53 protein-coding genes and 1 tRNA gene (1 of these 54 running past the window's edge) are annotated in these 57671 nt (G+C 37.7%); 34 read left to right on the plus strand and 20 right to left on the minus strand.

The features are described 5' to 3' along the window. Nucleotides 1–341 carry the start of a proline dehydrogenase family protein gene (locus MS6x_RS00615; protein ID WP_482604735.1) on the minus strand. It extends 826 nt beyond the left edge of the window, so the window shows 341 of its 1167 coding nt (coding positions 1–341); it begins with the start codon at nt 339–341; its stop codon lies beyond the left edge, outside the window. Between the two features lie 123 nt (nt 342–464). On the opposite strand from MS6x_RS00615, the gene aroB reads away from it, so the two are divergent. Together aroB and MS6x_RS00625 are read left to right on the plus strand one after the other, a co-directional pair. After that, nucleotides 465–1526 carry a 3-dehydroquinate synthase gene (gene aroB / locus MS6x_RS00620; protein ID WP_482604737.1) on the plus strand — a complete coding sequence of 354 codons (1062 nt, stop codon included), beginning with the start codon at nt 465–467 and terminating at the stop codon, nt 1524–1526. A 110-nt stretch (nt 1527–1636) separates the two neighbouring features. Beyond that, nucleotides 1637–1972, plus strand: coding sequence for a hypothetical protein (locus MS6x_RS00625; RefSeq protein WP_482604739.1), 336 nt, complete (start codon nt 1637–1639; stop codon nt 1970–1972). On the opposite strand, the gene MS6x_RS00630 is transcribed toward MS6x_RS00625, so the two are convergent. From MS6x_RS00630 to MS6x_RS00640, 3 genes are all read right to left on the minus strand, one after another. Beyond that, nucleotides 1973–2488, minus strand: a complete 516-nt coding sequence (locus MS6x_RS00630) for a DinB family protein (protein ID WP_482604740.1) — start codon at nt 2486–2488, stop codon at nt 1973–1975. A gap of 83 nt (nt 2489–2571) precedes the next feature. Continuing rightward, nucleotides 2572–3051, minus strand: a complete 480-nt coding sequence (locus MS6x_RS00635; protein WP_482604742.1) for an Lrp/AsnC family transcriptional regulator — start codon at nt 3049–3051, stop codon at nt 2572–2574. A gap of 121 nt (nt 3052–3172) precedes the next feature. Next, nucleotides 3173–4276, minus strand: coding sequence for a M14 family metallopeptidase (locus tag MS6x_RS00640; RefSeq protein ID WP_482604744.1), 1104 nt, complete (start codon nt 4274–4276; stop codon nt 3173–3175). Between the two features lie 273 nt (nt 4277–4549). Between MS6x_RS00640 and MS6x_RS00645 the strand changes: the two genes are divergently transcribed. From MS6x_RS00645 to MS6x_RS00660, 4 genes are all read left to right on the plus strand, one after another. After that, entirely contained in the window at nt 4550–4912 is a 363-nt protein-coding gene (locus MS6x_RS00645; RefSeq protein ID WP_482604746.1) for a helix-turn-helix domain-containing protein, read from the plus strand. A gap of 62 nt (nt 4913–4974) precedes the next feature. Beyond that, nucleotides 4975–5352, plus strand: a complete 378-nt coding sequence (locus MS6x_RS00650; protein ID WP_482604748.1) for a hypothetical protein — start codon at nt 4975–4977, stop codon at nt 5350–5352. Nucleotides 5353–5354: 2 nt separating this feature from the next. After that, nucleotides 5355–6149, plus strand: coding sequence for a TerC family protein (locus MS6x_RS00655; protein ID WP_482604750.1), 795 nt, complete (start codon nt 5355–5357; stop codon nt 6147–6149). Between the two features lie 116 nt (nt 6150–6265). Further along, nucleotides 6266–6760, plus strand: coding sequence for a MepB family protein (locus tag MS6x_RS00660; RefSeq protein ID WP_482604752.1), 495 nt, complete (start codon nt 6266–6268; stop codon nt 6758–6760). Nucleotides 6761–6966: 206 nt separating this feature from the next. Here the strand turns inward: MS6x_RS00660 and MS6x_RS00665 are convergent, their stop codons facing one another. From MS6x_RS00665 to MS6x_RS00680, 4 genes are all read right to left on the minus strand, one after another. Beyond that, nucleotides 6967–7926, minus strand: coding sequence for a sterol desaturase family protein (locus tag MS6x_RS00665; protein WP_482604754.1), 960 nt, complete (start codon nt 7924–7926; stop codon nt 6967–6969). A 108-nt stretch (nt 7927–8034) separates the two neighbouring features. After that, nucleotides 8035–8469: a large-conductance mechanosensitive channel protein MscL gene (gene mscL, locus MS6x_RS00670; RefSeq protein ID WP_482604756.1), complete on the minus strand. Its 435-nt coding sequence runs from the start codon at nt 8467–8469 to the stop codon at nt 8035–8037. Between the two features lie 8 nt (nt 8470–8477). Then, nucleotides 8478–11108 carry a DNA gyrase/topoisomerase IV subunit A gene (locus MS6x_RS00675; protein WP_482607122.1) on the minus strand — a complete coding sequence of 877 codons (2631 nt, stop codon included), beginning with the start codon at nt 11106–11108 and terminating at the stop codon, nt 8478–8480. A 171-nt stretch (nt 11109–11279) separates the two neighbouring features. Next, a complete protein-coding gene (locus MS6x_RS00680; protein WP_482604758.1) occupies nt 11280–13139 on the minus strand; it encodes a DNA topoisomerase IV subunit B in 1860 nt (619 codons plus the stop codon). A gap of 240 nt (nt 13140–13379) precedes the next feature. Between MS6x_RS00680 and MS6x_RS00685 the strand changes: the two genes are divergently transcribed. Then, entirely contained in the window at nt 13380–14279 is a 900-nt protein-coding gene (locus tag MS6x_RS00685; protein WP_482604759.1) for a DnaJ C-terminal domain-containing protein, read from the plus strand. Further along, nucleotides 14279–14572, plus strand: coding sequence for a chaperone modulator CbpM (locus MS6x_RS00690; RefSeq protein WP_482604761.1), 294 nt, complete (start codon nt 14279–14281; stop codon nt 14570–14572). Before MS6x_RS00685 ends, MS6x_RS00690 begins: the two co-directional genes overlap by 1 nt. On the opposite strand, the gene ychF is transcribed toward MS6x_RS00690, so the two are convergent. Next, entirely contained in the window at nt 14569–15663 is a 1095-nt protein-coding gene (ychF, locus tag MS6x_RS00695; protein ID WP_482604763.1) for a redox-regulated ATPase YchF, read from the minus strand. The two genes, MS6x_RS00690 and ychF, sit on opposite strands and share 4 nt — an antisense overlap. Nucleotides 15664–15972: 309 nt before the next feature. On the opposite strand from ychF, the gene MS6x_RS00700 reads away from it, so the two are divergent. Next, nucleotides 15973–16722 carry a class I SAM-dependent DNA methyltransferase gene (locus MS6x_RS00700; protein WP_482604765.1) on the plus strand — a complete coding sequence of 250 codons (750 nt, stop codon included), beginning with the start codon at nt 15973–15975 and terminating at the stop codon, nt 16720–16722. A gap of 5 nt (nt 16723–16727) precedes the next feature. On the opposite strand, the gene MS6x_RS00705 is transcribed toward MS6x_RS00700, so the two are convergent. Then, nucleotides 16728–17081 (minus strand): 4Fe-4S dicluster domain-containing protein, encoded by a 354-nt coding sequence (locus MS6x_RS00705; RefSeq protein WP_482604767.1) that lies wholly within the window; start codon nt 17079–17081, stop codon nt 16728–16730. A gap of 137 nt (nt 17082–17218) precedes the next feature. Here MS6x_RS00705 and MS6x_RS00710 point away from each other — a divergent pair, with 137 nt between their 5' ends. The 8 genes from MS6x_RS00710 to MS6x_RS00745 all read left to right on the plus strand — a co-directional run bounded on the left by MS6x_RS00710 (nt 17219) and on the right by MS6x_RS00745 (nt 25524). Beyond that, nucleotides 17219–18289: an acyl-CoA reductase gene (locus tag MS6x_RS00710; RefSeq protein WP_482604769.1), complete on the plus strand. Its 1071-nt coding sequence runs from the start codon at nt 17219–17221 to the stop codon at nt 18287–18289. A 218-nt stretch (nt 18290–18507) separates the two neighbouring features. Beyond that, nucleotides 18508–19572 carry a 3-phosphoserine/phosphohydroxythreonine transaminase gene (gene serC / locus MS6x_RS00715; protein WP_482604771.1) on the plus strand — a complete coding sequence of 355 codons (1065 nt, stop codon included), beginning with the start codon at nt 18508–18510 and terminating at the stop codon, nt 19570–19572. Between the two features lie 2 nt (nt 19573–19574). Further along, the gene (locus tag MS6x_RS00720; RefSeq protein ID WP_482604773.1) at nt 19575–20525 is read left to right on the plus strand and encodes a D-2-hydroxyacid dehydrogenase; all 951 of its coding nucleotides are present in this window, start codon (nt 19575–19577) and stop codon (nt 20523–20525) included. Nucleotides 20526–20586: 61 nt separating this feature from the next. Beyond that, the gene (locus MS6x_RS00725) at nt 20587–21225 is read left to right on the plus strand and encodes a DUF937 domain-containing protein (protein WP_482604774.1); all 639 of its coding nucleotides are present in this window, start codon (nt 20587–20589) and stop codon (nt 21223–21225) included. Nucleotides 21226–21290: 65 nt separating this feature from the next. Next, nucleotides 21291–21761 carry a DUF6146 family protein gene (locus tag MS6x_RS00730; protein WP_482604776.1) on the plus strand — a complete coding sequence of 157 codons (471 nt, stop codon included), beginning with the start codon at nt 21291–21293 and terminating at the stop codon, nt 21759–21761. Between the two features lie 31 nt (nt 21762–21792). Further along, entirely contained in the window at nt 21793–22119 is a 327-nt protein-coding gene (locus MS6x_RS00735; protein WP_482604777.1) for a DUF6787 family protein, read from the plus strand. A gap of 496 nt (nt 22120–22615) precedes the next feature. Then, nucleotides 22616–24934 (plus strand): TonB-dependent receptor, encoded by a 2319-nt coding sequence (locus tag MS6x_RS00740; RefSeq protein WP_482604779.1) that lies wholly within the window; start codon nt 22616–22618, stop codon nt 24932–24934. A 17-nt stretch (nt 24935–24951) separates the two neighbouring features. Beyond that, the gene (locus MS6x_RS00745; RefSeq protein WP_482604781.1) at nt 24952–25524 is read left to right on the plus strand and encodes a type 1 periplasmic binding fold superfamily protein; all 573 of its coding nucleotides are present in this window, start codon (nt 24952–24954) and stop codon (nt 25522–25524) included. Nucleotides 25525–25526: 2 nt separating this feature from the next. On the opposite strand, the gene MS6x_RS00750 is transcribed toward MS6x_RS00745, so the two are convergent. The 3 genes from MS6x_RS00750 to folE all read right to left on the minus strand — a co-directional run bounded on the left by MS6x_RS00750 (nt 25527) and on the right by folE (nt 27580). Next, nucleotides 25527–26414: a sterol desaturase family protein gene (locus tag MS6x_RS00750; protein WP_482604783.1), complete on the minus strand. Its 888-nt coding sequence runs from the start codon at nt 26412–26414 to the stop codon at nt 25527–25529. Nucleotides 26415–26577: 163 nt separating this feature from the next. Further along, the gene (locus tag MS6x_RS00755; protein WP_482604785.1) at nt 26578–26877 is read right to left on the minus strand and encodes a hypothetical protein; all 300 of its coding nucleotides are present in this window, start codon (nt 26875–26877) and stop codon (nt 26578–26580) included. A gap of 103 nt (nt 26878–26980) precedes the next feature. Next, a complete protein-coding gene (folE, locus tag MS6x_RS00760; RefSeq protein WP_482604787.1) occupies nt 26981–27580 on the minus strand; it encodes a GTP cyclohydrolase I FolE in 600 nt (199 codons plus the stop codon). Between the two features lie 236 nt (nt 27581–27816). On the opposite strand from folE, the gene MS6x_RS00765 reads away from it, so the two are divergent. From MS6x_RS00765 to MS6x_RS00775, 3 genes are read left to right on the plus strand one after another with little or no spacing between them, the layout of a single operon-like run. After that, a complete protein-coding gene (locus tag MS6x_RS00765) occupies nt 27817–28497 on the plus strand; it encodes an ABC transporter ATP-binding protein (RefSeq protein WP_482604790.1) in 681 nt (226 codons plus the stop codon). Nucleotides 28498–28511: 14 nt separating this feature from the next. Beyond that, nucleotides 28512–29066, plus strand: a complete 555-nt coding sequence (locus MS6x_RS00770; protein WP_482604792.1) for a CPBP family intramembrane glutamic endopeptidase — start codon at nt 28512–28514, stop codon at nt 29064–29066. Then, nucleotides 29063–29827 (plus strand): TIGR02757 family protein, encoded by a 765-nt coding sequence (locus MS6x_RS00775; RefSeq protein ID WP_482604794.1) that lies wholly within the window; start codon nt 29063–29065, stop codon nt 29825–29827. The genes MS6x_RS00770 and MS6x_RS00775 overlap by 4 nt, the downstream gene beginning before the upstream one ends. Here MS6x_RS00775 and MS6x_RS00780 read toward each other — a convergent pair. After that, complete coding sequence (locus tag MS6x_RS00780; protein ID WP_482604795.1) at nt 29824–30957, minus strand: Gfo/Idh/MocA family protein; 1134 nt, start codon at nt 30955–30957, stop codon at nt 29824–29826. The genes MS6x_RS00775 and MS6x_RS00780 overlap by 4 nt on opposite strands. A 123-nt stretch (nt 30958–31080) precedes the next feature. On the opposite strand from MS6x_RS00780, the gene MS6x_RS00785 reads away from it, so the two are divergent. Further along, the gene (locus MS6x_RS00785; protein ID WP_482604796.1) at nt 31081–32568 is read left to right on the plus strand and encodes a S10 family peptidase; all 1488 of its coding nucleotides are present in this window, start codon (nt 31081–31083) and stop codon (nt 32566–32568) included. A gap of 3 nt (nt 32569–32571) precedes the next feature. Here MS6x_RS00785 and MS6x_RS00790 read toward each other — a convergent pair whose 3' ends face one another. Then, on the minus strand, nt 32572–33030 hold the full coding sequence (locus MS6x_RS00790) for a hypothetical protein (RefSeq protein WP_482604798.1): 459 nt from the start codon (nt 33028–33030) through the stop codon (nt 32572–32574). A gap of 112 nt (nt 33031–33142) precedes the next feature. Here MS6x_RS00790 and MS6x_RS00795 point away from each other — a divergent pair, with 112 nt between their 5' ends. Continuing rightward, a complete protein-coding gene (locus MS6x_RS00795) occupies nt 33143–33601 on the plus strand; it encodes a hypothetical protein (protein WP_482604799.1) in 459 nt (152 codons plus the stop codon). 8 nt (nt 33602–33609) lie between these two features. Then, on the plus strand, nt 33610–34311 hold the full coding sequence (locus MS6x_RS00800; protein WP_482604801.1) for an SGNH/GDSL hydrolase family protein: 702 nt from the start codon (nt 33610–33612) through the stop codon (nt 34309–34311). Nucleotides 34312–34526: 215 nt separating this feature from the next. On the opposite strand, the gene MS6x_RS00805 is transcribed toward MS6x_RS00800, so the two are convergent. Next, nucleotides 34527–35396, minus strand: coding sequence for a phytanoyl-CoA dioxygenase family protein (locus MS6x_RS00805; RefSeq protein ID WP_482604803.1), 870 nt, complete (start codon nt 35394–35396; stop codon nt 34527–34529). A 260-nt stretch (nt 35397–35656) separates the two neighbouring features. Here MS6x_RS00805 and MS6x_RS00810 point away from each other — a divergent pair, with 260 nt between their 5' ends. Further along, nucleotides 35657–37201 carry a M28 family peptidase gene (locus MS6x_RS00810; RefSeq protein ID WP_482604805.1) on the plus strand — a complete coding sequence of 515 codons (1545 nt, stop codon included), beginning with the start codon at nt 35657–35659 and terminating at the stop codon, nt 37199–37201. 121 nt (nt 37202–37322) lie between these two features. Here MS6x_RS00810 and MS6x_RS00815 read toward each other — a convergent pair. Then, nucleotides 37323–37398: transfer RNA gene (locus tag MS6x_RS00815), tRNA-His, on the minus strand. A 366-nt stretch (nt 37399–37764) separates the two neighbouring features. Here MS6x_RS00815 and MS6x_RS00820 point away from each other — a divergent pair. The 3 genes from MS6x_RS00820 to MS6x_RS00830 all read left to right on the plus strand — a co-directional run bounded on the left by MS6x_RS00820 (nt 37765) and on the right by MS6x_RS00830 (nt 44144). Next, on the plus strand, nt 37765–39771 hold the full coding sequence (locus MS6x_RS00820) for a tetratricopeptide repeat-containing sensor histidine kinase (RefSeq protein ID WP_482604807.1): 2007 nt from the start codon (nt 37765–37767) through the stop codon (nt 39769–39771). Nucleotides 39772–39829: 58 nt separating this feature from the next. After that, nucleotides 39830–41863 carry a tetratricopeptide repeat-containing sensor histidine kinase gene (locus MS6x_RS00825; RefSeq protein ID WP_482604809.1) on the plus strand — a complete coding sequence of 678 codons (2034 nt, stop codon included), beginning with the start codon at nt 39830–39832 and terminating at the stop codon, nt 41861–41863. A 190-nt stretch (nt 41864–42053) separates the two neighbouring features. Further along, nucleotides 42054–44144, plus strand: coding sequence for a tetratricopeptide repeat-containing sensor histidine kinase (locus tag MS6x_RS00830; RefSeq protein ID WP_482604811.1), 2091 nt, complete (start codon nt 42054–42056; stop codon nt 44142–44144). Here MS6x_RS00830 and bshB1 read toward each other — a convergent pair. The 3 genes from bshB1 to MS6x_RS00845 are packed head-to-tail and all read right to left on the minus strand — an operon-like array spanning nt 44141 to nt 49327. Continuing rightward, the gene (gene bshB1, locus MS6x_RS00835; RefSeq protein WP_482604813.1) at nt 44141–44860 is read right to left on the minus strand and encodes a bacillithiol biosynthesis deacetylase BshB1; all 720 of its coding nucleotides are present in this window, start codon (nt 44858–44860) and stop codon (nt 44141–44143) included. The two genes, MS6x_RS00830 and bshB1, sit on opposite strands and share 4 nt — an antisense overlap. A 54-nt stretch (nt 44861–44914) precedes the next feature. Beyond that, a complete protein-coding gene (locus tag MS6x_RS00840) occupies nt 44915–46084 on the minus strand; it encodes a trans-sulfuration enzyme family protein (RefSeq protein ID WP_482604815.1) in 1170 nt (389 codons plus the stop codon). Nucleotides 46085–46126: 42 nt separating this feature from the next. Next, entirely contained in the window at nt 46127–49327 is a 3201-nt protein-coding gene (locus MS6x_RS00845) for a cytochrome c biogenesis protein (protein WP_482604817.1), read from the minus strand. A 137-nt stretch (nt 49328–49464) separates the two neighbouring features. On the opposite strand from MS6x_RS00845, the gene MS6x_RS00850 reads away from it, so the two are divergent. From MS6x_RS00850 to MS6x_RS00880, 7 genes are all read left to right on the plus strand, one after another. Continuing rightward, complete coding sequence (locus MS6x_RS00850) at nt 49465–50226, plus strand: Rossmann-like and DUF2520 domain-containing protein (RefSeq protein WP_482604818.1); 762 nt, start codon at nt 49465–49467, stop codon at nt 50224–50226. A gap of 38 nt (nt 50227–50264) precedes the next feature. Next, on the plus strand, nt 50265–50792 hold the full coding sequence (locus MS6x_RS00855) for a KdsC family phosphatase (protein ID WP_482604820.1): 528 nt from the start codon (nt 50265–50267) through the stop codon (nt 50790–50792). A 3-nt stretch (nt 50793–50795) separates the two neighbouring features. Beyond that, on the plus strand, nt 50796–51386 hold the full coding sequence (locus MS6x_RS00860; protein WP_482604822.1) for a Maf family nucleotide pyrophosphatase: 591 nt from the start codon (nt 50796–50798) through the stop codon (nt 51384–51386). Nucleotides 51387–51582: 196 nt separating this feature from the next. Next, nucleotides 51583–52536: a septum formation inhibitor Maf gene (locus MS6x_RS00865; protein ID WP_482604824.1), complete on the plus strand. Its 954-nt coding sequence runs from the start codon at nt 51583–51585 to the stop codon at nt 52534–52536. Nucleotides 52537–52539: 3 nt separating this feature from the next. Continuing rightward, nucleotides 52540–53106: a mechanosensitive ion channel domain-containing protein gene (locus MS6x_RS00870; RefSeq protein WP_482604826.1), complete on the plus strand. Its 567-nt coding sequence runs from the start codon at nt 52540–52542 to the stop codon at nt 53104–53106. A 76-nt stretch (nt 53107–53182) separates the two neighbouring features. Further along, entirely contained in the window at nt 53183–55714 is a 2532-nt protein-coding gene (locus MS6x_RS00875) for a PIG-L family deacetylase (protein WP_482604828.1), read from the plus strand. 111 nt (nt 55715–55825) lie between these two features. Continuing rightward, on the plus strand, nt 55826–57562 hold the full coding sequence (locus MS6x_RS00880) for a sodium:solute symporter family protein (RefSeq protein WP_482604830.1): 1737 nt from the start codon (nt 55826–55828) through the stop codon (nt 57560–57562). Nucleotides 57563–57671: the final 109 nt, after the last annotated feature.

Consider the following 57671-nt stretch of genomic DNA (forward strand, 5'->3'; position numbering starts at 1 on the left):
AGTATTTTGAGAATGGTAGCGGTAGCATTGTCAAACGGGTCTTCTTCTTCCTTACCCTCAACCGAATAATCCAGTACGGAACACACTTTTTTTTCATAAAGCCGATCCACAACGGGCAAACAATCCTCCTCGCTTACACCTCCACAAAAATGGTCGAAAACCGTTGCCCGGATGAGTCCTTCTACTGGTAATTTTGCCTTAAGGGCAAAATTTGTCATTAACGTACCCATTTTCACCAAAGGCTCATTAGCAATCATCTTAAAAAGGAAGTAGGCACGTTCCAATTCGGAATCCGTTTTTAACGAGAAGGCGGTTGCGGTATCCTCAAAAATTCTATCCATAAATAGCAATATTTTTACCTCTCAAATATAATCACAGAAATTCTATTCTTTTAATTAAAAATAACCTTTATTTTGTAGGCAGAACAAAGGCAATCACAGCCTTTTGATTAACCTTATATTTTTATGGAGTCTATTATTTCTGATGCTTATGCCGTACATTTTAACACAACTGCCTTTGCATCACTCAATACGCATCTGAAGCAGGCAAACTATTCTATCATTTTTATCCTGGTTGACGAAAATACCCATGACCTCTGTTTACCAAAATTTATGGCTCAAATTTCAGGGGACTATCACTTTGAAATTATTGAGATTGAATCCGGTGAAATCAACAAAACCATACAAACATGTCTTGGAGTTTGGGAAGCACTTTCCGAATTAGGTGCAGACCGCAAAAGCCTTGTTGTTAATTTAGGTGGCGGTGTATTAACCGATTTAGGTGGTTTTGTAGCATCAACTTTCAAGCGCGGAATAAATTTTATAAATGTACCCACTACCCTGCTTTCCATGGTTGATGCTTCCGTTGGCGGGAAAACCGGAGTAGATTTAGGGTCCTTAAAAAATCAGATAGGTGTCATTAATCAACCTGCCATGGTATTGGTCATCACCGATTTTTTAGACACCCTAGAAGAACGCCAAGTTACCAGCGGTTTTGCAGAAATGCTAAAGCATGGCCTTATCCGGGACGAGACTTATTGGGGCAATTTAAAGGCAACAACTAGCTTAGAGGAGATTAAAGAACAGATTTTACCATCTATAATCATAAAAAACAAAGTTGTTTTACAGGACCCGACCGAGCAAGGATTGCGTAAAATTTTAAATTATGGCCACACCTTGGGCCATGCGGTAGAATCATATCGTTTGGAAAGCAAAGAAACCGACACCTTACTTCATGGTGAGGCTATAGCCATAGGGATGATTCTGGAAGGCTATCTTTCCCATAAACTAACTGGACTCGAACTCACTGCGTTAGAAGATATTAAAAACACGTTTCTAGGTTATTACGACAAAGTGGTTTTTACTACAAAGGAGATAGACCAGATTATAGAACTTATGAAATATGACAAGAAGAATTCACACGGTAAAATCAATTTTGTTCTTCTCAACACTATCGGTAAAGCAGAAATAGATGTTACCGCGCACGTTGATTTGGTGCGCGAATCGTTCGCATACTACGCTCAATAAAAAGTTCATGTACTAAAAAGTAGTGTTTCACAACTCTTTACCGACTACAATCATTTAAATAACTAGATTAGTTGAAGGAATAAACCAACCTAATTTAAACTAACCTAGTTATGTTAAGACGTTTAATCGATTACAAAAAATTAGACCACGAACTGGCCAACCTGTTAATTGACACTTACCCACACGGCTATGGAGATGAGGACATTATTGATTTTAAAAATCAGCACGGAGATGTTGTTGAGGCTGTAGAACTGCGAACTCCTGACACGCTTTATTTGGTAAAAATCAGTAAAAGTCTCTCCAATTTCATAGCCAATTTTGAGGAGAACATAGAAAAAGAACTCGAATCAAAAACACCTGAACAGATTATGGATAGCGAAGATTTAGATACGGAAATAGAACTAGATTTAAGTGCAGAAATGGAAGAATTTCCCGATTTGGATTAATTAACTATAGCGCTCTTCCAGAATCCTTGCATGATGCTTTAGGTGACCGCTAATTACAAAACCCAAGGCAGCAACACTCCAAGGCATAGCGCTCGCATTACCAATATACCCTAGTTTTTCTTTGGACATGCGTCTAAACAGAGTTAACGTAGCTTCTCGCACCGCTAAAAATTCTGTAACAATATCTTCCTTAGTACGTTTTTCGCTTTCCGATTTCCTGACATAATCCTCATGATCAAATCCCGGTAAAGGCGTCTGATCGTTTTTGGAAAAACGAAATGCCCTATATTGAAAAATACGTTCGGTATCGGTAATATGAATGAGCACCTCTGCAATAGTCCATTTATTTGGACCATACGAATAGGCAAGTTTTTCAGCAGTTAGGCCTGAAGTATACGCAATAAACCAATCCCTACTACTTTCCAGGGCTTCCATAAGGCTTTCATCTCCTACCATATTCAAATAGGTAGCATAGAAATGATTAAATTCATTTTTATTAAGTTCCGATAATTTCATAATACCCATATTTGGTTTAAAACAACAAAAAAGCTCAATCGTAGTTTTCACAATTGAGCCTCAGTTTCTACTTTTAAAAATTTTTACAACTCATTAAAAATTCGGTGCATCAAACGCTTTTTATCGTTGAAGCTTTCTTCCAATGATATCATGGTTTCTGTTCTGCTAATACCTTCAATATCGTCAATTTTGAAAATGATATTCTTTGCATGCGTGGTATCCTTAGCCCTTATCTTACAAAAGATATTGAATTTACCCGTTGTGATGTGCGCAATCGTAACATTCGGAATTTGATTTAAACGCTCCAACACAAACTTGGTCTGATGCGTTTTCTCTAAAAATATATCTACATACGCTATAAATGCATAGCCCAATTTCACATAATCCAAGGTTAGGGAAGAACCCTTAATGATACCAGCTTCTTCCATCTTCTTTACACGCACGTGAACGGTTCCCGCGGAGATCAATAATTTCTTTGCTATATCCGTAAAAGGTGTTCTGGTATTATCGATTAGCATATCCAGAATCTGGTGGTCTATTTCGTCTAGTTTAACTTTACCCATGACTGCTTATTTTTTTACAAAATTAAAACATTATCAAATTAAATGTAAAGAATCTCTCATTTTTTTAAATTAAATGTAACGTAACTACGGTTTAGAAAGAAAATATTGAGCAAAATAGCAGTTAAAAAAGCGATAGAACGGCATGTTGATCTAACCACAATCTATCCGCAGTTTGGCCTGCATCTTTAGTTACATGACCGTACAGCGCTTTTGTCGATGACAAATTTGTCATGATTTTAGGTACAAATTGAACATGCTCTCCTTCCAATTTTTCTTGAAACAGTACCGCTACTTCCGCTCCCGATGCCAAACTGGCATTAAGAACGTGCGCATTCTTAATCAAAACATCACAAAACAATTGATGATTGTTAGGAATAGCTTGGTAATCATTAACCGTAAACTCCTTGAACTTTTCATTTTGAATTGATCTAATCACTTCCATCAAGGCTCTGTGTACATACTTTCTAGTCACTTCACGTTCATAGTCCATTGGATAATGTCCCGCTTCGAACAATATCGTAGGCGTTTGTCGCATTTGAAAAGCATCCCCAACACAATTAGCATTAAAACTATCGTCATACCTACCTACCTGACCAGGTATCTCTTCTTGTAAGCGATTATTCATGGCCGCAATAAGTTGCATACTAATAATTCTAGATTTCGAAAGGTTTCGTTCTTCGTCAAATGCAGGTGCTAGAAAAGAAATCGTTGCTGGTTTTTTGGTTTCACCAACGTTAAATATCGTTCGTTGGTCGTGAAGGTTAAAACAGTAATGTGGCTTAAAATCAATATACGTGGACTTTAGTACTTTGCTTTCGGGTTGTGACAAATCTTGCGCATCCCTGTTCAAGTCGATTTGATTTGCATTTACCCGCGTATAGGCTTTCGCTCCATCAGGATTGAGGATTGGAATCATTTTTAGTGTAACATGTTCCAGAATACTTTTGGAGTCGCCTAATTGCAATTTTAAATAGTTGATTAAATCCAATACCGCTTTTGTGGTCGTAGATTCATTGCCGTGCATTTGGGACCACATGAGAATTCGTTTTGGACCCGTACCAACTGTAACCGAATAAATAGGATTTCGTTGAACCGAAGTTCCCAAAGTCTCTACATGAAAAGAAGCGCCTAAGCTATGCAGGTAATTCACAATATGGCTATTGGTGACATATCTTCTGTTAATTTGGGTCACTTTAAAATCGCTATAATTAATATCTTTCATCATGTATCATTTACACTAATTCTACAAAAATACAATTGTTAAAAGTTACATTTGTAAACAATTATGTCGCATTTAAACGGCATGAATCCAACTTAAAAAATCATAATCGTAAACATAATTATTATATAGTTTAAAATACATTTTATTATCTTAATAATCAATTATATAAACATACATATTGAAAGTATAAGATTAATTAATATCGACAAATTTGAACTGAATTTATGTATGTAAACATCTGTAAACCTACAGAATTGTGTAATTTTGTAAACGGATATGGATATTGAAGAAATCAATTTAAGAATCGCGAAAATTTTAAAGCACTATGAGCTTTCTGCATCTTCTTTTGCGGACAGTATCAGCGTACAACGCTCCAGTATTTCGCACCTTCTTAAAGGACGAAACAAGCCAAGTTTGGAATTCGTTTCCAAACTAGTTCAGGCCTACCCCGAGGTAGATTTGTATTGGTTATTATATGGTCAAGGAGAATTTCCAAAAGCACTTTCTACAATAGCAACGCCTCAAAAAACACTAACCCCAAAATCAAATACCCCTACACCTACCACGGAAAAAGAGATAGAAAAAATACTATTGTTTTATACGGACGGCACTTTCTCCACCCACAAACCTACATCCTAGTGCTATAAAAATACTGCTATCTAAACCACCAACAAAAGGTCTATTTTCATTACTTTGCAGTCATGATCAAAAACGCACTTTTCACCTTTATCACCGTTGTGCTGTTAGCTTCGTGCTACCAGCCCGAGCGTAACTGCAAGGACTTTAAGACCGGAACTTATTTATTCAACTATGAAGTAGGGGATTCTATAAAAACAGGGAAATTTATCCGTGGGCCCGAATACAGCGTCGATTATTATGAGGGGAAAATTGACAGTGCTAGTATCAGATGGTTCAACGATTGCGAATTTATCCTACAGGACATCAACAGTAAGACCGCCATCCATTATAAAATTATCAGCACTACGGATAGTTCTTATACCTTTAAATACAACAAAGCGGTAAAAGACCCCAATAAGGAACTGGATGTAAGAACCGCTACCGCCTATAAAACCAACTAACCATGTTTGAAATTTTCACCACCCCAGAAGCCTGGATGGCACTGTTCACGCTTATTCTACTAGAAGTGTTCGTAAGTATAGACAATGTTGTCTTTATATCGTTCGCTACGGAAAAGCTACCAAAAGGAACACAAAAGAAAGCCATCTACAGCGGGTTCGCCTTGGCTATTCTCCTGCGCATTCTGTTGCTGTTTTCCATAACCCTGCTGCTTTCTCTTAAAAAGCCATTTTTACTGCTAGATACGGATTGGATTTCCGCTAGCCTAAGCGTGCAAAGTTTATTACTTTTTATGGGCGGATTATTTCTGCTGTACAAAGGCACAAAAGAGCTCATAGAAAAAATTGAGGATAGACGGCATGATGAGCGGGAGGTAAAACGGGAGCGCGCCACCAGCTTCTCAAAGGCACTTACCCAGCTATTCGTCATCAACATGGTATTTTCTTTGGATTTTGTCCTTAGCGGTGTAGGATTGACGCATGGTATTACGACGGACGATTATGACGCCTTGGTCATTATCCTACTAGCAGCGTTGCTTTCGCTATTTTTAATGATATCTTTTGCCAAAAAATTAAATGCGCTGGTAGAGAAACATCCTTCTTTAAAAGTCTTGGGACTGGCCTTTATGCTATTAATTGGATTTACTTTGGTTGCAGATGCCGCTCACACCTCACATATAACCCTCTTAGAAAGTACTGCTAACGCATTATCAAAAGGATACCTCTATTTTGTTATGATTTTTTGTGCGCTAATTGTGGTTATAGAATTATTTCGAAAAAAGAAAAGTGTTGCTGAATAATATGAAGAAAGTAGATAATACAGGTACGGAATAGCCAGTGAACTTCGGATATGATTTGTTTTACGTAATTCTGAAAAAAATCTGTAAGCCATTGGAACGGTAAGCTAAGACTAAAAATGAACGGTAATTTGAACCAAATAAAAACGGAAGTTTATGAAAAATGCGGACTAACCATGTTAGACTTCCAAATTGACTTGGAAAGTAAAGAATATGACGCGTGCCGATTTGGATTAAATGGACGAAGAATACTAAGTCGGAGTTCTAAAATTACGCCAAAAAAAATTGGACAGTTTGTGACGTTCTGGAAACGGAATGTAAATGGACAGATAGAACCTTTTGACGAATCTGAACGGATTGATCTTTATATTGTGAATGTCAGAACCGAAGAAAAATTAGGGCAATTTGTTTTCCCTAAATCCGTACTGATTAAAAAAGAAATAATCTCAACAGCCAAAAAAGAGGGAAAAAGGGGTTTTCGAGTTTATCCTAATTGGGACATTGCGAAAAATAAGCAAGCTGAGAAAACTCAAAAATGGCAGTTGGATTATTTTTATGAAATTAACGATTCCACAGACTTTAATAAAGTGATGGAATTGTATACTAATGATTAATTACACAGAAATCACTACTTACAAAAAAGACGGATGTAAAACTTAGCTGTTATAAGATTTTCAAACGGTTTCTGCTTATATGGTTAATCCGAAAATTTAGTGTTTTTGACAATGCTACGTTTCATTTACAAGACCCTTCACATTAGAATTAGTTTCGGAATTCAATACCATAGCAAAGCAATTTCAAATGCTACGGTTTCCTCTAATTAATTTGGTCTGTTAAAAGCGACCCCTGGATTCTTGTTCTTTTGCTCTCTAAACATTCGTTGTTGCTGCTTTACAGTCATGGTACTACCGTCATGGCTCCAGCCCGGAGGACCAAAAATGTACATGAGCTTATCCCCTATTTTACTGGATTTTTTGGTGTCGTTCCAAATATCCTTGAATTCATGGGTCAAAATAACAATGGGGTTGTTAGAGTTAGGCGCGTGTATGACACCATATTTCACATCAATAGAATCGTCCAAAGGTAACCAGGTGCCAAACATTCTATCAAAAATATTTAGGAAACCTCCGTGATTTTTATCCAAATACTCCACGTTCTGCGCATGATGTACTTGGTGCATCGTATGTGTATTCATGAATTTTTCAAAAATCCCAAGCTTGGGAAGCAACACTGTATGCAGCTGAAACTGCCACAACGCCTCTATACCTAGGCAGAACACTACCATTTCTGGTGCAAAACCAAGTGCTGGCATCCACATGTAGAAAAAAGGCTTATATAATAAGGTGAACCAACCGTTACGAACGGCTGTACCCAAATTAAAGTTGTCCGATGAATGGTGTACAATATGTGCCGCCCACAAAATACGAATCTCGTGATTGGCCCTATGAAACCAATAGTAGGTGAAATCGTCCGCTAGTTGACATAACAACCAAACATACCATGCATATCCAAAAGAGGTATATCCCAAAACATTTGTTCGTACGCCATCTACAACAGGATTAAACACATCGTAAACAAAGGTGAAAATTACAATTGCGGAGACAACCTTTAAAAGTGCGGCAAGAATTGCAGAGCCAACCCCCATAAAACCACTGGCAAAAAGGTCTTTCCAATCGTACAGATCATGATGTTCGTCATGGTTTTTGCTATACGTAAGTTCTAGAAGGATAAATATTATAAAACAAGGTGCGCCATACACCAGTGGGTTTGTTAAATCCATTTCTTAAATTCAATTTTTTTTAAATATAGCTATTACTACACCGAAACAACAACTTGTTTGATCTTTGGGGTTTCAACCATTCCTAAATCAAGTGCAAGCCTAAACAAGCTATTCTTTTTTTGATTTTTTTAAAATCTGATTTTGTTCCGTCATCAGTTTTTCAAGATTGGAAAGCAATTCTATTTGTTTAGGGGTTTCCACTTCGGCATTACTTGGGTCCTCGGCCTTATCCTTGAATCGGTTTACAAACTTTAGCACTACAAAAATAGTGAAGGCAACTATAGCAAAGTCTATAATTACCTCTAAAAATTCACCATAACCAATAGCGACCTCCTCCATGCTGTCCGTAGCATTTCGCAACACCATTTTTTTATTACTAAGATTTACACCATCTGTGAGTAAGGAAAGTGGTGGCATCACCATTTTTTTAACCAGAGTATTTACCACATTGTTAAAAGCAGTTCCAATGATAATACCGATCGCCATATCGATCATATTACCCTTGACTGCAAAATTCTTAAACTCTGTAAAGAGACTTTTCATACACTATTCTAGAAAAGGGTTATTTGACCTTCTTCATCATTCTCGGTATCGGAATTACTTTCCAGGTCTTTATTGTCCTTGTCACTATTATTGGTACTAGCCTGGGTATCGGATATATTTTCCTCATCTACCACTTCCATATCATTTGCCTCTTCTACAGGGGCTTCTTCATAGGGCAAGGCTTCCAAGGCATTTATGTTTTTCACCTTCTCAGATGTCAATTGATTACCTAAAGCTTTTATTCCTTTAATCGCTATAAAATCCTCTATATCAATTTTTTGATTATCCTTAGGGTCCTTTCCTCTAGGTTTAGGAAACTCCAGCTCTATCATAGGTCTCCAATCCGTAGAAACGAGTTCTAGGTAGGATTTAGGGTGCTCGGAAATGAATAGGTCTTCTCTATTTTCATTTTCGATTAGAAATCGTTTTACATAAAACCGTTCCTTTTCACCTTCCCAATAAATGGCCGAAATTGGTTTTTTTGGATTCCATTTTTCCAATACGATCATGTCATCATCAAAGTGAGAAGTAACCACAGGCAAGATTGTTTTCGCCACTCCTTTTTGGGTGATAATCAACAATAGGTCCTCACCCTTAAATTCCCCGATGAGCTCTCCCCGTCCGTCAACGTTTAATCGCCTTACGATATCATCGAACCAAATTTTTCTTGGTTTTAAGGTAGAAACCCCTTTCTCCTTAAGTTCAATTCGCTTCACCGTGTATTTGGTAACGATATTTCCTTTAGAGTTGCGTCCTTTTATCCGTACATCTGCAAAATCCAGGTCCCATTTTAGTTTCTTAATGCTCCCGGCCTGACGTAGGTTTACAGTCACCACTTCGGCTTCCCCATTTGGGTTCGCAGAAAAATAAAGCACAGTGGAGTTAGGGCTGCCGGCGGTAAGATCGTAAGATTTGTCCCTAGTTATTGAAGTAACATTAAATCGTTTTATATAAGACGGCCCACCTTTACCATCTTTATATACCATATTGTAGATCGTACGCTTGTCCTTTTTCTTAAATACGGCAACGTGGATAATATTCTTTCCAACAAAAATTTTGGCATCCACTTTGTTTACCTGCATTTTACCGTCGCGTGTGAAAACGATAATGTCGTCGATATCACTGCAATCGGTAACGTACTCATCCCTTTTTAGGGACGTACCTACAAATCCCTCTTCACGATTTACGTAAAGTTTGGTATTTCTAATCGCTACTTTTGTGGCTTCTATTTCATCAAAGACCCGAATTTCAGATTTGCGTTCCCTACCCTCTCCATAGGTCTTTTTCAATCTATTAAAATAAGCGATGGCCCAATCTACCAAATTGGCTAGATGGTGTTTTACCTCGGCAATCTTCTCTTCAAGATTGTCCAGATATTCCTGCGCCTTCCCTAAATCGAATTTTGATATTTTCTTAATTTTTATTTCCGTTAAACGCAGAATATCATCTTCGGTTACAGCGCGTCTTAAATGTTTCGTATGTGGAGCCAAACCCTTGGCAATCGCATCAATTACGCCTTCCCATGTCTCCTCTTCTTCAATATCGCGGTAAATCCTGTTCTCGATAAAAATACGTTCCAACGAAGCGGCGTGCCATTGTGCTTCCAGTTCTGAAAGTTGTATTTCCAATTCTTGGCGCAATAACTCCACTGTGGCGTCGGTAGAGCGCTTCAACATTTCTGTTACACCGATAAAGAGCGGTTTGTTATCCTCGATAATACAGCCCAATGGGGAAATGGAAGATTCGCACGCTGTAAACGCATAGAGCGCATCTATGGTTTTATCCGGAGACATACCAGACGGCAAATGCACCAGAATTTCAACATTCGCTGCTGTATTGTCCTCTATCTTTTTAATCTTTATTTTTCCCTTATCATTCGCTTTAAGGATAGATTCAATTAAAGAAGAAGTGTTGGTACCGTAAGGTATTTCACTGATAACCAGTGTATTTTTATCTAAAGAAGCTATTCTTGCCCGTACCCGTATTTTTCCACCCCGGAGTCCGTCATTGTAGTTGGTGACATCAATAATTCCAGCGGTCGGAAAATCGGGAAACAGTTTAAAACGTTGTCCTTTAAGGTGTTTTATTGAAGCATCAATCAACTCTATAAAGTTGTGTGGAAGTACTTTTGTAGATAAACCTACCGCAATACCTTCTGCTCCTTGGGCCAAAAGTAAAGGAAACATGACCGGAAGGTTAACAGGCTCCTTTTTTCTGCCATCATAAGATTGCTGCCATTCGGTGATTTTTGGACTAAAAACAACGTCTAAGGCAAATTTAGACAATCGTGCTTCTATATATCTTGATGCCGCAGCCCTATCGCCTGTTAATATATTCCCCCAGTTTCCCTGTGTATCGATCAACAGGTCTTTCTGGCCCATTTGCACCATAGCGTCCGCGATACTCGCATCCCCATGCGGGTGATATTGCATGGTATGCCCCACAACGTTCGCTACTTTATTGTAACGCCCATCGTCTAATTCCTTAAGTGCATGCATGATACGGCGCTGTACAGGCTTAAATCCGTCTTCTATCGCAGGTACCGCACGTTCTAAAATAACATAAGAGGCATAATCCAAGAACCAATCCTTGTACATCCCCGTAACCTTGGTCAACGTAATGTCTTCCTCCTCTTCCATTACAGGCGATTCGGAGGCACTTAGTTCCCCTTCGTCTGAAATATCAGTATCTTGATTTTCATTCAAGCCTTGCTCATTCTCCGATTGGTTTTCATCATCAGCAGGTAGATTCAAATCTTCTTCATTCTCTTCCATAAAGGACTACTATCTGTATTGGATTTTTACGTTCGTTTAGATTTTTTCTTCGACTAAATCAATCTCTACTTTAAGATTTTCAATAATAAATTTTTGACGGTCGGGTGTATTTTTTCCCATGTAGAAACTCAACAATTCCTCAATAGACATTGCCTTATCCAACATTACAGGCTCCAATCTAATATCATCTCCAATAAAATGCACAAATTCATCTGGAGAAATTTCCCCCAATCCCTTAAATCGTGTAATTTCTGGTTTTCCGGTTAATTTCTCAATGGCATTTTTCCGTTCTTCATCGCTATAGCAATAGATAGTTTCTTTCTTATTACGCACACGGAAAAGCGGTGTCTGTAAAATATACAAGTGGTTCTCTTTTATGAGTTCTGGGAAAAACTGCAAAAAGAATGTAATGAGCAATAATCGTATATGCATTCCGTCTACATCCGCATCGGTAGCAATTACAATATTATTGTAGCGCAAATCTTCAATCGATTCCTCAATATTCAATGCTGCTTGCAAAAGGTTGAACTCCTCGTTCTCGTATACTATTTTTTTTGTTAATCCATAGGAATTCAAAGGCTTCCCCTTTAGACTAAATACGGCTTGGGTATTTACATCCCTGGATTTGGTGATAGAACCGGAAGCGGAATCGCCCTCTGTAATAAACAGGGTACTTTCTAGGTTTCTATCTTTTTTTGTATCGCCTAAATGAATACGACAATCCCGTAGTTTTTTGTTGTGGAGATTTGCCTTCTTTGCACGATCTTTGGCTAATTTACGAATACCTGAAAGCTCTTTTCGCTCACGTTCTGCCTGTAATATTTTTCGTTGTATCGCTTCCTTGGTATCCGGATTCTTATGTAAATAATTATCTAGGTATTTTTTAACAAAGTCATTGATAAAGGTACGTACCGTGGGTAATTTGCCGCCCATGTCCGTAGAACCTAATTTGGTTTTCGTCTGACTTTCAAAAACAGGCTCCATTACCTTTATGGCGATTGCCGAAATCACCGATTTGCGAATATCCGAGGGGTCATAATTCTTACCGTAATGCTCCCTAATGGTTTTTACCAAAGCTTCTCTAAAAGCGGTTTGGTGTGTACCACCCTGCGTTGTATTTTGCCCATTTACGAACGAATGATACTCTTCACTATATTGGGTTTTACTATGCGTAATAGCAATTTCTATATCCTCACTCTTTAGGTGGATAACAGGGTACAGAAAATCATCTGTGTTATTATTGTCTTCTAAGAGGTCTTTTAGTCCGTTTTCCGAATAGAACTTCTCTCCGTTAAAATCGATGGTCAGCCCAGGATTTAGGTACACATAGTTCTTGAGCATGCGCTCCACATACTCGTTACGGAACTTATAATTTTTAAAGATAGCTTCATCCGGACGGAAAGATACCTTGGTTCCTTTTCGCTGTGAAGAGTCGCTGGGCCCTTCCTCTTTTAGAAGATTTCCCTGACTAAACTCCGCTGTTTTAATTTGATTATCACGAGAGGATTGAACTTCAAAAAAGCTGGAAAGTGCATTTACGGCTTTGGTACCTACACCGTTTAATCCAACGGATTTTTTAAACGCACGCGAATCGTACTTACCGCCGGTATTCATTTTCGACACCACATCCACAACTTTTCCCAATGGAATACCCCTACCATAATCCCTAACCTTGACCAAGCCGTCCTTGATACGGATTTCGATGGTCTTACCAGAACCCATTACAAATTCATCGATACAATTATCAATAGTTTCTTTTAGGAGGATATATATCCCATCATCTGCCGATGAACCGTCACCCAGTTTACCAATATACATGCCAGGCCGCAATCGGATGTGCTCTTTCCAATCGAGTGATCGTATATTATCCTCTGTATATTTGGTGTCTTGGGACATGCTGTTAAGTAGTTTACGAAAGTGACGTTAAAGATAACACGACTCGCAAAAAGAACAAACCCCATCCAACTAAAGTAATTAACAATGAATTTCGTCATTTTGTTGATAGCGCCCGCCTAATCATGCCTAGGTTCCTAGCTAAAAAATCATATTTCACTTCAATCGAACACCTAAAAGCTGAGAAATATCATTGTATGAATACGGTACTTTGATTATCTTCCAAATTCGATTTTGAAACCTATGGATTTTATAGATTATTATAAAGTTTTGGAAATTGACTCCAAGGCTTCACAAGCAGATATAAAAAAGGCATACCGAAAACTGGCGCGTAAGCTGCATCCTGATTTAAATCCCAATGATGCCGAAGCACAGCGAAAGTTTCAACGGATAAACGAAGCGAACGAAGTACTGAGCGACCCGGAAAAACGAAAGAAATACGATGCCTATGGCAAAGACTGGGAGCACGCAGAGGCTTTTGAAGAAGCCAAAAGAAATCGGCGTTCTTCCCAAGGAGGCAGCAGACGCTATACCTCTGGCGGAAATACAGGACAACAGGACTTTTCCGACTTTTTTGAATCCATGTTCGGAGGCGGCGGTTTTAGCACAGGCGGCAGAAGCACGGCACAATTCAAGGGTCAGGATTTGAATGCCAGTTTAAGCCTAAAATTGTCGGACACATTGCAAGATCAAAAACAAACTTTGGATTTAGGCTCAAAGAAAATCAGAATTACTATTCCGGCAGGCGTAGAAGATGGACAGACCATAAAAATTAACGGTTATGGTGGCGAAGGTGTTAATGGTGGTCCCAAGGGCGACTTATACCTCACCTTTCAAGTATTGAACAATACCCCTTTTAAGCGTGTAGGAAGCGACTTATACATCACACAACCTGTTGACTTATATACTGCCATGTTGGGTGGCAAAATTGAAATAAAAACAATTACGGGGAAAGTAAAATTAACCTTAAAACCAGAAACCCAAAATGATGTAAAAGTAAAACTGAAGGGAAAAGGTATGCCGGTTTACAAAAAAAAGAATGCTTTTGGAGACCTTTATGTCACTTATAAAATAGAAATGCCAACCAACCTTACAGCGGAGGAAAAAGCCCTTTTTAAACAACTATCACAATTACGAAACTGATGGAAAAAGAAAATCTAATTTTAGTAAGTCATTACTGCCAGCAGACCAGAACCGATATAGCGTTCATAGAATCCCTACAAGAGTATGGCTTTATACAAGTAATGTTAATAGAGGAGCGCCACTATGTGCACCCACAGGATATTACAGAAATAGAACGGGTGAACAGACTTCGAGAAGAATTAGGAATAAATCTAGAAGGGATAGACGCGCTAAACCATATGTTACGAAAAGTAAACCACTTAGAAAAAGAAGTTAGGACACTAAGGGAACGTCTCCGAATCTATGAGTCCTAAACGTTAAATCTAAAGTGCATTACATCACCATCCTTAACAGTGTACTCCTTCCCCTCTACCCTCATTTTACCAGCTTCCTTTACTTTGGCTTCGCTACCAAAGCTGATGTAGTCATTATAAGCAATAACCTCTGCGCGTATAAAGCCTTTCTCAAAATCGGTATGGATAACACCTGCAGCTTGCGGCGCCGTTGCACCAATCGGAATCGTCCAAGCACGGACTTCCTTGACACCAGCAGTGAAATAGGTTTCCAGGCTCAATAATTTGTAAGCACCACGAATAAGTTTTGCAGAACCAGGTTCTTCTAGCCCTAAATCCTCCAAGAACATTTGTCGTTCTTCGTAGGTTTCCAATTCGGTAATATCGGCCTCCGTGCCTACGGCCAAAACAACCACTTCGGCATTTTCGTCGGCCACAGCGGCTTTCACCTTTTCTACGTAATCGTTTCCAGTAGCCGCTGCATTCTCATCTACATTACAAACATACATAACAGGTTTGTCCGTAATAAATTGAAGTGGTGTTACAAACTCGGCCCTGTCCTCTTTAGTAATCTCCAAAGCCCGCACAGATTTCCCTGCTTCTAAACCAGTCTTAATAGCAAGTAAAACCGCTTCTTCTTTCTGAGCCTCTTTATTGCCTGTTTTTGCAGCTCTTTTTACCTTTTCCAGCTTTTTCTCTACGGTCTCCAGATCTTTAAGCTGCAATTCCATGTCAATGGTTTCCTTATCCCTTATTGGGTCTACACTACCATCTACATGTACAATATTGTCATCATCAAAACAGCGTAGCACATGTAATATGGCATCAGTTTCACGGATATTACCTAAAAACTGGTTACCAAGACCTTCGCCCTTACTCGCACCCTTCACCAAGCCTGCAATATCAACAATTTCTACCGTTGCGGGTAGTACACGTTCTGGATTCACCAGACTTTCTAACTTTTGCAACCGCGCATCGGGTACGTTTACCACGCCAATATTGGGCTCAATGGTACAGAACGGAAAGTTCGCACTCTGTGCCTTGGCATTGGATAAACAATTAAAAAGTGTTGATTTACCTACGTTTGGTAATCCTACGATACCTGCTTTCATGGCTAAATTTTTTAAAACGATGCAAATATAGTTTTTACTGGAAGAATGAAGGGTTGATGTGAAATCAAATTTTATTTGAAAATTTATCACTAAAACAGCAGGAAGCAAAGCAATAGTAATTAGTGCCATGGCTAAAAACGCTCCCAATAGTCCAAATTTTATTACAACAAAAGAAGCTTGCAAATGACATAGGATGATTGTGACCTTACATAATTATGGTCAATCTATTAATTGCAAGCGAATTTTAATTGATACACTTTTAAACTTTTATATCAAAAAGCTACCTACTTTTAATCAGAATTTTTGATTATGCATGAACTTTATACAACCAATTTAGCAAAGGTCTATGACGAAATCTACCAAGGTTTTATAGATTACCCTCAGGAATATGAATTCTATAGCAATAGCTGTAAAAAGTATGGGGCTTCAACTATTCTTGAAATAGCCTGTGGCACAGGTAATTTAGCTCCTTTTTTTAAAACTGATTTTAAAACTTACATTGGTTTGGATTATAGCGAAGCGATGCTAGCCATTGCAAAGCACAAAAATCCAACTACGGAGTTCGTTCAAGGAGATATGCGCGAATTTAGCATCAAAGAACAACTTGATGCAATACTCATAACAGGGCGTTCTGCCAGTTACTTAATCTCAGATGCAGATTTGAAAGCAACCTTTACATCTGTACATACCAATTTAAAAACAAAAGGGGTTTTTATTTTCGATTGTATCGATTCAGAGCGTTTTATGCCCTACATTTTAAAAAATAAAGAAGTTAGGCATGAATCAAACATTAAGGGAAAAAAATTTTATCGCGATTCCGAATGGAAAAAAAAGGAATCAGATAGTTACCATTTAATAGATTGGAGGGCCGAATATTTTAAAATTGAAAATAATAGCAACTTTTTATTAGGTAAAGACCATGTTGTTTTTAGGGCCTTTAGCCAATCTGAAATTAGACAAAGCCTAAAGTCTTACGGGTTTAAACTCTTAGAAATAATTGACCGGCCTACGTATGCTTTTGATACGTATGTCTTTGTAGCGCAGAAACTAGATTCTTAAAAAATCTACCCGTCCGGATGCATGAACTTTTGTTTTCCTAGTAATTCTTCATCGGTTTCTACATGGTTATCATCGGGTACGCAACAATCTACGGGACAGACCGCTGCACATTGCGGCTCCTCATGGAAGCCCATACATTCCGTACATTTATCAGGAGAAATATAATACACTTCGTCACTAATAGGCTCCTGCACTTCATCGGCATTTACAGCCTTGCCATCTGGTAATACGACATCTCCTTTTAGCGAGGTACCATCACTGTAACGCCATTCATCAGCACCTTCATAAATTGCCGTATTGGGGCATTCCGGCTCGCAGGCGCCACAATTTATACACTCATCAGTTATTATAATAGCCATAATTTTCTTTTTAGCATGTGTTGTTTAACAACGCAAAATTTTCAGGAATATTCCGTGGACTTTTGATTCATTTCTTTTGCCCAAGTATCCTTACTTTTGTACAAAGATAATCCCTAGAAAATCCTTTTACAAATATAATGACCCGTCTCAATCCCAACATGGAAGCTTTTGTTAAACTTGGCGAATTTCTTCGCAAATTCTGTGCCTCTTTTGATAGTGACACTATTAGCGACGCTACTATTGATCCTTGGTTTGTAAAATTTAATGAAGTTGTAACTTCTGCTCATCATTATAACGGATGGTTTACACTAGACAATGTAATGTTCGCCCTAAATTCTTGGTCTGTGGCCCTTTCGGCAGAAAACGTAATCCATTGGCTTTCCAGTTACGACCTTACCAAAAACGAATGCAAACGCGTAGCACTTATTCTCGCAGGAAACATTCCCATGGTAGGTTTTCATGATTTGTTGGCAGTTTTGATTACTGGAAATACAGCCGTTGTAAAACTCTCTAGCAATGACACCTTACTATTGCCATTGCTGGTAGACTATTTGATAAATGTACATCCGGATTTTAAGGACAAGGTCATATTCACAAAAGATAAGCTTACCGATTTTGATGCCGTAATCGCAACCGGCAGCAATAATACAGGACGTTATTTTGAATATTACTTTGGAAAAAAGCCCCATATTATTCGTAAAAATAGAAACTCGGTTGCCGTTCTTTCCGGAAAAGAAACAACATCGGAATTAACTGCCTTGGCACAAGATATTTTCAGGTATTATGGATTAGGGTGCAGAAGTGTCTCCAAGCTATTTGTTCCTAAAGGATATAATTTTGATTCTTTTTATAAAGCTCAATTTGATTACAATAAAATTATTCAACAACATAAATATGCCAATAATTACGACTATAATAAAGCCGTATATCTTATGAGCGAATTCAAAATTTTAGATAACGGATTTCTTATGCTAAAAGAAGATACTAACTACGCTTCTCCAATAGCTACAGTTTTTTATGAGGAGTATGAGACACTAAACGATGTAAAGGCCAAAATAAGTTCAGATGAAGAATACATACAATGTATTGTTTCTAAAGGGTTATTTTCCAACGAGGTGGCTTTTGGAAAAACCCAAACGCCCGAACTTTGGGATTATGCAGATGGTGTAGACACTGTTGAATTCCTGTTAAAAACATCCTTGAATTAAACTAATGCCAAGAGGGAGTTTTGTTGGAAAATTTCAACCTTTGCAATTCGGTATTTTTGTTCAAATTATGAGAATTCCAAATTTTAATAAGTAAACAAAATATAAATAAGATACACCAACTCTTGGCAGAATAACCAAATGATGAGTTATAATGAAATAATATTTCTAGCTAAGTGTCCTACTATTCCGATTGTAATTATCAAGTAAAAGATAAAAATATGAAAAAACATAATTTTAGTGCGGGCCCTTGTATTTTGCCGCAAGAAGTACTGCTAAAAGCTTCAGAAGCAATACTAGATTTTAATGGTTCCGGACTTTCCTTAATCGAAATTTCGCACCGCAGTAAAGATTTCGTAGCTGTAATAGAAAAAGCACGTTCATTGGCCTTGGAGCTATTAGGCTTGGAAGGTAAAGGATATCAGGCTTTATTTTTACACGGAGGAGCTAGCTTGGAGTTTTTGATGGTTGCCTATAACCTGTTAGAGAAAAAGGCTGGGTATTTGAATACGGGTACTTGGAGCGACAAGGCAATTAAGGAAGCAAAACTTTTTGGAGAAGTGATAGAAGTAGGTTCATCTAAAGATGAAAATTTTAAGTTTATTCCAAACGGGTACAGTGTACCCAAAGGTTTGGATTATCTGCATTTAACCTCCAACAACACGATATACGGAACACAATTTAAAAAGTTTCCAATAACTGACTGTCCGTTGGTTTGCGATATGAGTTCAGATATTTTTTCTAGAGTGTTGGATTTTTCTAAGTTCGACTTAATCTACGCTGGTGCTCAAAAGAATATGGGACCCGCTGGTACTACATTGGTGGTAGTAAAAGAGGATATTTTGGGTAAGGTTACCAGAAAAATTCCCTCTATGTTAGATTATCAGGTACATATAGCTAAAGAGAGTATGTTTAACACACCCGCTGTTTTTCCTGTATTTACTTCTATGCTTACCTTGGAATGGCTCAAAAACCTTGGTGGTATCGCTGCTGTCGAAAAAATAAATGAGAAGAAAGCACGATTACTATACTCAGAAATTGATCTTAATCCTGTTTTTGATGGATATGCCAATACAGCCGACCGCTCCATTATGAACGCTACATTCAATATTACAGAAGAAGGTCTTAAAGATACTTTTGAAAACCTACTAAAAGAAGCCGGAATAAACGGTTTAAATGGACATAGGTCCGTAGGGGGTTATAGAGCAAGTATGTACAATGCGTTATCGCTAGAGAGCGTAGGTGTTTTGGTAGATGTTATGAGTGAAATGGAACGTAAGGGATAATTATGAAAATACTAGCAAACGACGGTATAAGTCAATCGGGAATCGATGCCCTTCAAAACGCCGGTTTTGAAATTATTACTACCCATGTAGCCCAAGAGCAATTGGTGTCATTCATCAATAAGCATCAAATCACCGGCCTGCTGGTTCGCAGTGCTACACAAGTAGGAAAGGACCTCATAGATGGATGTCCAAGTTTAAGGCTTATTGGACGTGGTGGTGTAGGCATGGACAGTATTGATGTTGCATATGCAAAAAAAAAGAATATTCATGTAATCAATACTCCAGAGGCTTCTTCGGAATCTGTAGCGGAATTGGTTTTTGCCCACTTGTTTGGAGCAGTGCGCTTTTTATACGATAGTAATCGAAATATGCCGTTAGAGGGCGACAGCAACTTTAAGCAATTGAAAAAAGCATATGCTATTGGAACGGAATTAAAAGGTAAAACATTAGGTATCATTGGTTTTGGAAAGATAGGTCAAGCTACAGCAAAAATTGCTCTTGGAGTGGGTATGAAGGTTGTCTATCATGATCCCGATGTTGCGAAGTGTGAGGTTACCTTACAGTTTTTTGATGAACAAAAGGTGAGCTTTCAACTTACATCGACTAGCCAAAAGGAAGTACTAGAGGTTTCTGATTTTATAACAATCCATGTCCCCTCTCAAAAACATTATGTGCTAGGAGCAGAAGAATTTGAGCAAATGAAAAATGGTGTAGGGGTTATAAACGTTGCGCGAGGTGGTGTACTTGATGAAGTAGCCTTGATTAATGCTATGGAAAGTAAAAAGGTTGCCTTTGCCGCTTTGGATGTTTACGAATCGGAACCAAATCCGGAAATTCGAATTCTAATGCATCCTAATATTTCTCTTAGTCCTCATATAGGTGCTGCCACTTTAGAAGCGCAAGAACGTATTGGTTTGGAACTTGCTTCTCAAATAATTACACTTTTAAAATAAGGCCACAGTTATTTTACAAGTCTTTTTTGTAAATTGGCGTGAACATTAAATTAACTATAACATGTCAGCAGGATTACTAGATTTACTAAACAGCCCTATGGGCAAACAACTAATAAGTGGTGTCGCAGGTCAAACGGGACAGCCAGAAGGAAAAACATCGGATGTTTTAAGTATGGCCATGCCGTTGCTTTTGGGCGCAATGAAAAAAAATGTTTCTTCTCCTGAGGGGGCTGCAGGTCTTATGAGCGCATTATCCGGGGGGAAACACGATGGTGGAATTTTGGATAATCTCGGTGGCCTTTTTGGTGGCGGTGTAGACGATTCTGTCATGCAAGATGGTGCTGGAATACTCGGTCATGTATTTGGAAACAAACAACCTCAGGTTGAGAATGCTTTGAGTCAAAAATCTGGATTGGATGCAGGTTCAGTTGCACAAATTCTTAAAATAGCTGCACCTATCGTAATGGGCTTCCTAGGAAAACAGACAGCACAAAGTAACGTAAGTGACTCTAACGGAATGAACGCCTTATTAGGCAGTATGTTAGGTGGGCAACCCCAAGAAAACCAAAGTTTAATCACCACTTTATTGGATGCTGATGGTGATGGAAGTATTTTAGACGATGTTGCCGGAATGGTAATGGGAAGCAATAAACAAAAAGGTGGAATAGGCGGACTTCTCGGTGGTTTATTCGGAAAGTAAGGTATTCAAAATAACTATAAAAAGCTGCTTGTCACCACATGCGGCTTTTTTTGTATCTTAACGCTATGAAAAAGAAAATAAAAATTAAGAATGTATTAGCGGTCCTTACCTGCAGTATTGCCCTATTAATACTTTGCGGTTGTGGGACGTCAAAAGAAGTATTAAGCATATCTGAAACGGAAAAACTAGCTTTTAAATCAGAAAATGATGAGCCTGTTACCATATCTAATGAAGATGTAGAGTATGAAATAACCATAATAGACCCAGGCTTTTTCACTTGGCTCAACTCTGTTGCTAGGCCACCTGGATATTATTCTCAAAGCTTCTTGGAGAACAGAAATTATCTTATGGTTTTGGAATGGAATCAGAGGGCTATACAACCCAACAGATTTAACCCTGACCTTTATTTGATGCAGATAGACTACCAACAAGGTATCGATTACGGATACGATGTTAATTACCAACTGTACAATTATTTTATTTTTTTCCAGCGTAAGTACAATCAACGCCTAGGTGCTTTTGTACCTCGTATATAATAAAGTATTTTTGCACCTCTTTAAGGGAGCTATGAAAAAACTAAAGGAACGTTGGGGCATTTCCAGTAATTGGCAATTGGTAGTTATATTTATTGTATTTGCAATCACGGGGTCCTCTTCCGTTTATATTGCCAAACCTTTTTTGAATTGGGTCGGAATGGATCAAAGTAATTTTTCCGATGCTTGGTGGGGACATACGCTCTATTGGTTTTTACGAATTTTGCTCATTTTTCCTTTTTATCAACTATTATTGGTAGTTTACGGTTGGTTGTTTGGCCAGTTTAAGTTCTTCTGGGCTTTTGAAAAAAAAATGTTGGATAGAATGGGGTTGCAATTTCTTTTTAACAAAAAGAGTTAGGTTTTCTTTAACATGAAATTCTATTCCTTTGATTATTTTCGTAGCGTGAAAGCGAAACTATTTTCTAATACCGTGGCGGTGCTGCTGTTTACCTTGATTCTCTTCAAGGTTTCCTCATTTCATGTGTATACGCATCAGGACAATGCTTCTGAGGAGATAGAAAATTGTGAAATTTGTGAGTTGGCCATCGAAAATCAGGAGACAGCTTACAATCTAACGCCATCACAATCTATAATAACCCCCTTATTATATTTCAGTACTAAGAAGCAGGCTACTACATATAGCAGCGAACATGCTTCTTCTTTTTTTCGCTTCAGTCTTTATGGACGACCTCCACCAGTACAAGTTTAGATCAGCAAATCTAAACGAATTATGGTCCGTTCACTAGGACCCAACACATCTAACATCCATATCATATAATGAAATATAGCATCATGCTATTTTTGTCTGCCTATTTAGCGGCGCAAGTATCGCACAGGATTGTAACTCTATCCTTATGGGGAAGATTACGGATTTCCATGATAACACTCCGCTAATAGGTGCAACCATATTTATTACAGGTACAAATCAGAAAACGGTTTCCGGTAAAGAAGGTAAGTTTAGGTTTGAAAATCTTTGTGATGGCGTTTTGGAATTAGAAATATCGCATCCAGAATGTACTTCCAAATTCGTTACCATTACCATAAATGGAGATACGTACCAAGAGATACGTCTTGAGCATCATTTAGAGCAGCTTGATGAAGTAAAGGTTACCGGTACTGTAAATAACACCACTATATCTGCACAAGAGGTTCATCTTTCGCAAGAGGATTTAGAAAAATACAGTGGGAATAGCTTAGGTGATGCCCTTAAGAGTTTAACCGGAGTATCATCGCTGAACACTGGGGCAAATATTGTAAAACCTGTTATTCAAGGTCTTATGGGAAGCAGAGTGCTAATCCTGAACAATAATGTTCGTATGCAGGATATGGAATGGGGAGAAGAGCATGCACCAAATGTGGATATTAATGCTAACCAAGATATTAGCGTTGTAAAAGGTGCGGCAGCTTTGGAATATGGCGGAGATGCCATTGGCGGTGTAATTATCATGAATCCTTTGCCCATTGTACGAACCGATTCTCTATTTGGAAAAACCCAAACCACGTTATTTTCCAATGGTAGAGGTGGAAACATTACCACTACCCTAACAAAATCATATAAGTCAGGGCTCTATATAAAAGGGCAAGGGTCTTTTAAAAAATTAGGAGATATGGAAGCGCCAGACTACTTACTCTCCAATACGGGACTACAAGAAAAAGGAATTGCATTTACTGCCGGTAAACGAGATTTTATTCAGGGTTGGGAAGCGTATTACTCTTTTTTCGATTCAGATATCGGAATACTAAGGGCTTCGCATATTGGTAATGTAGATGATTTAATACAATCCATAAACAGTCAGCAACCCAATATAATAGGTGATTTTGGTTATGAAATAGACCGGCCCAATCAAGAAGTGACACATCATCTGGGAAAACTAAACTATTATAGACGTTTTGAAGGTCTAGGGAAATGGAATTTGCAATATGATTTTCAAAAAAATCGTCGTCTAGAATATGATATTCGGGTCGGTTCCGATGCCAATAAAGCCTCTTTGGATTTAAGCCTTACCACCCATTCTGTCTTAACAGATTTTCGATTTGATTCCAAAGATGGACTACAGGTTAAGACCGGCCTTCTTGGTAGGTATCAAATCAATTTTGCGAATCCAGATACCGGTGTTAGAAGATTAATTCCAGATTACGACAAATATGATTTAGGGGCCTTTGCAATAGCTGAATACCGATTAAAGGAAAACTTACTGTTAGATGCAGGTGTCCGCTATGACTTTTCTAGAATCGACGCCAAAAAGTTTTATAGAGAATCACGTTGGGAAGAACGTGGCTACGAAGAAGATTTTGGAGGTATTGTAATCGAAGATTTGGGTACCCAATTACTAACCAATCCAGTTTTCAATTTTCATAATATATCTGCTACGGCAGGTTTTGAATACGATTTTAAAAAGGAAACCAAATTTCGTTTTAATTATTCTTTGGCACAACGCGCACCAAACCCGTCGGAACTGTTTAGTGAAGGGTTGCACCATTCCGCAGCTAGGATAGAGCTTGGTGACTTAAGGCTAGAGAGCGAAACAGCAAACAAACTTTCCCTGTCTTTAGAAAAAAACAGTTACAAGTGGGGGTATTCATTAGCTCCATATTTAAATGTAATTAACAATTTTATGATTTTAGAGCCAACCGGTGTAGAATTTACGATCAGAGGCGCCTTTCCCGTATGGGCATATAGGCAAACCAATGCACAACTTTTAGGTGTAGATGCATCGGTATATTACAATTGGACATCTAAACTTAGAACCGACCATAAATTCTCTTGGGTACAAGGCACGGATGTAAGCACCGATATCCCTTTGATCAATATGCCGCCTGCCAACCTTAACAACAGCATTTCCTATCGGAATCCAAAATTAAAAAATCTAGTTTTAGGATTGGAAAGTATGTATGTTTTTGAACAACAACGGTTTCCTGAAAATATATTTGTGTTTTCTCCAGAGCAACAACAAGAGGTAGAACTTGCTATTAACACACCGCCAGCAGCCTATCATTTACTGGCATTTGATGCAGAAACCTCTTATTCATTACGTCATAAAAATGATTTAAAAGTTGGTCTTCGCGTTACCAACCTTTTGAACACCTCTTATCGCGATTACCTAAACCGCCTGCGTTATTTTGTAGACGATTTGGGGAGAAATATAAGCTTACGAATTATCTATAATTATTAATTAATAAATCCTTAAACATGAAAACTAGAAACATTTTTAAAAAAAGTACGACAACCAGAAATTTATTAGCTCTGCTAACCGTAGGATTGCTAACACTGTCTTGTTCAGACGATGACGATAACCCAGTTGCCGTTGATGAGGAAGAGGTAATCACAACCATGACCATAACCCTAACCGAAGGCAGTAATACAGTTACTTTAGAAACTAGGGATTTAGACGGTGATGGACCGGACGCTCCAGTAATTACAACAGGGAACCTAACGGCAAACACCACCTATACAGGGGCTATTGTATTATTGAACGAAACCGAAACTCCAGCTGAAAATATTACATTAGAAGTTGCTGAAGAGGATGACGAACATCAATTTTTCTTTGATGCCAGTGGCGCGGTAACGAGCGTTACCTACAACGATGAAGACGGTGACGGCAATCCACTAGGACTTAGTTTTACATTAACTACCGGAGATGCGGGTAGCGGAGCGCTAAGGGTTACATTAAGACACGAGCCTAAAAAGCCTAATGATGGCACGTTGGCAGACGCTGGCGGAGAAACTGATATTGCTCAGAGCTTTGCTATTGTAGTGGAATAATATTAATGGATATCCTTCGGTTTGGATTTGCCCAGGCCGAAGGTTATTTGTTTCCAAAATCCCTTTGGGATTTCTTCATCGCCCTTAAACCCCAAAGGTACGGTACCACTATCTTCAGGTATATAATCTGTTTTAAAGATATAATCCCAAAGACTTAGACTTATTCCAAAGTTGACCCCAAATTTACCTTCCGGTAGTTTGTACGCGTGATGATACAAATGCATTACGGGATTATTGAGTATATATTTCAAAGGGCCCCACGAGATTTTTATATTGGAATGATTAATATGCCCTATTGTAATGGCTATAAAGTGTACAATATAGGCCTGTTCTGGTTCAAAACCACCCAAAAGCATTACCGCAACTGTTTTCAAAGGCTTGTAAAAAATATTTTCCATCCAATGATAGCGTAAATGTGCAGCAAATCCCATTTCCTTTACACTATGGTGTATCTTATGGAACTGCCAAAGAAACTGGTATTTATGCAATAAAATATGCGTAAACCATTGCACAAAATCCAACAAGAGAAAGAATACCATCAACTGTCCCCATTGCGGCAAACTGGATATAGGTATAAGAGATAGGGAATTTAGTTGTATTCCAACATTATTAAAAGCTAGTTCTAAAATACCATAGACCCCGCTAATAACAATACTGAATATAAAAAAATTAAAGAACATATAAACCGCATCCAACCAAAAATCAGTTCTAAATATTGACTGATCCTTGCGCCATGGAAATAAAATTTCCATTCCCCAAACCACTAATGATATTAGGATTAGACCCCAAAAATAATTGGTATACCAAGGAACTTCAAATATGATAGATTTCCATGTCCATTGCCAGCTACCATCAATAGCGGACACGAATACTTCCCAAAGTGTATTCATAGCTATTTATTCTTTTATGAAGAAATTATGAGCATAATTCTTCCATTTCTGTTCTGTATCGTTGTTCGTTTATACAATAACAGCACTATCATTTCATTAGTGCTTTATTGTATTTTCTTAAGTACAATTGGTTACACAATTTGTATCCAAGATATTTTAAGCCTTACACTTCAAGAGGTTCTCTAGTTTTACCTTTTTTTATGAGGTATGTATACACCCACATAATGGTAAATGTGGGAACTACATCTAAGCCAGGAATAATTTCTTCTATAAATGCAACAACACCAGCTGCTTGTCCAATTTTACCTTTGTACATACGGGTCATTAACCAACCGGCCAACGGCGCCCAAAGCACATCTGAAAAATCGCCTATAAATGGAAGCGCAAAAGATAGCATCCCAATACCATCGAAAAGAAGTCCTAGAAGTAAATGTTTGTATTTTTTGTCGGTACTATTTGGCATCCTTGTTTAGTTAAAGTCTGTTTGTTCGAATACAACAAAGATGCCAAAAAATACTTAATTCTAGTTTTAGATAGTAAAATTAATAGTCCCTAGTAGCCCTTCATTAAGAAAGGTTGGAACTAATAAGTTTCAAAAATTCGTTCCTAGTTTCTTGCTTTTCAAATTGACCTCTAAATCCGGAGGTAGTCGTTACGGAGTTCTGTTTTTGTACGCCCCGCATCATCATGCACATGTGTGACGCTTCAATAACAACCGCAACACCTTTAGGTTTTAGAGTTTCGTTTATACACTCTAAAATATCATGTGTTAGCCTTTCTTGAACTTGCAGTCTTCGGGCAAAAACATCCACTACACGGGGTATCTTGCTCAATCCAACAATATGACCATTTGGAATATAGGCAATATGCGCTTTCCCAAAAAATGGTAGCATATGATGCTCGCACAGCGAATAAAGCTCGATATCCTTTATGATGACCATATCATCATAATCCTCTTTAAACATAGCTCCTTTTAATATTTCAACCGGATCCTGTTTATAACCTTGAGTGAGGAACAACATTGCTTTTGCGGCCCTTTCTGGGGTTTTTACCAAGCCTTCACGGGAGACATCCTCACCAATTTCATCGATAATGGAAGAATAGCGGCCTCTTACTTCATCTGTAATCTCTAAATTGTACTCTTCAAGGTTCCTATATGGGGACATATATTTTTTGTTTATTGTATTTATATAATTCTTAAACAAATTTAAAGATTAATTTAATATTAAGCACTAATAGAAGATTAAAAAATACTGAATTTGTTGTTCAGACCACCCTACTTTTAAAGTTCGTGCCATCTTCGTTAGATATCAAACCTATATTTCACCCCTAAGCTTCATCTTAAGTCAATATTTTGCTATGTCCTACCCATTGTCTAATTTCACTTCTTAGATTACAAACAATGATAAAGGCTACAAATATTCATAAATATTACGGAGAATTAGAGGTGCTCAAAGGGGTAGACCTTCATATTAAAAAAGGTGAAATTGTATCTATTGTGGGCGCATCTGGAGCCGGAAAAACGACGTTACTACAAATTTTAGGTACTTTGGATAGCCTTTCTAATAAGCAAGACGGAAAACTGTTGGTAAACGGAACGGAAACTACTAATCTAAACGACAAGGCACTCGCTAAGTTTAGAAATGAACATATTGGTTTTATTTTTCAGTTTCATCAGTTATTACCGGAATTTACTGCTTTGGAAAATGTTTGCTTACCCGCATTTATAAAAAAAACCAATAAATCCGATGCCGAAAAACGCGCAACTGAGCTTTTGAATTTTTTAGGACTTTCCCACAGACACCATCATAAACCCGCTGAGCTATCTGGAGGCGAGCAACAGCGCGTTGCTGTCGCAAGGGCATTAGTTAATAATCCTGCTATTATTTTTGCTGATGAACCTAGTGGAAATTTAGATTCTGAGAGTGCAGATAAGCTGCACCAGTTGTTCTTTGAACTACGTGAAAAATTTGGGCAGACCTTCGTTATCGTAACCCATAATAAAGAACTCGCCGAAATGGCCGACAGAAAACTTACCATGGTAGATGGTAAAATAGTGGATAAAGTAACGGTATCAGTATAATTGATTTCCTGAATATGTTAAAAGAGGTCTGGGAATTTTTAAAGCTTCCGGTAAACCAGAAACTTAAATTAGAAAAGCGTGAGCGTTACACTCAGTTTTTTCACTTACTTGTCCTTACGGTCTTTTTCAGTGTTGCTTTTGGTCTATTCATTAACGGGGTTTCCGAAGTATTTAGTCTAAATTTTGGAAATCATGCGGTCGATAAACTTTTAAAAGCCTACCCGCCTTCATTACTATTTCTTTTGGCCGTTGTGATAGCTCCGATTATAGAAGAATTGCTTTTTAGGGCACCTTTAGTAGCATTTAAAAATCCTGTTCATTTTAAGTACGCCTTGTATATTTCGGTTATCCTATTCGGCTCCTTACACATATCAAATTTTGAGGCGTTGGATGGGCAGTTATGGGCTATCCCTCTACTGGTTTCCCCACAGCTTTCAGCAGGCGTATTTTTGGGTTATACGCGCATTAAGCTAGGGCTTTTTTGGGGCATCTTATTGCACGCTGCACATAATTTTCTCTTAGTGGGGCCAGTACTTTTATACTTATTTTTAGACATACCTATAAAATGAAAAAAAGTGAACTTAAAGCGTTTTTAGATGCGAAAGTACTACAATACAACCATCCCAGTTTTCTAGCAAGTGATCCCATACAAATACCCCATCAATTCAAAAAAAAGGAAGATGTAGAAATTAGTGCTTTTTTAACTGCAACTATTGCTTGGGGAAATCGTAAAAGCATTATAAATAACGCCCAACGTTTAATGGAAATTATGGATGAAAGTCCGTATGATTTTGTGCTAAACCATACCGAATCGGATTTAGAGAAATTAGCCAGTTTTGTACACCGCACCTTCAATGGAATAGACGCTCAATATTTTATTAAAAGCCTACGTAATTTGTATACTGCACATGAAGGCTTAGAATCAGTTTTTACTAATCACCAAGGGAAAGACAGTTTACAACCGACAATTTCCAAGTTTAAGGAACTTTTCTTTGAACTTCCGCACCAAGCTAGAACCACTAAACATGTCTCGGATCCCTTAAAAGGTTCGGCAGCTAAACGCATCAATATGTTTTTACGATGGATGATACGGGACGCGGGCACTCATGTAGATTTTGGTCTCTGGAAGAACATTCCCGCTTCTAAACTCTCCTGTCCGCTAGACGTGCATTCCGGTAATGTGGCACGTAAACTGAAGTTATTAAAACGAAAACAAAACGATGGAAAGGCATTAGCCGAACTGGATCAAAGCTTGCGTAAACTGGACCCCAATGACCCTGTTAAATATGATTTTGCACTTTTTGGTTTAGGGGTTTTTGAGAAGTTTTAAGACACAATACCCATATTTCCTACGTTCAATAGCTGTTTTTTACCATTTGCGGCTATCGATTTATAAATAGCCTCTACAATAATCATGTCCCGTTTACCCATTTCTCCAGGAGCTACGTTTTTTGTTCCCAATAGAATATGTTTGGCAAAATCATCCATCTGTATGGCCTGTTGGCGCCTGTGAGGAAATTTAATTTTGTTATTCTTGGACGTACGGCCGCTTATAGGACCATAACTATGTGCTGGGTCTAACTCGAACCACCCATCCGTACAATGTACCTTCAATCGATTACCATTCGCATTATGTGAGGTCATCATATGACCAACAGCTCCTGATGCAAAATCAAATTGTGCCGTAATAGTTTCATCGGTATCCTTAAAATAGTCCGGTCGTGTGCTAAATTCTTGAGCGGTTACCGATATGGGATTTTGACCGGTACCATAAATAGATGTCTGTATGGAATAGACACCCATATTCATTAAAGCCCCTCCTCCGGATAAGGACTTATTCAAGCGCCATTGGTCTGGGTTTCCATTGGATATATATGCAGCATCGGATGATACGAAATTCACTTCACCAAATGTTTTTTCTCGAACATACTTTTTCACCTCATTTGTATAGGGATCTGACTGCATTCGATACCCTACACTCAACTTTACCTTATTATCCTCGCAGACTTTAATGATCGCATCGCATTCCGCTACACTAACAGCCATCGGTTTTTCACAGATTACGTGCTTTCCCGCTTTAGCGGCTCGTATACAAAAATCGGCATGCATGCTATTGGGTAACACTACATAAACAACATCAACTTTTGGGTTATTTAGGATGGTATCGAAGTTCTCATAATTGTAGATACAGTCGTTCGCCAAACCATATTTATCTTTCCAAATCTTTTCCTTCTCCTTGGTTCCGGTAACCACCGCAGAAAGATAGCAGTGTTCGGTTTCCTGCAAAGATGGCGCTAGCTGATAGGTGCTATAACTTCCGAGTCCTACAAGCGCTATCCCTAATTTTTTGTTGAATGGTCTTTCAGAGGCTAACGAAGAATACAATGGGTTCACCAAACTTGTTGCTACCAAACTTTTTCCCAAGGTTTTTGTAAAGCTTCTTCTTGTTATATTTTTCATTAATATATAGGTATGATAATAGTACCTAAAGATAAGAATATATAGGTTTTAAAAAAGCAGGATATTAAGGCTATATTATCTTGATATTTCCGTATTTTTAAAGCTGACTAATTCTAAAAACAAATGAAAACAAATTACACCTTATTACTTACCTTCCTTGCAGTGGTCAGTGGTATCTCTCAAAGCAGGAAACTACCAATAGATACCGTCGTAACCACACAACATAGCGTAACTATAAACGGTACTGCGATAAATTACACGGCAAAAACTGGAACACAACCTGTTTGGGATGAAAATGGTGAACCTACCGCTGCTTTACATTACACGTACTATACACGCAATAATATAAAAGACCGAGCTTCTAGACCCTTGTTAATTTCGTTTAACGGTGGACCAGGTTCCGGCTCTGTTTGGATGCATTTGGCCTACACAGGCCCCAGAGTATTAAAAATTGATGACGAAGGCTATCCTGTGCAACCCTATGGTGTTCAGGAAAACCCTTTTTCCGTATTGGATGTAACCGATATTGTTTATGTAAATCCTGCAAACACCGGTTATTCGCGAACGATTCCAGAAACTGGTAAAGAGGTAGACCGATCTAAATTTTTTGGTATTAATGCAGATATCAAATACTTGGCAGAATGGTTGAATACTTTTGTTACCAGAAATAACCGATGGCGTTCTCCTAAATATATAGTTGGCGAAAGTTATGGCGGTACTAGGGTAATGGGACTTGCAAAAGCACTACAGGACCAACAATGGATGTACCTTAACGGAGTGATTATGGTTTCTCCTGCAGATTATAAGGTGATTCGTGAGGATGGCCCTGTTTCACAAGCAATAAACCTACCCTATTACACTGCTGCTGCTTGGCATCACAAGGTCCTGCCGAGCGCTTTACAGCAAAAAGATTTGCTGGAAATATTACCAGAATCTGAGGAATATACGATTAATACCCTAATTCCTGCAATTGCCAAAGGCGGATTTATTTCGAACGAAGAAAGGGCAAATGTTGCTAAAAAAATGGCCTATTACACCGGTATACCAGAAAAGGATATTTTAGATATGAATTTGGTTATACCGACTTCCTATTTTTGGAAAAACTTGTTAAAGGGCAAAGGAGACTATAATGTGGGTAGATTGGATTCAAGATACTTAGGGATTGATAGGCAAAACCTAGGAATGCGACCAGATTATAGTGCGGAGCTAACCTCATGGCTGCACAGTTTTACCCCGGCAATCAATTATTACTTGCAGGAAGAACTTAATTTTAAAACAGATATCAAGTATAATATGTTTGGCCCTGTGCGTCCATGGAACAACGAAAATGATACAACCAGGGACGATTTAAGACAAGCGATGGCGCAAAATCCCTATCTAAAGGTTTTGATACAATCTGGCTATTATGACGGTGCAACCACATATTTTAATGCAAAATATACGATGTGGCAGGTAGATCCAAGTGGAAGAATGAAAGATCGTTTTACCTTTAAAGGATACCGCTCTGGTCATATGATGTACCTAAGAAGAGAAGATTTAAAAAATTCGAACGACGATATACGCGAGTTTATTTCAAACAGCTTGGCAAATGGCAAAAGCGCCAAATACTAACGCTTAAGGGATGCTCAAACGTACTCGGCTTGAAATGCCAAGTAGACTCAAGGGCTCTTGATATTTTAGTATATACGTTTTAGAAGGCGTGATGAGATGAACATGGTCAATGGCCTTTCTATACAGCTCATCACGCTTTCTTTTTTTCTTTTGTTTAAAGACATCTATCGTTAGTCCTACGGAGGCACCACCAAGAACGGTAGCTAACAAATCGCCATTATCCCAACCATTATATTGGTTCTGATCTATAGCTTCCTTTGCTAAACCAATTAGCAAACTTCCTCCTACGGAACCAGCAAAGGTCCAAGCCCTATCGCCTTTTGAAATCTGTGAAGCTACCCCTGCGCCTACCATACCATATAAATTTCCACCCAAAAAGTGAAGGGCTTTATCCTGCTCCAATTGTCCGTAAGCATTTGTAATCAAAAAAAATAAAATAAGTACTGCTATAGTTTTGCCCATGATAGTTGCAAATGTATTAATTCTAATGGTAAAAGAATCCTGCATATTAAATTGAAGCTATGAACTGAGCAAAAAAAATAAAGAACTATCTTAGTTCACTTAAATCATTTCAATGAACGTACTGCGTTTTATTCAAACACTAAAATTAATTCACATAGCACTGGTTGTAGGCCTTACCATTTTTTCCGTGTTGGCTTATGCACAAAATAACAGTTTTAATGCGGATATAAATACCAATAGCACGCTACTATATATTGTTCCCATTATAGCCTTACTTGGATATTTTGGAAGTCAGATGTTTTTTAAGAAAATGCTATTACAGGTACATACCTCCGATTCGTTACAGACAAAATTAAATAAGTATCAGACTGCCGCAATTGTAAAGTATGCGCTAATAGAAGGGCCAGCATTTATTGCCTTATTCGTATATCACACCACAGGAAATGCATTACCATTGGTTATTGCTGTATGCTTATTGGCCTATCTATTCGTACAAAAACCCACTAAGGATAAAATAATCGATAGTTTAAATTTAACTTCGGACGAGCGCAGCGCCTTGAATGTCAAATAGAATATATTATGAGAAAACAACGATTAGTGATGATATTTGCAATGACGGTAGCAGTATTTGGTCTGCAAAATTTATTGGCCCAAGAACAATCACAAGATTGGGCAAACTTAAAACACTTTCAAAAGGCCAATGCGAAAGTAAATACAACAGAAATAGAACCGAATCGCGTGGTTTTCATGGGAAACTCCATTACGATTGGCTGGTTAAATGCGAGGCCCAGTTTTTTTAAAGATAAGCCGTATATCAACAGAGGTATCAGTGGTCAGACCACACCACAAATGCTTATCCGCTTTCGTCAAGACGTTATTGATTTGCAGCCGAAAGTTGTTGTGATTTTGGCAGGGACCAACGATATTGCCGGAAACACTGGTCCATCAACAATTGCAATGATAGTTGATAATATCAAAAACATGGCCCAACTGGCACATGCAAATAATATTAAAGTAGTGCTCTCCTCTACACTACCTGTGTATGATTATCCTTGGAAGCCAGGTCTACAACCGGCACAAAAAATAATCACCTTAAATTCTCTGCTAATGAACTACGCAAAAGAAAATGGTCATGTGTACTTAGATTATTTTAGTGCTATGGTAGATGATCGTAATGGTCTTCCTAAAAAATATGCCGAGGATGAAGTACACCCAACTGTAGAAGGTTATAAAGTGATGGAACCTTTGGTAGAGGCGGCAATTACAAAAGCGCTGGAATAATTATTGTAGGCCTTAGGCTCAAGTCTGACCCTAACATATACCGGATACACTGCGTTTTTATACTAAGCCATTAACTACAGTTATATAAGCCTTTGGCGATAAAAAATAATTAATTATGATATTGAAAGCACTATTTCATTCACTGCAAAAAACTAATAAAAATAGGCCCTTAGTTATCCTATTAAGTGTATTTTTCGCTTTGGTTTAGCTTACATTTAAGAAAAAAGTAACGGAAAAAACTTTCCTTGCATTTTATCGCCCTTCTTCAGGGGTGGTACTCCTTTCAATAACTCATCATTAGTATTACTTACAGTGCCATCTGCGAAAGCATTGAGTACAAATGCCCGCCGCGGTCGTTTAGATTTGTTTTCATAAGAACCGTGTATCAATAAAGGATGATGAAAAGAGGCAAATCCTTTTTTTAGTTCAATAGGAACCGGTTTAAATTCTTTTTTCTGCTCATCCGTTAAATAGTGTAACAAACCATCCATATCTCCTGCAATTTCTGGAGCCTCCAATAATCCCCATTTATGACTTTTAGGAATATACTGTAAACATCCATTTTCTTCCGTAGCATCATCCAAGCCTGTCCAACATGTTAAATGCTGCATGGCTATGGTGCGTGTCCAATACGAATAATCTTGATGCCATGCCACCACGCCACCATGTTCGGCAGGTTTGTAGAATAACTGATCATGCCAAAAACGCACGGGTTTTTTTTCCAATAATTGATGTGCGGCCATTACAAATGCAGGGTTCCACAGTACGTCATGAAAACCTTCCGTAATTCTCCAATGCCCCAACGAGTGAAATAAAATAGCATCGGAATTACTAGATTCATTACTATGAAACTCATAAAACAATGAATTTCCCGGATGTTGGGGATTTACCAGTTGGTCGAGTTCTTCACGTAATTGATCTATCACTTTGTCATCTAATAGTTTGATACCGGAAACATATCCAAACTCATGAAAATGTTGAACTTGTTCTTCGGATAAACGATATGGCTCCCATTCGGCCTCAGTGGTTGGCCATTTGAAAAGTTCGGAAACCAACTCGTGCACATCTGCTAAATCTCTTACCATAGCTAAACAGAAATTACAATTACAAACTAAAAATAGTAAATTTTCACAGGATTTAGCTTCTTTAAGCGGTCAAAAATGGATAGAAATCATCCTCTTGGAACTAACCTTTGAGCTAATAAAATTTTCAAAAAAATTGAGTTGGCGAACACAACGTATGTCCAAAGGCTCCACATAAAACAATATCAACTAGTTTATTTCAACGAAAGGTTAACCCTCTATTTCTTTTGTTTATTTTTGAGAAATTTTATTGATTATTAAAAATGAAAAAAACACTATTTATTTCCTTGTTTGGCCTTTTAATGGCATGTAACTCTTCTCAAAAAACTATAATTCCTGAGGCAAATCAACCTGTAGACCAAACGATTTATGGGGAAACAATAACCGAAGCTGAGTTAAAAGAACACTTATTTATCTATGCTTCAGATGAATTTGAGGGAAGGGAGACCGGGGAATCCGGTCAGAAAAAGGCCGTTGCCTATTTAAAGGCCGAATACGAGAAACTGAATGTCCCAGCTGCAAAAAAAAATGGAGATTATCTTCAAAAAGTTCCTTTAGAAGTGGCTCAAATGCCAACAGGATCACTAACGATTGATGACACTTCTTATTCCTTAGGTGAGGATTTTGTAAGTTTCAACGAGGCTAGCGCAAATTTTGATGAAATCGTATATGCATCTTATGGCATAGAAGACGGGGAATATTCCGACTTTGCGACTATAGACGTAACTAATAAATTGGTTTTAATTAAGGATGGGGAGCCTATGAATGGTGACGGAACATATATGTTAACAGGCACCGTAGAGCCCTCTAAATGGAGTAAAGACCCAATGAGCAGAATTGAATTCGCCATGGGCAAGGGTGCCAAAGGAGTACTTTTGTATTCACCTACTTTATTCCCAAGAGTTTTAGCGTATTATAATAGATCAAAAAATAGTTCATCTGGGAGAATGAGCGTAAAAGGTCTTAATAAAACAGGGTTTAGTGCAAGTATAAGTGATACAATGGCAGAAGTTATACTGCCAAATATCTTAAAAGACAATACACCACGAGTATTGGATATGGCTGTGTCCTCGGATATCCAAGGTAATTCTAAAGCAATAGATTCTGAGAATGTTGTTGCCTATCTAAAAGGAACCGACAAACCGGAAGAATATGTTGTTATCTCGTCTCATTTGGACCATATTGGGATAAGTGATGATGGTCAGATAAACAATGGAGCGGACGATGATGGTTCTGGTACCGTTGCACTGTTAGAAATCGCCGAAGCATTTAAAGCAGCTTCGGATGCTGGAAACGGACCTAAACGTTCTATTGTATTTTTACATGTAACAGGAGAGGAGAAAGGTTTGTTGGGATCATTATATTATACTGATGTAGACCCTGTTTTTCCACTTTCTAAAACTGTTGCAAACCTTAATATTGATATGATCGGCAGAATCGACCCAAAAAGGGAGGGTGACAGAAACTATCTTTATTTAATAGGATCCGATAAGTTAAGTTCAGAACTTCATGAACTATCCGAGGAAGTCAATTCTAAGTACACAAATATTGAGTTTGATTATACCTATAATGACGAAAACGACCCAAATAGGTTTTACTATCGTAGCGACCATTATAATTTTGCAAAAAATAACATTCCAATTATATTTTATTTTAACGGAACCCATGATGATTACCACAGACCAGGCGACACCCCGGACAAAATAAATTATGATCTATTAGAAAATAGAAGTAGACTTATTTTCTATACCGCTTGGGAAATAGCCAACCGCGATAGGCCTGTTGCAGTAGACAAGCTCGTAGAGTAATACTGATTACTTCAATTAAAATGCCCATCTTACATGAGATGGGCATTTTTTTTTACGCTTTAATCACATTATTTAAAACAAAAAATCCTAAGTAAAAACTTAGGATTCTTGAGCTTGTTTAGGGTGGAAGACCGGGTTCGAACCGGCGACCCTCGGTACCACAAACCGATGCTCTAACCAGCTGAGCTACAACCACCATTTGTAAGCGAGTGCGAAGGTAATTTTTTTTAAATTCTTTTCAAAATAAAAAGAAGAAATTACAGCCTAATTTATTCATGACATATTAAAGGATAATCTAAAAATTTAAAGGGTTTACCCATCGCAAAATTCCAATGGGCGAAACCCAACTCGATTATTGAAAAAGATTTTAGGTAGAAGACTTTAGGTCATCATAATGGGTAAAAGCCTCTAGATAGTACCAAACCTTTTGCAAGTTGAATGCATTCTGCATTCCATAAATCTTTTTTTACTAATTTAGAGGAATAATCTCACAATCATGTCCCAACCATATAGTGTCTAGTGATTATTTACCTATGATTTTAAATAAAACAGTGTCTCTTTGGATGCTAATCCTAGTATGCACAGCTGTATATTCACAAAAGGATAACATTAGCTACTACAGAAAAGAATTGAAGGCGATAAAAAAAGAAAAGGATTTCACTCCTAAAGATACTTCGTACATCAAGCTTTTAAATACGTTAAGTACCAAATACCTTGATCTTAAATCCGATACTTTAGCGGTTCTCGCAACCGAGGCATTTGAATTAAGCAAAAGCATTGATTATGAAATGGGCATGATCAAATCCTTATCAAACTTAGCAATTTATGAGTTCAAAAATGGAGACATTAAAAAATCAATGTCCATAAACAAAGAAATTCTACAAAAGCTAGATATTCAAAAATTTCCAGAATTGGGAGCTAAGATTTATAACGTTTTAGGCCAAACGTATTTTAAAGCAGGCAACACCCCAGAGGCCTACAAGCATACCTTTCAATCCTTAATATTGGCTAAGAAAACAAATAATAAGGAATTGATTACAAAACTAAATTCCAATATGGGTGACCTCTTCACCTACTTAGAAGACTATGACGAAGCGTTGGAATTTTACACTTTAGCCTTAGATGGTTTTGACGCAGAAGAACAAAACCCAACAAAGTCTGGTATTTTGGCGAATCTTGGTCATATATATTTATATAAGAACAACCATACCAAAGCTTTGGAATTGTTAGATCGTAGTTTACCTATGTTGGAAAAAGCTAACAATACCGAAATGCTTACCAAGGCTTACTTGGCTTATGGAGCAGTTTATTTTCATACCAACCGCTATGCCGATGCCCTACATTACCTTAAGAAGGCAAACTTATTTGATAAGCCTTCTAAAGATACTACGAACAAGGCATTTTCCTTTCTTGGATTGGGCACTATCTATTTAGCACTTAACAACATCACTAAAGCTGATGAATATTTAAACCTGAGCCTAAATCTTTATGAATCCATTAATAACAAAAAAGGAATAGCCAACACGTCTAAGGCACTTTATGAATTGAATAAGAAAAAAAAGTCCGAGGAAAAAGCATTATACTTTCTAGAGCAAGCGAAAAGCTATTCCGACTCTGTTAATAATGAAAAAAGTCTTAGGGATATTTCTATGTGGAGGGCAAAAACGCAATTTGAGATGGAAAAAGTAATACTGCAAAGACAGACAAATCTAGAAGTTGCAGAACAGAAAAAACATATACAATGGGCAGGTTTAGGCCTTTTCTTAACCATCGTTATAGCCATTTTAGTTTTTAGTGTTAACAAATCCGAAAGAAAACTTAATAAAGAGCTGGCATTGCAGAGCCAAAATTTATCCGAAAAAGAAAACAAACTCAATAAAATTAATACCAATCAAGATAAACTCTTTTCTATTGTTGGTCATGATCTGAGAGGCCCAATTGTTTCCTTAAAACAACTACTAGGGCTTGCATTGAAAGACGAAACCGGAGTTCAACATTTCTATACATTTGGTCCCAAATTGAAGAAAGACGTAGACCATATTTACTTTACTCTAGAAAATTTATTGAATTGGGGTAAAACACAAATGTATGGGGAACCTTTATATCCGGTTCAAATTAATGTCAAAGAAGAATTGCTAGCTATTGAATATCTGTTCAGAGATATCCTCGACAAAAAATCGGTAGTAATTCACAAAGAGATTTTAGAGGGGGTTACACTACTAGCTGATGCCAATCACTTTAAAATAATATTTAGAAACCTTATAAGCAACGCACTTAAATTTACGCCAAACAACGGAAGTATTTGGTTAACATCAACCGAAGAAAAAGATAGTGTTGTTATACTTGTTAAAGATAATGGTATTGGTATGTCTGAAGAAGTAGTGCATAAAATCTTTGATTCATCGGAATATTTTACAACTTTTGGAACTAACCATGAACGCGGTACTGGATTAGGACTTACGCTATGCCGAGAAATGGTGCATAAAAATAATGGGGAGATTTGGGTAAGGAGTTCTCCGGGTCAGGGAAGTACATTTTATATTCGATTTCCTAAAGAACCTTTAGTTTAATTACCAGCTAGCTTTCTAAATGTTAAAACTAAATAAGTTCGTTTTCTAATTTGATTACATGTTAAAAAGTATAGTTTTCATCGTTTTATTTCTTCTATTTGGAAGTATTCAAGGATTTTCCCAAGAAAATCCTGATGAAATCAAAGCAAGACTAACACAACTAAAAAGTTCTAGAAATTTCACCAAAAAAAGTATCCAATATATAGATCTTTTAATTGATCTAGCCAACGCTTTAAAGCTTTCTCAAACCGATACAGTTAAATCCCTAGCTACCGAGTCCTTGGATTTAAGTCGTCTTATCGATTACAAAAAGGGCGAGTCCGAATCGCTTTTAAACTTTGGTTACTTCGAATTATTTACCGGATCTCCTGATAAAGCCACCTTTTATTACAAACAAACGCTCAAGGAAGCTTTATCAAACGAATTCAATAACATTGCGGTTGAATCTTACAACGGAATTGCACAAGCACATTTTATAAAAGCCGAATACCCAGATGCCTTTGAAAATTTTCAAAATGGTCTGGAACTTGCAGAAAAGATAGGTGATTCCGAAATGGCAATAAAAATGAGTGCTAACTTGGGAACCTTGTTTTCACTATTAGAAGATTATGATGAAGCCATACTATATTATAATCTTGCCCAGTCCAAATTCAACAAAAAAACCACTAACATAAGTAAGGTTGTAGTTTTGGTTAATTTAGGCTATCTCAACAATAAAATAAATAGCCCTAACGAAGCCATAAGATATTTGAACGAATCTATAGCCTTGCTACAAGAGACACAAGCATTAAAAATACTTGCATTCGCCTACCTCACCAAAGGAGATGTCTATAATAATATAGGGCGGTATAACGAAGCTCTTTCATTTTTCAATAAGGCTAATGCAATTTTTAAGGAGATAAATGACAAAAAAGGAGAAGCTGATCTTTATTATTATTCTGGCATATCCTATAATAACCTAAACAATTTTAAAAAAGCTGAGGACTCATTCTTAAAGAGCTTAGATCTTTATAAATCCTTTAATCTTAAATCGGGTTTAGAAAAAAGTTACCGAGCCTTATACGGAATCAACAGGGATTTGGCGTTTACCTCAAAAGCCTTATACTACTTGGAACTGGCCCAAAAATATTCCGATTCTCTTTCAAAAGATCGGCAAAGAACTACCATTTCAATGATGAATGCCAAATTATCCTACGAAAAGGATAAGAGGGTTTTAGCAGAACTTAACGAAACCGAAAAAATGGTCAGAAAAAGGAATGTTACTTGGATTATAATAGGTCTTATTTCTTTGATACTAATCTCGATATTTATCTTTAGAGCTACTACCAATAAAAAACGTCTTAACAAGGAATTAGCCATGCAAACAACCGTACTTTCTAAGAAACGGGAAGAACTTAATTTAATCAATGCCAAGCAAGATAAGTTATTTTCCATTATTGGACATGATTTAAGGGGGCCTATAGTTTCGCTTAAAAACTTACTTGGTACCTCGTTAGAAAAAAATAAAGAAATCAAACACTTTTATACATTTGGACCAAAACTAAAAAGGGATGTAGATCATATTCACTTTACCTTGGACAACCTTTTAAATTGGGGGCTTACCCAAATGAAAGGAAACACAACAGAACAAGAAATTATTTTTGTAGCGGAACACTTAAATGAAATAATCATTGGTTTGAAAGAAGACTTGGATAAAAAGAGTATTCTACTAAAGTTAGCAATACCGAACTCTCTAAAACTAAGTGTAGATCCCAATCATTTTAATGTAATTTTCAGAAACGTTATTAGCAATGCGATTAAATTTACTCCTGAAAACGGGTCAATTATCATCAATTCAAATACTGGAGGAAACGATTTAACTATTAACATAAAGGATACGGGTATAGGTATGACGAATGAGATAATATCAAAAATATTCAATAACAAAGAGCACTTTACCACCATGGGAACTAACAATGAACGTGGCAGCGGTTTAGGCCTTAGCCTATGTAAAGAATTGGTTGGCAAAAACAACGGCTTTATCACTGTTGAAAGTGAACTAGGCCATGGGAGTACTTTTTCCATACATTTTGTATCGAATACAATTACTTAGTTAATTTTTAACTGTATAATTAGCTTCAATAGATAATCCAAACACCTTATATTTTTAATTTAAAATTAATAATCATCGATTAAATACCATTTTTATCTGCTAAAACACACATAATTACGTATTTCACAACAAAATTTAGTTAACCATTTAAACATCAATTAGTTTTAGGCTTCGTTAACCAAAGTAGACAATGTTTAATAAGGCCAATTATCCCAGCTCACAAAAAGCCCTGGTAAAACCTCGGGAACTTTTTGTTTTAATATTGTTGTTTTGTGCAACGGTTAGCTTTGCTCAAACTACTGCCAGGGATGCTATTTCTTCGAAAATAGGTAAGCTAAAATCACAAAAAAGTTTTAATACAACAGACACGCTATACGTTAATAGCCTATTAGATCTTGCAGACGAGCAGCGTTTTTATAATTCAGACAGTCTCTATCTTTTAGCGACCAAAGCCTTAGAACTAAGTAAAAAGGCCAACTATAGCATAGGACAAGCAAAAGCATACTCCCATCTAGGTGATTATTATTCAGATAATGGACTCCATGATAAAGGCATCACTAATTATAAACAAGCTTCTACCCTAGCAGATAAGGTAAATGAACCATTATTAAGGGTAAGAGCTATAAACGACTTAGGGGGTGAATATGCATACAAAGGAGACTACGCCATGGCGCTGAAGCTTTATCTTGAAGGCATAGAATTGGCTGTTGCACTAAACGAACTAGATATACAATCGATCCTAAATGAAAATATTGCAGACCTCTATGTTTCCCAGAAAGATTATGAGCAAGCAATGAAGTTTTACAAAAAGGTAAAAAAAATTAACGATTTAATAGGAAACCCAGTCTACATGGCGGAGACGTTGAGCAATATGGCATCGGCCTATGCAGATATGAACGAGTTAGATTTGGCCATGTTCAATATCAACAGCAGTATCCGTGTTTTTGAGAAAGAGAAAAAAATGGATTGGTTAGCGTATGCCTATGAAATAAAAGGTAAGGTATATTTAAAACAAGAGAAATATAATTGGGCGATGTACTGGTATAAACAGAGTGAGCTTATACATGAGGACCTTGACGATGAAAGATCAGAAATAGCACTATTAAACGGTATGGCAGAAGCAAGTTTGGGTGCTAAAAACGACAGTATATCCCAAATATTTGCAAACAGGGCTTTCGACTTATCTAGAAAATTGGAATATATGTCTGGCACAAAGGATTGTGCTAGAATATTATATGAGATAAACAAGAATAAGGGGGACTATAAAAAGTCCTTATATTTTCATGAGCTTTATCAGCAACTTTCAGACACCTTGTCCAGGAGTGAAAATCAAAAAGGCTTAACGCTCTTAAAAACAAAGTTTGAATATGACCAACAAAAAGAACAGCTTATTAGTGATAACCAAAAGGCATTAGCAAAACAAAAAAGGTATGTTTATGCAGCCTTAATTATCCTAATCATATTCCTTTGTATAACATTTCTAGTTAGAAGAAATGAAAAGATACAAAAGAAACTGAACAAAGAATTACTGTCTAAACAGGCAGATTTGGAAAAAAGTGAAATTCATTTAAAAGAAGTAAATCAAACCAAGAATAAACTTTTTTCTATCATCGGTCATGATTTAAGAGGACCTATTGGCGCTTTCCAGGGTTTAATAAAACTTTTTAAAGAAGGAGAAATGAGCACAGAGGAGTTTCTTAGTTTTGTGCCAAAATTAAAAACAGATATCGATACAATTGCCTTTACGCTTAACAATTTATTGTCTTGGGGTCAAACGCAAATGAATGGTTCCGTTACTACCCCAGGTATCACCTCTTTAGATCATATTGTAGCCGAAAACATATGCTTGCTTTCTGAAATTGCAACAAATAAATCCATTACGTTTATAAATAGAATAGAGCGCAACACCATAACATATTCCGATAGTAACCAAATTGATATTGTTATAAGAAATCTATTGAGCAACGCTCTTAAATTCACGCCTGAAAAAGGTACCATCACCATTTCCGCCGTCCAAAAATTACAATTCTGGGAGATACATATACGTGATACCGGTATTGGGATGGACGAGGAAACTTTGGGTAAGATTTTCAAAAAGGATTCTACACATTCCACCTACGGAACCAATGACGAAAAAGGAACTGGCCTAGGACTCTCGCTTTGTAAAGAAATGGTAGAACAGAACAAGGGTACCATTTGGGCAGATAGCGCTATAAACCGGGGTTCAAGCTTTTTCTTTACTATTCCAAAAGCAAAAAAAGAGTATAAAAAAAGTGCTTAAATTAAGTTTTCCAAGCTATCAATAGCTATTAACCTTTCTACGGTAAAACCTTCTGCATACTCTTTTCCAACAAGTCTTCCCATATCACGCGCCCTATAATTAACACTCTCAATAAAAGTTTTACTGCTAATGGGAGTTTCAGGTTCTTTACTATTTGGGTCATGAAATTGAGAACCATAAGCTAAAATAGCATCCACTTTTTTATCTATGAAACCCGTGATGTCAACTACAAAATCTGGCGTACTATTCTTCCATTGAATATAATGATAGACCAATTTAGGTCTCCATGGCTCTTGGTACACGGTATCCAATAAGGTTTCTATTTTTATGAGCCCGCTTAAAAAACAGGCGTCGCTTACTAATTTGCTTCCTTTACCATGGTCTATATGACGGTCATTGATAGCATTACACAAAACAATTTCCGGTCGATATTTTCGAATCATCTTTATAACTTCGAGTTGATGTTTTTCATCATTAATGAAAAAACCATCCCTAAACCCTAAATTTTCCCTTATGGAAACCTTCAACACTTTTGCCGCAGCAGCCGCCTCTGCATCTCGTATTTCAGCAGAACCACGAGTTCCAAGTTCGCCCCGTGTTAAATCTATTATTCCCACTTTTTTACCTTTCGCAACCTCTTTGGCTATGGTTCCTCCAGCGCCTAGTTCTGCATCATCAGGGTGGGCACCAAAAACAAGTATGTCTAATTTGACCATAGTATTTCTATATTTTTTAGGAAAACGAATATAAACCAATAACTCTAGTTACGACTAGGCAATAGCGGATGAAAGCTTAACACTTTTTATTGCCTGCTCTATATCTTCTATTAAATCTTCTATTTCCTCTATTCCTACGGAGAATCGAATGAGTCCGTCCCTTATCCCCTGCTCCGCTCTTACCTCTGCACTCATCAAAGCATGCGAAGTTTGTGTAGGCGATAAAAGAGTGCTTTCCACTCCTGCCAAACTCATTGAGGATTTTATAAGACGGAGCGCTTTTTGAAATTTAGAGGCATCTACGTAGGGCTTCAATTCAAAAGATAGCATTCCGCCAAAACCTTTCATTTGACGTTTTGCCAGTTCATGGTCTTTATGAGCTGGTAATCCGGGATAATACACTGCATCTATATCCTCATTCTCAGATAAATAGGTGGCCATTGCCAAAGCATTTTCATTTTGGGCCCTTACCCGAATACCCATGGTTTTAATACTGCGTTCCAAAAGCCAAACGGTATAGTCACTTAAACTTCCTCCAAGGTTTTTTGCCAAATGAAATATACGCTCCATATGAGCCTCGCTCGATGCGACAGCACCTGCACAAATATCAGAATGACCACCCATGTATTTGGTGGCGCTATGGATGACCACGTCAATACCGTAATCAATTGGATTTTGGTTTACAGGGCTGGCAAATGTATTATCGATCATAGAGATAATGCCATGCTTTTTGGCTATGGAAGCAACCGCTTCGATATCTGTTATGGTTAGTAATGGATTTGATGGCGTCTCAATGTAAATCACCTTCGTATTTTCTTGAATTTTCTCTTCAAAATCCCTAGCCTCCCATCCTTGGGTAAAAGAGTACTCAATGCCATATTTAGAGAATTCTTCTGTAACTAGGTTATAAGTGCCACCATACAAGGTCTGTTGCAATACCACATGGTCTCCTGCCCGCAAAAAAGCCATTAATGCTGTACTTACCGCTGCCATGCCACTACCAAAAATCAAAGCAGATTCAGCATGCTCCAAAGCAGCAATTTTTTTACAAAGTCCCTCTTGATTAGGTGTATTAAAATACCTTGGATACCGCTTAACCGCTACATCATCAAATGCATAGGATGTACTCATATAAAGCGGAGAAACCGCTCCTTTGTGTTGTGTATCCTCTAACTCCCCCACGTGGGTGCAGATGGTATTTAATCCATTTCTTTTTTTACTCATTCCAAAGCTATTTTAGTAGCTAAAGATACAAAACTGTGACATCTATTTTATATAATACACCTTGTATCTCCAATAGCTTAGTGCTCCAAGTGCTATAACACCGGCAACTGTGTAGTAGATAAATGTGGGTGTAATTACCTGCGCCCCACTGGCATAACTATGCAGACCTACCAAATAAAAATTAACCCCAAAATAGGTCATCATTATGCTGCCAAAAGCTACAACGCTTAAGAAGTTGAACGTCCATTTGCTGCGAAGACCCGGCACCAATCGCGTGTGAATCACGAACGCATAAACCATAATAGACACCAAAGCCCAAGTTTCCTTTGGGTCCCAGCCCCAGTAACGGCCCCAACTTTCGTTTGCCCATTGTCCTCCCAAAAAGTTTCCAATGGTGAGCATAATAAGTCCTACGGTAAGGGCCAACTCGTTAATAATGGTGAGCTCCTTAATGTTCAAGGCCATTTTATCCTTGTTTTTAGAGGTTGTAAGCAACATTAATATGAGACAAACAATACCCAAAATCATACCTACGGTAAGCGGTCCGTAACTACCAACGATAACAGAAACGTGAATCATAAGCCAATAACTATCTAGGACAGGAACTAAATTAGCTATAGATGGATCTACCCAGCTTTGGTGGGCAATCCATAGTAACATAGCAGTCACAAAAGCGGAGGCCGCAATGGTCATATCACTTTTTCTACCAAATGCGAGTCCCATGCCCATAGTTGCCCAGGCAACGTATAAAATACTCTCATAAGCATCACTCCAAGGGGCATGACCAGAAATGTACCAACGTAGTATTAAGCCGGCAGTATGCCAGAGGAAAAATAGTATAATCACTCCTTTGAAAAAGTAGATACCTGCCTTCCAAATTTCCCTTTGTTTAAAAATTTGAAATATCAATACCACAAACATCAAAAACCCGACTAAAAGGTAATATCTATATAGCCTGTTGAATATATCCAGTTTGTTATAAATTACCTCGGTTTCCACCTTCATACCTGAGGGCAAGACCTCACTGCCGTGGTTATGTTGGTTTTGGTTAAAAGCTGCCAAAAGTTTGTCCGCTTCGGTATAATCACCAGATTTTTGCGCGGTACTCAGGGTCATTAGGTAGTATGGCATGGCATTTTTTACAAAATTGGCATACAAAGAATCTGAAACCTGATACTGCCCTCCCCTGTATTCTACAGCCGAAATCCATTTGTTGTTTTCATCGTCCAACAACGGAAATATCTTTAAAATCTGTTGCCCCAACGCCTGATTCAATAAGCTTAACCGTATATTGGCATCCTTAAAATCCTGTTCAAACTTATTGGGATTTGTAGTTGACGTGGCCTCTCTCAGAAAAGGTTGTAATTTATAATTTCCCTTGTCGTCAAAAAAGTCGGTGGCCTTTACATACTTTTTCCCAAGTGGAATACCCACGATTTTACGAATACTATCGTTCTGCGCCTTCTTGTCCAAAGCAATAAACTCGGTATTATACCATAGGGCCGGATTCATCATCATGGAAAGAAAAACTTGGTCGGCATTGAATCCCAAATAGGTATCCTTAAGGCTTAACTTTCTCAATAACTCAGAAGCAAAGGTGTTAATAGGCTTCATACGCCCACCGTCATCTTGTATCACCAGTTTTCCGAATTTCTCAGCATGAACCTTACTTACAATAGACGCACTTATTAAAGAATCTACCTGCGCCTTTGCCGGTGCAGGGATACTGGCACTGGTGCTGGAATGGTCATGACCATCACCTTCAGTATGTTCTTGCGCATTCGTAGGTAACGCAAAACCTAAAATCAAAAGAATCGTAGCAGCTATTGTTTTCTTCTTATTATTCACTTTATCCAAAGATGCGGCCAAGTCTTTAAATCTGGTCTTTCCAAAAAACATAATACCTAACAACCCAACATATAAAAGAAAGTAACCAATGTAGGTAATCCAAGTACCCCAAAAATCATGGTTTACAGATAAAGTTGTACCCTTTTCATCTGGGTCAAAACCAGACTGAAAAAAGCGATACCCTTTATGATCAAGCACATGGTTCATAAACACATCATAATCAAACGTGCGTTCATCCTTTACTGTAATCCTGCTCATAAACGATGCATACGCATTCTCGGTACCAGGATGTTTTTCGGCAATAAAATCGTTCAGTTGAATACTAAAAGGTAATTCACGTACTTTGGAGCCATAGCGTAGTGCAAAATCCAAACCGCCAACAGTCACTTTCTCCGAAAATTTAGTGCTTCCCTTACCCCCTAAAACTTTTATTTGTTTCGTTTCTCCGTTAGAGGTGACACTCATAATCATTGCATCCCTATCTCCTTCCGTTTTTTCACCTTTGGGAATTTCTATAATTCCGTTTTTCCCAGTTACCAAGGAATCCGGTATCACAAACTGCATATTTGCCGTGTTATACAAGGAACGTAACATTAATGGCTGTATGCTATCTTTAACCAATTTTCCTTGTAACTGATCTGCCATCCGCATAAACGTACCATCAAAAGGAGAATCTATTTCATATCCTGTTGCCAATGTAGAAATGTTAATGGCACCTTTAGTAGGTTTGTTCAACGCAAATAAAACTCCATGGATACTGGTTACTTTTTCATTTTCTAAATAATGCTCATGCCGCTGGCCATCACCGGCCTCCACTACTTTTAAAAAAGAAGTACCATTCTCGTCAGGAATAAGTCCCTCTTTAGCTCCTGCAATAAAACCGGTATAGGCTATCGTAAATTCTTGCCCATTAAAGTCCTCTTTCCAAGGTAAGTTGGATTGAATATCCTCCGCTGTAACAATTAAGTCATCCTCAAGAATCTTTCTTCTTGGTTCCCCGTCAATTTTACCATCTATGTGGGCTGTGAAATAGGTCTTATCTGAATAGAAGACCTTTTCCGTCTCCCCTTCCCGTATGGGCATCATCCCTTCAAAACTTATATAGCGGGTTACAAAAGCCCCAACAATAATTAAGATCCATGATAAATGGAGTAATAACACCGGCCATTTTTCCCATCTCAACAGACGATATCTAAAAATATTACCTGAAAAATTGATAACAAAAAATACCATGATTACCTCAAACCAAGTGGCGTTATAAATCCAAATACGAGCGGTCTCGGTACTGTATACACTCTCTACAAAAGTCCCAATAGCCATTGCGGTAGCAAACGCTATAAAAAGAACGGCCATTAACCGAGTAGAAAAGAAAATTTTCTTGAGTATTTCTGTCATATGAAAGGACATTGGTTTCAACGTGTAAAAATAAGCCCTTTTTAGGATTTTTGAATCGTAAAAGACGATAGAAAGGTTAAACAATTATGTTAATTATTATATAAAACGCATGCTTTATTTCTTTGTACTTTTGACGTATGATTTCTATTACGATACTAGGTTCGGGTAACGTAGCCCAAAATTTATTCGAGGCTTTTTTGACAAAAAAAGAGGTGCACATTGTACAGGTGGTAGGAAGAAATACCTCCAGTCTAAGCTATTTTAACGGAAGGGCCAACTTAGCTACTTATGCAGATGAACTTCAACCAGCGGATATTTACATTTTGGCAATCAATGATGATGCCATCAGCGAAGTTTCTGCCAAATTAAATGTAAATGGTTTGTTGGTGCATACCTCTGGAGCTATAGCCTTATCCGATTTAAAAAATCACGTACAAATTGGTGTATTATATCCTGTACAAACCTTTACTATTGGCAAACAACTAGACTTTTCAGCTATTCCAATATGTATCGAAGCCAATAGTGAACACAGTCTTGAACTGCTAAGACGTTTGGGAAATATCCTAAGTACTGCTGTTACTAGTATAGATTCTAAGCAGAGAAAGACACTACATCTCGCGGCAGTTTTTGTGAATAATTTTACCAATTACATGTATACGATTGGCAAAGATATTTGTGCGCAAAATGGTCTTGATTTTTCGTTGTTACAACCTTTAATTACAGAAACTGCGGAAAAAGTATCGGCAATTAACCCGTTTGATGCCCAAACAGGCCCCGCGAAAAGGGGAGATCAGAAAACACTGCATGCCCATCTAAACCTAATCAAGGATAAAAATCATCGGGAAATCTATACCCTTTTGAGCAATAATATTAAAGAACGTCATCAACTAAAAAACTAATTTTATAGTACTGGTGAGTTTAAATTAGCTAAAGCATTATGGAAAAGAGTTACAAAGAAAGTTTAAAAGATATTACCACCTTTGTGTTTGACGTTGACGGTGTTTTTACGGACGGCAATGTGCTTGTAAATACGGACGGTGAATTATTAAGAACAATGAACGTTAAGGACGGTTATGCTCTTAAGACCGCTATAAATAAAGGCTATAATGTTTGCATTATTACTGGTGGTACTAATGAAGGGGTCAAAAAGCGATTAATGGGCTTGGGCGTTACCGATATTTTCATGAATTCCCATTTAAAAATCGAAGCGCTGAATGCTTACGCCAAAAATCACAACATCAACCTTAAAAACATGCTGTATATGGGTGATGATATTCCAGATATCCCTCCCATGCAAGTCGTTGGTTTGGCAACCTGTCCTCAAAATGCCATACCCGAAGTAAAGGCCGTATGTAAGTATATTTCTCATCGAATGGGCGGAAACGGGTGTGTGCGCGATGTGATAGAACAAGTATTAAAAGTGCGCGAAGACTGGATGCAACACTTTAGCGCAGCAAACGATTAAGGCATGCTAAAGAGTAGATTAAACGCTTATACGATTATTTTGGCATCGGGTTCCCCTCGTAGAAAAAAGTTCTTTGAAGAAATGGAACTTGATTTTGAAATTCGACTAAAACCTGTGGAGGAAATATATCCTAGCGCGTTGAAAGGTGCGGAAATTTCGGATTATTTGTCGCAGCTAAAGGCTAAACCTTTTATAAAAAGCATACAACCTAATGAAATAGTGATTACCTCGGATACGGTAGTTTGGCATAATGGAAAATCCCTGGCCAAGGCAGCATCGGATGTAGAGGCACGAGAAATGCTACATCGACTTTCGGGAGACTGGCATGACGTAATTACCTCGGTATGTTTTACAACCGAAAAAAAACAGCTCACAAAAAATAATTGTTCGCGTGTAAAATTCAAGAAATTGGAAACTGAAGAAATAGAACACTATGTATCTAAATACAAACCCTTTGACAAGGCAGGCGCTTATGGCATACAGGAATGGATTGGACTCATTGGAATTGAAGAAATCAGAGGGTCCTACACAAACGTGGTAGGCTTGCCAACACAAATGGTTTACGAAACGTTAAGGATGATTGCCGATCAATAGATTTTGTATAATTTTATAGAAGTATTGAAAATACAGGAATGAATCGCGCTAATTTTATGGTTAGTAGGTTAACATAGAATGGTTTACAATGGCAACCACTACTTTAGTGTTGATGAATACTTCTTTTACAATAAACCAATCAATATTTAGAACACCTTGATTGTAAAATCTTGACTATCAAATAAAAAAATGGAATATGTTTAAAAAATGGCTAACGACTGAAGTTTTAATAATCCTTCTAGCTTTTGGAAGCACTACTCTTAATTCTTGTAAGGAAAAATTAACGGTTTCGAAAGAAGAATTGGTAGCGGTTGATACATCAGAAAAACCTGACACCCCAAAAAGAGCCCTATCCAAGGAATTTAAGGAATATTGGTACGCTGGCGATGCTGAAATCACATCGTATGACTTAAAGCAGGCACGATATGGGGAAATAAGGGAAGGAAGCGCCGTAAAAATTTTTGTGACCGAGCCTTTTCTAAAAGACAAGCAAGTAAAGGCAGATGGCAGTAATCCGGATAATATTCCCGTGTTAAAATTGAACGCTACCAAAAACTACCTCACTGGTATTTATCCCTACTCCATAATGACCAGTAGTTTTTATCCTGTACACGACAATACACATGCTGTTAAATTGGCCTTTTCATCGCAAGAGTGGTGCGGTCAAGTATATGCACAATTAAATAATAGAGAGCAGTTTCAAATTAAGTCCCATTCCTACTTTGAGACCGAAGCAGATGAGGAAATCAGTTTATCACAAAGTCATTTAGAAGACGAAATCTGGAATAAGATTCGGATAGACCCAAGCACGTTACCGATAGGCGAACTTAAAATGATTCCCTCACTAGAGTATATAAGATTAGCGCATAAAGAGCTAAGAGCGTATTCTGCCAACACAAAAATAGACACCAACGAAGGCATCACAAACTATGAAATCACCTATCCTGAACTGAATAGAACTTTGACCATTCACTTTACCGAGGACTTCCCGTATTCGATTGAAACATGGACGGATTCCTCTAAAAGTGGCTATGGCGCCAGTGCGGAAACCATAACCTCTACGGGAACTAAATTAAAACGTATAAAAACACCATATTGGAGACAAAATGGTAATAAGGATTTATATTTGCGCGACAGCCTAGGATTGTAAAATATGAGAGAATTTATAGCCAGTCACCAAAGTCAACTATTATCAAGTGTTATAATTTTGGTATTAGTCCTTATTTTTAAAGTTACCTTTAGTGCAGCGGCAAGAAAGGTGGGTAAACTAGGAGACTTTAATCCGGTAAGAACAAATCTTATAGTTAAGTACATTTCTATAGCACTTACCTTAACAGCTTTTGCGGCTTTTACATTGGTATGGGGCGTAAATTATAAGGATTTAGGCGTATTGTTATCTTCAATTTTTGCGGTTATCGGGGTAGCACTTTTTGCACAATGGTCTATTTTAAGCAATATCACGGCAGGCGTTATTATTTTCTTTTCCTTCCCCTTTAAAATAGGGAATACGATACGAATTTTGGACAAAGAACTATTTAGTACGGAAACGCCAGAACAAGATACGTTCGTGATCGAGGATATACGTGCGTTCCACTTACATTTAAGAAAAATCAATGGAGAAATTCTTACCTATCCCAACAATATGGTTTTGCAAAAAGGCGTAATCCTAATTTCTACTTATAAAGAAGAAAACCAAATAGATAAGATTGGAGAAGCTTAGTATGTTAAAGAAGTTGTAAAAACCAAAGCTCAAGTTTTAATCTTGTTATATTTGAAACTAGACTAAAACCAACACTATGCGCCATATTTGGGTCTTTTTGGGCTGTAGCCTTTTTTTGTTCACTATTTCCAAAGCTCAAACACCTAAAATAAGTAGTCCCACCGATATTTATCATGCGGTACAAAAGCTTAATTTTTTAGGCACGGCACTTTACATAGCAGCTCACCCTGATGATGAAAATACACGTCTAATTTCCTACTTATCGAATAACGTACACGCAAGAACAGGTTATTTATCATTAACAAGGGGCGACGGCGGTCAAAATCTAATCGGTTCCGAACTGCGCGAATTACTAGGGGTACTTAGATCGCAAGAATTGTTGGCCGCACGACGCGTGGATGGCGGCGAACAGTTTTTTACCCGAGCTAATGATTTTGGTTATTCCAAGCATCCAAAGGAAACATTGGAAATCTGGAACAAAGAAGCGATCCTAGGTGATGTAGTAACAACCATACGACAATTTAAACCCGATGTAATTATCAATAGATTCGATCATCGAAACCCTGGAAGTACACATGGGCATCATACATCCTCTGCAATGCTAAGTTTAGAGGCTTTTGACCTTGCCAATGACCCCAATGCTTTTCCGGACCGTTTAACTTCCACAGAAATTTGGCAGCCTAGGCGATTATTTTTTAATACTTCGTGGTGGTTTTATGGCAATGAAGAAGCTTTTCAAAAGGCAGATAAATCCAACATGATCACTATGGACGTGGGCACCTACTACCCCATGTTGGGAATGTCCAATAATGAGATTGCAGCACTGGCCAGTAGTCAACATCTATGTCAAGGCTTTGGCAGACTTAGTTCTAGGGGCAGCCAGCCAGAATATATAGAGCTATTAAAAGGAGACCTCCCAAAAGTGAAGACCGATTTGTTCGAGGGCATAGATACGTCTTGGAACCGGATAGCTGGTGGCGAAAAAATTGCCGAACTTTTAAAGCCCATTGAAGCTAACTTTAATTTTATAAATCCATACCTACATTTACCGCAACTCTTGGAAGCTTACGAGCTTTTACAGAAGGTTGATAACGAGCACTGGAAAAAACTTAAAACCAAAGAGCTAATAAGTATTATAACAGCCGTTGCGGGACTGCATTTAGAAGCGGTATCAGAAGCGGCCTATGCAAATCCGGGAGAACATGTATCCATAAATATCGAGGCCGTGAATAGGAGTCCCGTAGCCATGGTATTGGAATCAGTTCAAATAGGAAATCAGGTAAGTGAGATTAAAACCATACCACTAGCTGACAATACGCTTATAGAGCAAAAAATACAATTTACCATCCCTTTAGAGACCACCTATACAAGTCCCTATTGGCTTATGGAAAAAGGAAGTCTAGGAACCTACAAGGTGGCCGATATGAGCTTGATAGGAAAGCCAGAAACTCCAAGAGCTTTCAACGCCCTATTTAAATTAAATATCGATGGGACAATAATTCCTATCAGTAAACCGATAATATATAAATTTGCGAAACCGGAAAAAGGAGAAATTTATCAACCTTTTGAAATAGTACCAGAGGCTACTGCAAGCTTTAACGATAAGGTTATTATTTTTTCTGATGATAAGCCCAAAGAAATACCTGTGACTGTAAAAGCTCATGCAGATAATCTTTCAGGAACAGTGCAATTCTGTTTTGACAACGCATGGAATGTGGCAAATGACACCAAACCCTTTGAAATTGCAAAAAAAGGGGATGAACAAACACTATATTTTACACTAGTGCCGCCTGATACCGAAAATGAGAGTTATATTTCTCCTATAGTTCGCATAAATGGAAAAACGATTTCTAAAGAATTGGTCACTATAGATTACGACCATGTTCCTATGCAGACTATTCTTTTACCTTCGGAAGCTAAAACAGTGCGATTGGATATAAAAAAAGCGGGGGAGCATATTGGATATATTATGGGTGCGGGAGATGAGATGCCAACTAGTTTAGAGCAAATGGGATATATTGTTCACCTTGTAGATCCTTTGGAATTAGTTGAGGGTTCCTTAGATAAGTATGATGCAGTGGTATTGGGAATAAGAGCATATAATGTAGTAGAAGAACTAAAATTCAAACAGAGATTTATATTAAATTATGTGAAACAAGGTGGCAATGTCATAGTACAGTACAACACCGCTAACCGTTGGGGTAATCAATTTGAAAGTATTGCCCCTTACGACTTAGACATTTCAAGAGATCGTGTAACCAATGAAAACTCCGAAGTACGCATATTGGCTGCTGAACATCCCTTAGTAAATTTTCCCAATAAGATAACTTCATCTGATTTTGAAGGTTGGGTCCAAGAGCGCGGACTATATTTTCCTGACAAATGGGGAACTGAGTTTACGCCCATTTTAGGGATGAACGATGAGGGAGAAACAGAAAAAAAGGGGAGTTTGCTTGTAGCTCCTTATGGAAAAGGAAACTATATTTACACAGGCCTTAGTTTTTTCAGAGAATTACCAGCCGGGGTTCCGGGAGCTTATAAATTATTTTCCAATATGTTGTCCTTAGGAAAAGACAAACTAGACCAAAAAGAAAAGATAAAAGGATGAGTCAAGAGGAGGACGATAATAAGAGCTGGAAAAAAGAGTATTCCATCGTACTGGCATTAAACCTAATTTACGTGCTAATTTTTGCGTACATAATGTCATCATTTACCTAATATGGGAGCACTCGACTGGACAATTCTTTGTAGCACCTTACTTTTCATCGTTATTTATGGCGTATGGAAAACAAAAGGAAGTAAAAACGTAAATGACTACGTACGAGGCGGAAAAGAGGCACAATGGTGGACTATTGGACTATCCGTAATGGCGACACAGGCAAGTGCCATTACCTTTCTTTCCACACCAGGGCAAGCTTTTCATGATGGTATGGGCTTTGTTCAGTTCTATTTTGGCCTACCCCTAGCCATGATTATTATTTGTTTGGTATTTATTCCCCTTTACCATAAAATGAAGGTGTATACGGCCTATGAGTTTTTAGAAGGTAGGTTTGATTTAAAAACTAGATCTTTAGCCGCTATTCTATTTTTAATGCAAAGGGGACTTGCAGCAGGGATTACTATTTTTGCTCCTTCCATAATACTATCGGCTGTATTGGGCTGGGATTTGAGAACCTTAAACGTTATCATAGGCACCTTAGTCATCATTTACACGGTATCAGGGGGAACTAAAGCGGTAAGCGTTACCCAAAAGCAGCAAATGTTCATCATTATGACCGGGATGTTCATTACATTCTTTTTTATTCTAGGGTACTTACCACCGGATATTACCTTCGGAAAAGCACTTAAAATTGCAGGAGCCAGCAATAAGCTGGAGATTCTAGATTTTAGCCTAGATACAAAAAGTAGATATACCTTTTGGAGCGGTATAACTGGTGGTCTATTTTTGGCACTAGCCTATTTTGGCACGGACCAAAGCCAAGTACAGCGCTATTTATCCGGAAAAACAGTTAGGGAAAGTCAACTAGGTCTGGTCTTTAACGGTATCTTTAAAATCCCGATGCAGTTTTTCATCCTTCTCGTTGGGGTCATGGTTTTCGTATTCTATCAGTATAATCCTTCTCCCCTAAACTTTAATCCGGCTGCCACGCAAACCGTAATGGAATCTGAGTTTGCGGAAGATTACAAGCTGTTACAAGAAGGCCAGGTAGCCCTAGAGGCTGAAAAAAGAATTGCCCAGAACAACTTCTCCGCAGCTTTGGAAATCAAAGAATATGCCGCGGTGGAAGAGGCAAAGTCTCAAATTATTAAAATTAATAGAAAAGATAGTACCAACAGAATTATCGCAAAGACCTTAATAAAGAAAGCTGACGACACGTCAGAAACTAATGATAAGGATTATGTATTCATTCACTTTATCCTACACAATCTTCCTAAGGGTCTCATTGGGCTTTTACTGGCCGTGATTCTATCCGCGGCAATGTCATCGACGGCTTCAGAGCTAAATGCATTAGGTACGATTACGGCTCTAGACCTTTACAAACGGAATCACAGCAAGGAAGAAACAGATGCCCATTACGTTAAGGCATCCAAGTGGTTTACCTTCGCATGGGGAGTTGTAGCCATAGCCATTGCAAACGTGGCAAACCTTTTTGACAACCTTATACAACTGGTAAATATTATAGGAAGTATCTTTTACGGTAATGTCCTTGGTATATTTTTACTTGCGTTCTTTTTTAAGTTCGTAAAAGGTAACGCTGTATTCTTTGCTGCGGTGCTCACACAAGTTATTGTGTGTGTCATTTATTATAATTTAATTCATATTTATCCTTCAGGTGAGGAAAAACTAGGCTATTTATGGTTGAATTTTATAGGGGCGGCAATGGTTATCGTTTTTGCCTTTATATTTGAAGCATTTGACCGTATGCTGAAAAAACCTTTAGTTGTGAACCAGTAAAAGCGTGATATTATTAAAGTAATCTTACCAAATAAACCATCATAATTCTAGTCCTAATTAACGGTTTTAGCTTTCGATTTAATGCTTAATTGAAGTCTTTAGAGAAGCA

Source organism: Maribacter sp. MS6, assembly GCF_056839185.1.

Bases quoted from the DNA above. Each gene is read 5' to 3' on its own strand.
- aroB (WP_482604737.1), top strand. From the start codon at position 465: ATGGAGTCTATTATTTCTGATGCTTATGCCGTACATTTTAACACAACT.
- MS6x_RS00625 (WP_482604739.1), top strand. From the start codon at position 1,637: ATGTTAAGACGTTTAATCGATTACAAAAAATTAGACCACGAACTGGCC.
- MS6x_RS00630 (WP_482604740.1), bottom strand. From the start codon at position 2,488: ATGAAATTATCGGAACTTAATAAAAATGAATTTAATCATTTCTATGCT.
- MS6x_RS00635 (WP_482604742.1), bottom strand. From the start codon at position 3,051: ATGGGTAAAGTTAAACTAGACGAAATAGACCACCAGATTCTGGATATG.
- MS6x_RS00640 (WP_482604744.1), bottom strand. From the start codon at position 4,276: ATGATGAAAGATATTAATTATAGCGATTTTAAAGTGACCCAAATTAAC.
- MS6x_RS00645 (WP_482604746.1), top strand. From the start codon at position 4,550: ATGGATATTGAAGAAATCAATTTAAGAATCGCGAAAATTTTAAAGCAC.
- MS6x_RS00650 (WP_482604748.1), top strand. From the start codon at position 4,975: ATGATCAAAAACGCACTTTTCACCTTTATCACCGTTGTGCTGTTAGCT.
- MS6x_RS00655 (WP_482604750.1), top strand. From the start codon at position 5,355: ATGTTTGAAATTTTCACCACCCCAGAAGCCTGGATGGCACTGTTCACG.
- MS6x_RS00660 (WP_482604752.1), top strand. From the start codon at position 6,266: ATGAACGGTAATTTGAACCAAATAAAAACGGAAGTTTATGAAAAATGC.
- MS6x_RS00665 (WP_482604754.1), bottom strand. From the start codon at position 7,926: ATGGATTTAACAAACCCACTGGTGTATGGCGCACCTTGTTTTATAATA.
- mscL (WP_482604756.1), bottom strand. From the start codon at position 8,469: ATGAAAAGTCTCTTTACAGAGTTTAAGAATTTTGCAGTCAAGGGTAAT.
- MS6x_RS00675 (WP_482607122.1), bottom strand. From the start codon at position 11,108: ATGGAAGAGGAGGAAGACATTACGTTGACCAAGGTTACGGGGATGTAC.
- MS6x_RS00680 (WP_482604758.1), bottom strand. From the start codon at position 13,139: ATGTCCCAAGACACCAAATATACAGAGGATAATATACGATCACTCGAT.
- MS6x_RS00685 (WP_482604759.1), top strand. From the start codon at position 13,380: ATGGATTTTATAGATTATTATAAAGTTTTGGAAATTGACTCCAAGGCT.
- MS6x_RS00690 (WP_482604761.1), top strand. From the start codon at position 14,279: ATGGAAAAAGAAAATCTAATTTTAGTAAGTCATTACTGCCAGCAGACC.
- ychF (WP_482604763.1), bottom strand. From the start codon at position 15,663: ATGAAAGCAGGTATCGTAGGATTACCAAACGTAGGTAAATCAACACTT.
- MS6x_RS00700 (WP_482604765.1), top strand. From the start codon at position 15,973: ATGCATGAACTTTATACAACCAATTTAGCAAAGGTCTATGACGAAATC.
- MS6x_RS00705 (WP_482604767.1), bottom strand. From the start codon at position 17,081: ATGGCTATTATAATAACTGATGAGTGTATAAATTGTGGCGCCTGCGAG.
- MS6x_RS00710 (WP_482604769.1), top strand. From the start codon at position 17,219: ATGACCCGTCTCAATCCCAACATGGAAGCTTTTGTTAAACTTGGCGAA.
- serC (WP_482604771.1), top strand. From the start codon at position 18,508: ATGAAAAAACATAATTTTAGTGCGGGCCCTTGTATTTTGCCGCAAGAA.
- MS6x_RS00720 (WP_482604773.1), top strand. From the start codon at position 19,575: ATGAAAATACTAGCAAACGACGGTATAAGTCAATCGGGAATCGATGCC.
- MS6x_RS00725 (WP_482604774.1), top strand. From the start codon at position 20,587: ATGTCAGCAGGATTACTAGATTTACTAAACAGCCCTATGGGCAAACAA.
- MS6x_RS00730 (WP_482604776.1), top strand. From the start codon at position 21,291: ATGAAAAAGAAAATAAAAATTAAGAATGTATTAGCGGTCCTTACCTGC.
- MS6x_RS00735 (WP_482604777.1), top strand. From the start codon at position 21,793: ATGAAAAAACTAAAGGAACGTTGGGGCATTTCCAGTAATTGGCAATTG.
- MS6x_RS00740 (WP_482604779.1), top strand. From the start codon at position 22,616: ATGGGGAAGATTACGGATTTCCATGATAACACTCCGCTAATAGGTGCA.
- MS6x_RS00745 (WP_482604781.1), top strand. From the start codon at position 24,952: ATGAAAACTAGAAACATTTTTAAAAAAAGTACGACAACCAGAAATTTA.
- MS6x_RS00750 (WP_482604783.1), bottom strand. From the start codon at position 26,414: ATGAATACACTTTGGGAAGTATTCGTGTCCGCTATTGATGGTAGCTGG.
- MS6x_RS00755 (WP_482604785.1), bottom strand. From the start codon at position 26,877: ATGCCAAATAGTACCGACAAAAAATACAAACATTTACTTCTAGGACTT.
- folE (WP_482604787.1), bottom strand. From the start codon at position 27,580: ATGTCCCCATATAGGAACCTTGAAGAGTACAATTTAGAGATTACAGAT.
- MS6x_RS00765 (WP_482604790.1), top strand. From the start codon at position 27,817: ATGATAAAGGCTACAAATATTCATAAATATTACGGAGAATTAGAGGTG.
- MS6x_RS00770 (WP_482604792.1), top strand. From the start codon at position 28,512: ATGTTAAAAGAGGTCTGGGAATTTTTAAAGCTTCCGGTAAACCAGAAA.
- MS6x_RS00775 (WP_482604794.1), top strand. From the start codon at position 29,063: ATGAAAAAAAGTGAACTTAAAGCGTTTTTAGATGCGAAAGTACTACAA.
- MS6x_RS00780 (WP_482604795.1), bottom strand. From the start codon at position 30,957: ATGAAAAATATAACAAGAAGAAGCTTTACAAAAACCTTGGGAAAAAGT.
- MS6x_RS00785 (WP_482604796.1), top strand. From the start codon at position 31,081: ATGAAAACAAATTACACCTTATTACTTACCTTCCTTGCAGTGGTCAGT.
- MS6x_RS00790 (WP_482604798.1), bottom strand. From the start codon at position 33,030: ATGGGCAAAACTATAGCAGTACTTATTTTATTTTTTTTGATTACAAAT.
- MS6x_RS00795 (WP_482604799.1), top strand. From the start codon at position 33,143: ATGAACGTACTGCGTTTTATTCAAACACTAAAATTAATTCACATAGCA.
- MS6x_RS00800 (WP_482604801.1), top strand. From the start codon at position 33,610: ATGAGAAAACAACGATTAGTGATGATATTTGCAATGACGGTAGCAGTA.
- MS6x_RS00805 (WP_482604803.1), bottom strand. From the start codon at position 35,396: ATGGTAAGAGATTTAGCAGATGTGCACGAGTTGGTTTCCGAACTTTTC.
- MS6x_RS00810 (WP_482604805.1), top strand. From the start codon at position 35,657: ATGAAAAAAACACTATTTATTTCCTTGTTTGGCCTTTTAATGGCATGT.
- MS6x_RS00820 (WP_482604807.1), top strand. From the start codon at position 37,765: ATGCTAATCCTAGTATGCACAGCTGTATATTCACAAAAGGATAACATT.
- MS6x_RS00825 (WP_482604809.1), top strand. From the start codon at position 39,830: ATGTTAAAAAGTATAGTTTTCATCGTTTTATTTCTTCTATTTGGAAGT.
- MS6x_RS00830 (WP_482604811.1), top strand. From the start codon at position 42,054: ATGTTTAATAAGGCCAATTATCCCAGCTCACAAAAAGCCCTGGTAAAA.
- bshB1 (WP_482604813.1), bottom strand. From the start codon at position 44,860: ATGGTCAAATTAGACATACTTGTTTTTGGTGCCCACCCTGATGATGCA.
- MS6x_RS00840 (WP_482604815.1), bottom strand. From the start codon at position 46,084: ATGAGTAAAAAAAGAAATGGATTAAATACCATCTGCACCCACGTGGGG.
- MS6x_RS00845 (WP_482604817.1), bottom strand. From the start codon at position 49,327: ATGACAGAAATACTCAAGAAAATTTTCTTTTCTACTCGGTTAATGGCC.
- MS6x_RS00850 (WP_482604818.1), top strand. From the start codon at position 49,465: ATGATTTCTATTACGATACTAGGTTCGGGTAACGTAGCCCAAAATTTA.
- MS6x_RS00855 (WP_482604820.1), top strand. From the start codon at position 50,265: ATGGAAAAGAGTTACAAAGAAAGTTTAAAAGATATTACCACCTTTGTG.
- MS6x_RS00860 (WP_482604822.1), top strand. From the start codon at position 50,796: ATGCTAAAGAGTAGATTAAACGCTTATACGATTATTTTGGCATCGGGT.
- MS6x_RS00865 (WP_482604824.1), top strand. From the start codon at position 51,583: ATGTTTAAAAAATGGCTAACGACTGAAGTTTTAATAATCCTTCTAGCT.
- MS6x_RS00870 (WP_482604826.1), top strand. From the start codon at position 52,540: ATGAGAGAATTTATAGCCAGTCACCAAAGTCAACTATTATCAAGTGTT.
- MS6x_RS00875 (WP_482604828.1), top strand. From the start codon at position 53,183: ATGCGCCATATTTGGGTCTTTTTGGGCTGTAGCCTTTTTTTGTTCACT.
- MS6x_RS00880 (WP_482604830.1), top strand. From the start codon at position 55,826: ATGGGAGCACTCGACTGGACAATTCTTTGTAGCACCTTACTTTTCATC.